This window comes from Burkholderia cepacia (assembly GCF_001039005.1).
GTDB classification, from domain to species: Bacteria; Pseudomonadota; Gammaproteobacteria; order Burkholderiales; family Burkholderiaceae; genus Burkholderia; species Burkholderia theae.
Genome location: NZ_LDWR01000014.1, coordinates 115,343 through 173,013, shown reverse-complemented (window position 1 = coordinate 173,013; position 57,671 = coordinate 115,343). Strand labels below are relative to the sequence as shown.

General features: G+C 63.4%; 32 protein-coding genes and 3 pseudogenes (2 of these 35 running past the window's edge). 16 read left to right on the top strand and 19 right to left on the bottom strand.

The window, feature by feature from the left end:
• From VL15_RS08790 to VL15_RS08765, 6 genes are all read left to right on the top strand, one after another.
• Positions 1-426: the 3' portion of a multidrug effflux MFS transporter gene (locus VL15_RS08790; protein ID WP_048244945.1), read on the top strand. 765 nt of this gene lie to the left of the window's left edge; 426 of the gene's 1,191 nt are visible here — the last part of the coding sequence; its start codon lies off the left edge, out of view; it ends in the stop codon at positions 424-426.
• Complete coding sequence (locus VL15_RS08785) at positions 423-857, top strand: DoxX family membrane protein (protein WP_048244943.1); 435 nt, start codon at positions 423-425, stop codon at positions 855-857. Before VL15_RS08790 ends, VL15_RS08785 begins: the two co-directional genes overlap by 4 nt.
• Before the next feature lie 166 nt (positions 858-1,023).
• A complete protein-coding gene (locus tag VL15_RS08780) occupies positions 1,024-2,121 on the top strand; it encodes an efflux RND transporter periplasmic adaptor subunit (protein WP_048244940.1) in 1,098 nt (365 codons plus the stop codon).
• The gene (locus VL15_RS08775) at positions 2,118-5,204 is read left to right on the top strand and encodes an efflux RND transporter permease subunit (RefSeq protein WP_048244939.1); all 3,087 of its coding nucleotides are present in this window, start codon (positions 2,118-2,120) and stop codon (positions 5,202-5,204) included. The genes VL15_RS08780 and VL15_RS08775 overlap by 4 nt, the downstream gene beginning before the upstream one ends.
• Positions 5,205-5,251: 47 nt before the next feature.
• Entirely contained in the window at positions 5,252-6,721 is a 1,470-nt protein-coding gene (locus VL15_RS08770) for an efflux transporter outer membrane subunit (protein ID WP_048245086.1), read from the top strand.
• A gap of 276 nt (positions 6,722-6,997) precedes the next feature.
• Entirely contained in the window at positions 6,998-7,657 is a 660-nt protein-coding gene (locus VL15_RS08765) for a response regulator transcription factor (RefSeq protein ID WP_048244937.1), read from the top strand.
• On the opposite strand, the gene VL15_RS08760 is transcribed toward VL15_RS08765, so the two are convergent.
• On the bottom strand, positions 7,624-9,666 hold the full coding sequence (locus VL15_RS08760) for a sensor histidine kinase (RefSeq protein ID WP_048244936.1): 2,043 nt from the start codon (positions 9,664-9,666) through the stop codon (positions 7,624-7,626). The genes VL15_RS08765 and VL15_RS08760 overlap by 34 nt on opposite strands.
• 706 nt (positions 9,667-10,372) lie before the next feature.
• Here VL15_RS08760 and VL15_RS08755 point away from each other — a divergent pair.
• On the top strand, positions 10,373-11,182 hold the full coding sequence (locus VL15_RS08755; RefSeq protein ID WP_048244934.1) for an IclR family transcriptional regulator: 810 nt from the start codon (positions 10,373-10,375) through the stop codon (positions 11,180-11,182).
• 259 nt (positions 11,183-11,441) lie between these two features.
• Here VL15_RS08755 and VL15_RS41820 read toward each other — a convergent pair whose 3' ends face one another.
• From VL15_RS41820 to VL15_RS08740, 4 genes are all read right to left on the bottom strand, one after another.
• Complete coding sequence (locus VL15_RS41820; RefSeq protein ID WP_155420164.1) at positions 11,442-11,858, bottom strand: hypothetical protein; 417 nt, start codon at positions 11,856-11,858, stop codon at positions 11,442-11,444.
• Positions 11,859-12,806: 948 nt separating this feature from the next.
• Complete coding sequence (locus tag VL15_RS08750; RefSeq protein ID WP_048244931.1) at positions 12,807-14,753, bottom strand: hypothetical protein; 1,947 nt, start codon at positions 14,751-14,753, stop codon at positions 12,807-12,809.
• Positions 14,737-15,522: a PP2C family serine/threonine-protein phosphatase gene (locus VL15_RS08745; RefSeq protein WP_053077613.1), complete on the bottom strand. Its 786-nt coding sequence runs from the start codon at positions 15,520-15,522 to the stop codon at positions 14,737-14,739. Before VL15_RS08745 ends, VL15_RS08750 begins: the two co-directional genes overlap by 17 nt.
• Positions 15,519-16,196 carry a vWA domain-containing protein gene (locus VL15_RS08740; RefSeq protein WP_048244927.1) on the bottom strand — a complete coding sequence of 226 codons (678 nt, stop codon included), beginning with the start codon at positions 16,194-16,196 and terminating at the stop codon, positions 15,519-15,521. Before VL15_RS08740 ends, VL15_RS08745 begins: the two co-directional genes overlap by 4 nt.
• Positions 16,197-16,277: 81 nt before the next feature.
• Here VL15_RS08740 and VL15_RS08735 point away from each other — a divergent pair, with 81 nt between their 5' ends.
• Positions 16,278-17,201 carry a hypothetical protein gene (locus VL15_RS08735; protein ID WP_048244925.1) on the top strand — a complete coding sequence of 308 codons (924 nt, stop codon included), beginning with the start codon at positions 16,278-16,280 and terminating at the stop codon, positions 17,199-17,201.
• A gap of 126 nt (positions 17,202-17,327) precedes the next feature.
• Positions 17,328-18,071: a hypothetical protein gene (locus tag VL15_RS41815; protein WP_155420163.1), complete on the top strand. Its 744-nt coding sequence runs from the start codon at positions 17,328-17,330 to the stop codon at positions 18,069-18,071.
• 139 nt (positions 18,072-18,210) lie between these two features.
• Here VL15_RS41815 and VL15_RS43140 read toward each other — a convergent pair.
• Positions 18,211-18,309: pseudogene (locus tag VL15_RS43140) on the bottom strand (integrase core domain-containing protein); the annotation flags it as partial.
• 329 nt (positions 18,310-18,638) lie between these two features.
• Positions 18,639-19,577 (bottom strand): response regulator, encoded by a 939-nt coding sequence (locus VL15_RS08730; protein ID WP_048244924.1) that lies wholly within the window; start codon positions 19,575-19,577, stop codon positions 18,639-18,641.
• Between the two features lie 244 nt (positions 19,578-19,821).
• Here VL15_RS08730 and VL15_RS08725 point away from each other — a divergent pair, with 244 nt between their 5' ends.
• Complete coding sequence (locus VL15_RS08725) at positions 19,822-20,295, top strand: acyl-CoA thioesterase (protein ID WP_048244922.1); 474 nt, start codon at positions 19,822-19,824, stop codon at positions 20,293-20,295.
• A 13-nt stretch (positions 20,296-20,308) separates the two neighbouring features.
• Here VL15_RS08725 and VL15_RS08720 read toward each other — a convergent pair whose 3' ends face one another.
• Positions 20,309-21,751 carry a sensor histidine kinase gene (locus tag VL15_RS08720; RefSeq protein ID WP_048244920.1) on the bottom strand — a complete coding sequence of 481 codons (1,443 nt, stop codon included), beginning with the start codon at positions 21,749-21,751 and terminating at the stop codon, positions 20,309-20,311.
• Positions 21,752-22,435: 684 nt separating this feature from the next.
• Between VL15_RS08720 and metX the strand changes: the two genes are divergently transcribed.
• A complete protein-coding gene (gene metX / locus VL15_RS08715; protein WP_048244918.1) occupies positions 22,436-23,584 on the top strand; it encodes a homoserine O-acetyltransferase MetX in 1,149 nt (382 codons plus the stop codon).
• On the opposite strand, the gene VL15_RS08710 is transcribed toward metX, so the two are convergent.
• Positions 23,567-25,195 carry a hypothetical protein gene (locus VL15_RS08710; RefSeq protein WP_155420162.1) on the bottom strand — a complete coding sequence of 543 codons (1,629 nt, stop codon included), beginning with the start codon at positions 25,193-25,195 and terminating at the stop codon, positions 23,567-23,569. The genes metX and VL15_RS08710 overlap by 18 nt on opposite strands.
• A 24-nt stretch (positions 25,196-25,219) precedes the next feature.
• Here VL15_RS08710 and VL15_RS08705 point away from each other — a divergent pair, with 24 nt between their 5' ends.
• Entirely contained in the window at positions 25,220-27,202 is a 1,983-nt protein-coding gene (locus tag VL15_RS08705) for a class I SAM-dependent methyltransferase (protein WP_155420161.1), read from the top strand.
• Between the two features lie 27 nt (positions 27,203-27,229).
• On the opposite strand, the gene VL15_RS08700 is transcribed toward VL15_RS08705, so the two are convergent.
• From VL15_RS08700 to VL15_RS39230, 4 genes are all read right to left on the bottom strand, one after another.
• Entirely contained in the window at positions 27,230-29,248 is a 2,019-nt protein-coding gene (locus VL15_RS08700) for a RiPP maturation radical SAM C-methyltransferase (RefSeq protein ID WP_053077607.1), read from the bottom strand.
• Positions 29,249-29,252: 4 nt separating this feature from the next.
• Entirely contained in the window at positions 29,253-31,307 is a 2,055-nt protein-coding gene (locus VL15_RS08695; RefSeq protein WP_048244912.1) for a RiPP maturation radical SAM C-methyltransferase, read from the bottom strand.
• Entirely contained in the window at positions 31,304-32,830 is a 1,527-nt protein-coding gene (locus tag VL15_RS08690; protein WP_053077606.1) for a radical SAM family RiPP maturation amino acid epimerase, read from the bottom strand. The genes VL15_RS08695 and VL15_RS08690 overlap by 4 nt, the downstream gene beginning before the upstream one ends.
• Before the next feature lie 122 nt (positions 32,831-32,952).
• Positions 32,953-33,468: an NHLP leader peptide family RiPP precursor gene (locus VL15_RS39230; RefSeq protein ID WP_063778202.1), complete on the bottom strand. Its 516-nt coding sequence runs from the start codon at positions 33,466-33,468 to the stop codon at positions 32,953-32,955.
• A gap of 372 nt (positions 33,469-33,840) precedes the next feature.
• Between VL15_RS39230 and VL15_RS43755 the strand changes: the two are divergent.
• Positions 33,841-33,948, top strand: a pseudogene (locus tag VL15_RS43755) (H-NS family nucleoid-associated regulatory protein); the annotation flags it as partial.
• Between the two features lie 412 nt (positions 33,949-34,360).
• Here VL15_RS43755 and VL15_RS08675 read toward each other — a convergent pair.
• The 6 genes and pseudogenes from VL15_RS08675 to VL15_RS08650 all read right to left on the bottom strand — a co-directional run bounded on the left by VL15_RS08675 (position 34,361) and on the right by VL15_RS08650 (position 55,134).
• On the bottom strand, positions 34,361-34,675 hold the full coding sequence (locus VL15_RS08675; RefSeq protein ID WP_048244910.1) for a hypothetical protein: 315 nt from the start codon (positions 34,673-34,675) through the stop codon (positions 34,361-34,363).
• A 104-nt stretch (positions 34,676-34,779) separates the two neighbouring features.
• Positions 34,780-34,923: pseudogene (locus tag VL15_RS39810) on the bottom strand (PDDEXK nuclease domain-containing protein); the annotation flags it as partial.
• Positions 34,924-35,148: 225 nt separating this feature from the next.
• Complete coding sequence (locus VL15_RS08665; protein ID WP_155420160.1) at positions 35,149-35,346, bottom strand: hypothetical protein; 198 nt, start codon at positions 35,344-35,346, stop codon at positions 35,149-35,151.
• Positions 35,347-35,374: 28 nt separating this feature from the next.
• Positions 35,375-45,805: a neuraminidase-like domain-containing protein gene (locus VL15_RS08660; RefSeq protein ID WP_053077605.1), complete on the bottom strand. Its 10,431-nt coding sequence runs from the start codon at positions 45,803-45,805 to the stop codon at positions 35,375-35,377.
• A gap of 108 nt (positions 45,806-45,913) precedes the next feature.
• The gene (locus VL15_RS08655; protein WP_048244904.1) at positions 45,914-53,872 is read right to left on the bottom strand and encodes a SpvB/TcaC N-terminal domain-containing protein; all 7,959 of its coding nucleotides are present in this window, start codon (positions 53,870-53,872) and stop codon (positions 45,914-45,916) included.
• 287 nt (positions 53,873-54,159) lie between these two features.
• Complete coding sequence (locus tag VL15_RS08650) at positions 54,160-55,134, bottom strand: glycosyltransferase (RefSeq protein ID WP_048244902.1); 975 nt, start codon at positions 55,132-55,134, stop codon at positions 54,160-54,162.
• Positions 55,135-55,279: 145 nt separating this feature from the next.
• On the opposite strand from VL15_RS08650, the gene VL15_RS08645 reads away from it, so the two are divergent.
• The 3 genes in view from VL15_RS08645 to VL15_RS08635 are tightly spaced (at most 29 nt apart) and all read left to right on the top strand, a layout consistent with a single transcriptional unit that may run on beyond the window.
• Entirely contained in the window at positions 55,280-55,570 is a 291-nt protein-coding gene (locus tag VL15_RS08645) for a hypothetical protein (RefSeq protein WP_048244900.1), read from the top strand.
• Positions 55,571-55,599: 29 nt separating this feature from the next.
• Positions 55,600-57,264: an asparagine synthase C-terminal domain-containing protein gene (locus tag VL15_RS08640; protein ID WP_048244898.1), complete on the top strand. Its 1,665-nt coding sequence runs from the start codon at positions 55,600-55,602 to the stop codon at positions 57,262-57,264.
• A 15-nt stretch (positions 57,265-57,279) separates the two neighbouring features.
• A protein-coding gene (locus VL15_RS08635) for a hypothetical protein (protein ID WP_053077604.1) crosses the window boundary here: on the top strand, positions 57,280-57,671 show its 5' end (the start). 697 nt of this gene lie beyond the right edge of the window; the window shows 392 of its 1,089 coding nt (coding positions 1-392); its start codon is at positions 57,280-57,282; its stop codon lies off the right edge, out of view.

Genomic DNA, 57,671 nt, shown 5'->3' with positions numbered 1-57,671 from the left:
GTCGGGCTGTGCTACCTCGGCGGCACGACACTGAACCGGAGCCTGATCCGCCGCTACAGCGGCGAGCAGCTGATGCGCGGCGGCATCGCGACGTTTGCCCTCGGGGTGGCCTGCGTGGCCTCGAGCGGCGGCGAGCTGATCCTGCCGACCGCGCTCGGCGGCATCATGCTGATTGCCTTCGCGCAGGGCTTCATCTTCTCCAATGCGATGGCCCGCTCGATGGCGCTGTTCCCGGGTCGGGCCGGCGCCGCGGCGAGCCTGCAAGGGTGCCTGATGCTGGCGCTCGGTTCCATCGTGTCAGGGGTCGTCAGCGCGCTGCCGATCGAAACGAATGCGGCGATCGCCGTCATGTTCGCGTGCCTGCTGGGCGTGACCATGGTCGGCTTCCGGCAACTGCATCGCCTGCATCCGCAGGTGGCGCGATGAAGACGGCCCTCGCGCTCGCGCTGCGGCTCGTGCTCGGCGCCTTCTGGTGCTGGGCCGGCCTCACGAAGCTGGCCGGACACTTCGATGCCGGGCCGTTCCTCACGGCCGCCGTCTCGCGCTCGGCGGCGGCGCCGGAAGCCGTGCGAAGCGCACTGATCGGCGCGATCGGGCACGTCGCATTGCCGCATGTCGCGCTGGTCAATTTCGCCGTGCCCTGGCTCGAGCTCGCAGCGGGCCTGTCGATCCTGCTCGGCGTCGCGACCGCTTGGGGTATCGGCACGGCGGCCGCGCTGTCCGCGCTGTTCCTGATGTGCGGTGCCGTCAGCACCAACCCGTTGCTGCTGTTCGGCGCGGTCGTGCTGGCGATGTCGCATCCGTATGCTCGCGCGTGGACCCTTCACGCGTGGCGCTCGCCTGCTGCGACCCTCTGACCGTCGTAGCAGGTGCTTTTTTGGCCGCATGACCCGACGTCCCGGGCATGCGGTTTTTTTTGCGTCCGGTGCGCGAAATATTTAATCAGGAATTCAAAAAATTGACATCCGGATCATACCGCCCTGTCCAAACTGATGCCATGACAGACTCGATCGGGAATTCTCCATGAGACGCTCAATGTTCTTTACCGCCGGCGCGCTGGCCGTCCTGTTCGGCGCATTATTCTTCTGGCGCACGGAGCGCGTGTCAGCTGCCGATCGGCCGGTGCCGCCGCCCGCACCGTTGCCGGTCGAAACCGTCGTCGTGAATCCGCAGTCGACGGCGCCGACGCTCGACGCGGTCGGCTCGCTCGAAGCCGTGCGGCAAGTGACGATCGCGCCGGAAGTCGCGGGCCGCATCGTCGGCATCCAGTTCGTCGCGGGCTCGCGTGTGAGCGCCGGTCAAGCGCTCGTGCAGCTCTACGACGCGCCCGAACAGGCGAAGCTTGCCGGGCTGCAGGCGAAGGCGGATTACACGCGCCGGCAGTTCGCGCGCTCCGAGCAACTGGCGCCGAACGGCGCCGAGCCGAAGGCGACCTTCGACGCGCGCCGCTACGAACTCGATGCCGCGCGCGCCGATATCCGCGAGACCCAGGCGGTGATCACGCAGAAGCTGATTCGCGCGCCGTTCTCCGGTGTGATCGGGTTGCGACGCGTGAATCTCGGGCAGTACCTGAACCCGGGCGACGCGATCGCGACGCTCACCGATCTCGACACGCTGCATGCGAATTTCACGGTGCCGCAGAAGGCATTGAGCCGCGTCGCGCTCGGTCAGACCGTGCGCGTGACGACCGATGCGTATCCTGGGCGATCGTTCGACGGGCGCGTGACGGCCATCGAGCCGCAGGTCGGCGACGAGACTCGCAACATCACCGTGCAGGCCACCGTGACCAATACCGGCCAGTTGCTGCGCCCGGGCATGTATATCGACGCCCATCTGATGCTGCCGGGCCGCGACGCGGTGATCAGCGTACCGGATACGGCAGTGCAGACGTCGCAGGCCGGCGACACCGTGGTCGTGGTCGAGCAGCGGGACGGGCGCGGCATCGGCGTCGCGCGCGTTCGCAAGGTGCGCACCGGCACGCGCGACCAGGGCCGCATCGTCATCGAGGACGGGCTGCGCGCCGGCGATGCGGTCGTGACGACCGGGCAGCTGCGCGTCGCGCCGGGCGCGAAGGTGCAGGCGCTCGCCGATGCATCCACGCAACGGGAGACCGTGCGATGAGCCAGACCACGCAAGGTGCGCGTTTCACCGATATCTTCGTGCGGCGGCCGGTGCTGTCGCTTGTTTGCAGCGTGCTGATCCTGTTGATCGGACTGCGCTCGCTCGGCGCGCTGCCGGTGCGCCAGTATCCGATGCTGGAGAGCGCGACGATCAGCGTCGAGACGGCTTATCCCGGCGCATCGCAGGCATTGATGCAGGGTTTCGTGACGACGCCGATCGCGCAGTCGATCGCGACCGCGGACGGCATCGAGTACCTGACGTCCACGTCGACCCAGGGCAAGAGCGTCGTGAAAGCGCGGCTGCGCCTGAATGCCAACGCCGACCGCGCGATGACGGAAATCATGGCGAAGGTGCAGGAGGTCAAGTACAAGATGCCCGAAGGCGCGTACGACTCGGTGATCACCAAGCTCACCGATGCGCCCACGGCCGTCATGTACCTCGGCTTCTCGAGCGATACGCTGTCGATCCCAGAGATCACCGACTACGTGGTGCGGGTCGCGCAGCCGCTGGTCACCACGGTGCCGGGCGTGGCATCGGCCGAGATCGTCGGCGGGCAGAACCTCGCGATGCGGGTCTGGCTCGACGCCGCGCGGCTGGCCGCGCACGGGTTGTCGGCTGCGGACGTGTCGGCCGCGCTGAAGGCGAACAACGTCCAGGCTGCGCCGGGCCAGTTGAAGGGGGCGCTCACCGTCGCCGACATTTCCGCGAACACCGATCTGACCGACGTCGCCGCGTTCGGCAACCTCGTCGTGAAATCTGATGCGAACGGCGGCTTCGTGCGGCTGCGCGACGTCGCGACGATCGAGCTGGGCGGCCAGCAGTACAACGCGAGCGCGCTGATGAACGGCCACCGCGCAGTGAACATCGCCATCAACGCGACGCCGTCGGGCAACCCGCTCGACATCGTGCGCGGCGTGCAGGCGCTGCTGCCGACGATGGAGCGCAGCAAGCCGGCCAGCATCCGGATCGGCGACGTGTTCGACGTGGCGCGCTTCGTCAATGCGTCGATCGACGAGGTGCGCGAGACGATCATCGAGGCGATCGCGATCGTGGTGGTCGTGATCTTCCTGTTCCTCGGCTCGTTCCGCGCGGTCGTGATCCCGGTCGTGACGATTCCGCTCGCGCTCGTCGGCTCCGCGGCGCTGATGCTGGCTGCGGGATTCTCGCTGAACCTGCTGACGCTGCTCGCGATGGTGCTGGCGATCGGGCTCGTCGTCGATGACGCGATCGTCGTCGTCGAGAACATTCACCGGCACATCGAATCCGGTGAACCACCCGCACGCGCGGCGCTGCTCGGCGCGCGCGAGATCGCGTCGCCGGTGATCGTGATGACGATCACGCTGATCGCCGTGTATGCCCCGATCGGGCTGATGGGCGGGCTGACCGGTTCGCTGTTCCGCGAATTCGCGTTCACGCTCGCGGGCGCGGTGTGCGTGTCGGCGCTGATCGCGCTGACCTTGTCGCCGATGCTGAGCTCGCTGCTGCTCGACAGCAAGATGTCGGAAGGGCGCATCGCGCGTGCGATCGAACACACGCTGTCGCGCGTCACGCGCGGCTACCGGCACCTGCTGCATGCGAGCCTTGCCGCACGGCCGGCGGTGCTCGTGTTCGGCGCGGGCGTGCTGCTGGGCATCGGCGTGCTGTTCAGCGGCGTGAAGCGCGAACTGGCACCGCAGGAGGACCAGGGCTCGATCATGCTGCAGGTCAAGGCCCCGCAGTATGCGAATCTCGATTACCTCGAACGCTACGCGCCGCAGGTCGAGAAGGTGTTTCGATCGCTGCCGGAGGCCGATACGAGTTTCGTGCTGAACGGTGTCGGCGGCGCCAATCTCGGCTTCGCCGGCGTGAACCTCGTCGACTGGTCGAAACGCACGCGCGGCGCCGCCGACCTGCAGGCGCTCGTGCAGACGCGCGCGAATGCCATCGCCGGCGACCAGGTGTTTACGTTCCTGCTGCCGTCGCTGCCCGCGTCGAGCGGCGGCCTGCCGATCCAGATGGTGCTGCGCGCGCCCGCGGACTTCAAGGACATCTTCGCGACGATGGACAAGCTGAAGGCCGCCGCGTCGAAGAGCGGGCTGTTCGCGGTCGTCGACAGCGACCTCACGTTCGACAGCCGCGCGGTGGGCGTGACGATCGACCGCAACCAGGCGAATGCGCTCGGCGTCACGATGAAGGACATTGCCGATACGCTCGCGGTGCTCGTCGGTGAGAACTACGTGAATCGTTTCGATCACGACGGCCGCTCGTACGACGTGATTCCGCAGGTTGCACGCGCGGAGCGACTGTCGTCCGAGATGCTGAACCGCTACTACGTGAAGACGCGCAGCGGCAAGATGGTCGCGCTGTCGACCGTCGTGCGCGTGTCGAACGGCAGCCAGGCGAACGCGCTCACGCAATTCAACCAGCTGAATTCGGCCACGCTGTCGGCGGTGGCCGCACCCGGCGTGACGATGGGGCAGGCGGTCGAATTTCTTCAGAAGCAGACATTGCCGGCCGGTTACGACATCGACTGGCTCGGCGAATCGCGGCAATACGTGCAGGAAGGCAACCGGCTGACCGTCACGTTCGTGTTCGCGCTCGTCGTGATCTTCCTCGTGCTCGCCGCGCAATTCGAAAGCTTGCGCGATCCGCTCGTGATCCTCGTGTCGGTGCCGCTGTCGGTGTGCGGCGCGCTGGTGCCGCTGTATCTCGGCTTCGCGACGCTGAACATCTATACGCAGATCGGGCTCGTCACGCTGATCGGCCTGATTTCCAAGCACGGGATCCTGATGGTGAGCTTCGCGAACGAACTGCAGCGCACGCAGCACCTCGACCGGCGCGCGGCGATCGAGCACGCGGCCGCGGTGCGGCTGCGACCGATCCTGATGACGACCGCCGCGATGGTCGCCGGGCTCGTGCCGCTGATTTTCGCGCGCGGAGCGGGCGCAGCCAGCCGCTTCGCGATCGGCATCACGGTCTCGACCGGCATGCTGGTCGGCACGTTATTCACGCTGTTCGTGCTGCCGACCGTCTACACGCTGATCGCCAAACGGCATCGCGAGGCGGCGACCAGCGAGCGGGCACGTGTGCTGGAGACGGTATGAGCGAGCAATTTGAAACGCGTGCCTCGGTGGTGCGCAACGGGAGCAACATGAATCGGATCCGCGTTGCGGCTGCCGCGGTAGCCGCGCTCTTCGCCACGGGCTGCACGATGGCGCCGCATTACACGCGGCCCGACGCGCCGGTCTCACAGGCGTTTCCGTCGGGTGGCGTCTATGCGACGCAACCAGGTGCCGCGGCCCGCGCGCGCAGCGCGAACGGCCAGGCGGCCGCCGCCATCGGCTGGCGCGAATTCTTCGTCGATCCGCGCCTGCAGCGGCTGATCGAGATCGCGCTGAAGAACAACCGCGACCTGCGCGTGTCGGTGCTGAACATCGAGGCGGCGCGTGCGCAGTATCAGATCACGCGCGCCGGCCTGTTCCCGACGCTCGATGCGACGGGTACGGGCAACATCCAGCGTGTACCGGCTGGTGTGTCGACGACGCAGCAGTCGCTGATCACGCGCACCTACAACGTCGGCTTGTCGGCGTCGTGGGAGCTTGATCTGTTCGGCCGCGTGCAGAGCCTGAAGGACCAGGCGCTCGCGCAATACCTGTCGACCGCGTATGCGCGGCAGGCGTCGGAAATCTCGCTGGTGTCGCAGGTGGCTGACCAGTACCTGACGGTGCTGTCGACCGACGATCTGCTGAAGGTCACGGAGAACACGCTGAAATCCGCGCAGGCGTCGTACGACCTGACGAAGCTGCAGTTCGACAACGGTACGGGCTCCGAACTCGACCTGCGTCAGGCGCAGACGGTGGTCGAGACGGCGCTCGCGAACCAGCAGGCTCAGGCACGCGCCCGCGCGCAGGCCGTGAACGCGCTGGTGCTGCTGATCGGCGAGCCGCTGCCGGACGATCTGCCGCCGGGCATGCCGCTCGACTCGCAGAACCTGCTGACGGACGTGCCGGCAGGCCTTCCGTCGGACCTGCTGACGCGTCGCCCTGACGTGATGCAGGCCGAGCAGACGCTGCTGGCCGCGAACGCGAACATCGGCGCGGCACGTGCGGCGTTCTTCCCGAAGATCTCGCTGACGGCCGCGTTCGGTACCGCGAGCCCGACGCTGGGTGGCCTGTTCAAGGCCGGCACGGCGGCGTGGTCGTTTGCGCCGAACATTGCGCTGCCGATCTTCGAGGGCGGGCAGAACATCGCCAACCTCGATCTCGCGCACGTGCAGAAGCGCATCGAGATCGCGAACTACGAGAAGGCGATTCAATCGGCGTTCCGCGACGTGTCGGACGGGCTGGCCGCACGCGGCACGTACGACCAGCAGATCGCTGCGCTGGAGCGCAACGAGCACGCGCAGCAGCGCCGCTTCGACTTGTCGGACCTGCGTTACAGGAACGGCGTCGACAGCTATCTGTCGGTGCTGACCGCGCAGACCGACCTGTACACCGCGCAGCAGTCGCTGATCAATGCGCGGCTGGCGCGCTGGACCAACCTCGTCACGCTTTACCGTGCGTTGGGCGGGGGCTGGGTAGAGCGAAGTGGGGAGATGGCCCGGGAAGCCGACGCGCTGTGATTTTCCTTTCTCCTCCACGGTTCCGGCCAGCGACAACACGATCCGCTGGCCGGTCGACGATCGCGTGAGCTACGCATCCGGCCCGGCCTTCGATTCCTTGCAACCGGACGTCATCGCCACGCTAATCGTCGGCTAGAATTCCCCGTGCTCGCGACGCGCAAGCACATGTGGGGCCGATGACGAATGCGTCGCGCAATCCAGCGCGGCACAGCCGCCGATCGGCGACGGAAACAAGGAAAACTCCGCAAGTGCACAACGCGGGGCCGGGGTGGTGGTATGGCTAAAGTGCTGTTGCTCGATGACGAGGTCGAGTTACGCGAGGAAATCGCCGCGTTTCTGGAACGGCGTGGCTGGCTGGTCAGTCAGGCCGGCACGGTCGCGGAGTTCCGGGAACGGGCGTCGGATCTCGCATTCGCGATCATCGACGTGATGCTGCCGGACGGGAGCGGCTTCGATGCGGCTGCGTGGCTCAGGGCCCGGCATCGCGACTGCGGCATCGTCATGCTGACCGCGCGAGGGGAGACGCAGGACAAGATCAATGGCCTGGTTGGCGGGGCCGATCATTATCTCGTCAAGCCGGTGAAGCTGATCGAACTCGACGCCATTCTTCAGGCCCTCGGCCGCCGGGTCGCCAGCGACTGGCGGCTCGACCGTCAGGCACGCGTGCTGTTCGCGCCGGACGGCGGGCGGCTCGACCTGTCGGCCGGCGAGATCGGCCTGCTCGCACTGCTGGCGCGCCATCCGTCCGAGGCAGTCAGCCGGCGGCAGATCGCGGAGGCGTTCGGTTTCGACTGGGTCGACTACGACGAGCGCAGGCTGGAGACGATGGTGAGCCGACTTCGGCAGCGCTGGCGTGGCGAGTCGGGCTCGGAGCTGCCGCTGAAGACCGTGCATCGCACCGGTTACGCGTTCGCCGCACCGCTGATGGTCGGCTGAGCGGCAACGGCCGCCTGGTCGGCGTTCGCCGGCAAGAAGACGGTCGCCCGGCAGCCGCGCCCCTCGTTGCTGACCAGGCTCAATGTACCGCCCTGCATCTCGACCATGCGGCGTGCCAGCGGTAGACCGAGGCCCGTACCGGGCTTGCGGCCCACGTTGCGGCCGCGATAGAAGCGATCGAACACGTGCGGCAGGTCCGCCGGCGCAATACCGGGGCCGCCGTCCTCCACTTCCAGTTCCACGCCGCCCGGCACACGCCGGCCGCGCAACACGATCCGGGTGCCGCCGGGCGTGTATTTGACGGCATTGTCGGCGAGCGTGCGCAGCACGAGACGCGTCAGGCCGACGTCGCATGCAAAGGCGTCCGGGAGATCGTTCACTTCGATTTCGATGCGGTGGCCGTCGGACAGCACGGCGGCGGCGGTGGCCGCATCGTCGAGCAGCGCCGACAGGCCGGCGTAGTCGATGCGGGGTCCGCGCCGCAGCAGTTCGAAACCGTCCTCGTGCAACGAGTCATTGATCAGCACCGTCAAACGCTGCGTCGCGCGCAGGATCTTCTGGTAGCGCGACGAGGTCAGCGCATCGGCATGAGCATCGTCGAGCTCGAGGTTTTGAGCGGTGGCGTCGATCACGGCCAGTGGCGTCCTCAGCTCGTGCGAGACGGTTGCAAGCAACTGGCGCTGCTCGTCCTGCGCGCGCTTTTCAATCGCCAGAGACGCTTCCACTTGCTCCATCGCCTCGCGAAGCGCCTGGGTGCGCAGCGCGACCTTGGCTTCCAGATCGCGCTCGGCCTGGCGGGCAACGCGCAAAGCGTCTGCCTGCGCGGATTCCATCGCATTGCGCATCGCGTTGTAGCGCGCGCTGATCGCCGAATTCATGATCAGCATGAATGCGAGCATACCCAGATAGCCGGCATTGTCGACGAGCAGCCCCGGTGCGGCCCAGCCGACGTTGCGCGCGACCCGCAACGCGCTGCCGCCGAGCAACAGCAGCAGCACGAGCACGATCACGCGTGCATGCCGGTGTCCGTTCGCAGTGAGCCAGATCGAAACGGCGATCATCACGATGATGACCGCCATCTGCCAGAACAGGTAGAGGGGACGCACCCACCAGACGTTGACGACCAGCATCAGCGGCGCGGCAGCCAGCGCCGCGACGATCGTCAGTACGCAAAAGGCGATCGTCGGACGCCGCCAGCGCGCGTTGAACAGGCCGAGATAGTGAGCGGTGAACAGCGTGCCGACGGGCGTGCCGAATAGCCAGCTGAGCAGGTAAACCGCGTTGCTTGCGAGCGGAAAGTCCGGCAGCAGGTACTGGTAGAGGTAGCCTTCGGCACCGAGCGCGGTGAGCAGGTTCACGATGACGCTCAGCCCGTAGAGCCCGAAAGACGCGTCGCGCGTCACCCGGAAGAGCCACAGGCTCGATGCGAGCAGCACGAGATGCGCGGCGTCCAGCAGGCCGAACAGCAGCGATTCCTTGCTCGTCGCGGAGATGAACGCGTCGGGCGACCACAGCACCATCGAGAAGCTCATGGTGCTGGTGCTGCGGATCCGCAGATAGAGCGTGACCGGCTGGCCGGCGGGTAGATCGAGGCGGAACACGGGGTTGCGGTACGCGACGTCGCGCTGCTCCACCGGCTTGCGGTCGCCCGCGACGTGGCGCCGATAGCCGCCGTCGGGCTGTGGCACGTACAGCGTGACGTCGTTCAGCAGCGACGAGCGCAATTCCAGCAGCCACATCGGCGGTGCGCTCGCCGGCCGCATCACGGTCAGACGCAGCCACACCGCACCGTTGACATAGCCGAGCGCCGGCTCCGACGTCTGGCCGACGAACCGGCGTGCGATCTCGGCGCCCGATATCTGCTCGACGGTGAGCGCGTTGCCCGGATCGCGCAGCAGATCCCAGCCCGCCTGGATGTTGACGCGCCCGCCATCCGGTAGCGGAATGGGCGTTGACGCAAACGCTCCCGAGGCCCAGGAAAATAATATGAAGAATATGAGCGGGAGCATCACGCGATTCGTGTCGGTTTCTGCGATCGGGCGTCACTATAACCGAACGCCCGACGTCGTCCGGCCGCACGGCGCCCGCTGCGCATCCGAGCCGGATGTCAGAAGTTGTCAGCTTTCGCCGCACGCGTTCATTTAAGATTCGCGCCAATCAAGGAGAGACGGGGCGTGTTCGCCGGCAATGCGCTCCCGAGAACCTTGACCAGCGATGCCACCATTGGCAGCGCCCCGCGCGATGACGGCGCGTCGATCGGTCATGTGGCCGCTTTGATCGACGCAGAAAACAACATGGCCGGGCGGGCGGTGGCATTCCGACGAGCAATCACACAAAAAATCGGCACGAGGGCGCTCGTCGACCACAATGCCATCGCCGTCAACGGACGGTCGGCAGGGTTTTGCTGGCTGATGGGGTGTTGCGCGCGAAGATGGCGGGCAGTTGCCCGACCCTCTCCAGCCTCGCCTGGTCCAATCGGGCCGGGCGGGGCCGGAAGCGCGGCGCTGTCCGACCGTTCGAGCGATGACGACCGACAAGCGTCGTGTCGATAAAAACAATCAGAAGCCCATTTCTTCCCCTTGTTCGAAGAGCAGTGCTCGCTTCCGGCCATGATTGCGTCGGCTCCGGGCATGACTACAACCGCCGCGTCATGCGAGCCGATGCCTCTGCACTGCGCGCTCCTGGTGCATTTCACCGGATCGATCTGTACAACTGATGACTGGTTCTGAATCCCACTCTCTGGAAAACGCGCATCGCGCAGTCAGGCACGAGCGCTATCATGCACCCGCGCTGGACAAGGGGCTCGACATACTGGAATTGCTTGCGGGGCAGGCTGACGGCTTGTCGCGCACCGAGATGTCGACGGCGCTCGGTCGCAGTCCGAGCGAGATCTATCGGATGGTCGAGAGGCTGGTCTCACGCGGGTACGTCCATCGAGCATCCGGCGGGGATCGCTATCACCTCTCCTCCAAGATCTATCGACTGGCAATGCAACATCCGGCATTGCGCGACATTCTCGACATCCTGTATCCGGAGATGACGAATTTCGTCCGCGCAGTATCTCAATCCGCTTTCCTGGGCATCTTTCACGACGGCCAGGTGCGCGTCGTCGCAACCTATGAGCCGCCTGACCGACTCACGATTACCCCCAGGATCGGCGCGGAACTTGGCGTGATCGACACCGCGCCGGGCTTGGCCCTGCTGGCTTTTCAGGGTGTCCAGGCCCGGATTGCCATGCTGCGCGCCACGCAGCGTGCGACGTTTGACGAAGGTGGGCTCACGGAAATCCCGCATGGGCAGCTCGACGCCATTTGTCGAATGGGATACGCACGAATATCGAGCTTGAGCTTCAGCGGGTTGGAAAACATGTCGTTCCCGTTATTGGATAGGGCAGGGAACGCCATCGCGGTCATCACATGCCCGTTTCTGGAAGCCGGGACGCCGATAGATCGCCCGAGCGCGGATGCCGTGTGCGTACACTTGCTTGCGATTTCTCACGCTATCTCGAATCGCATGACGCGCTGAAGCAGATGGGGAATCGTGGAGGTGGTTTGGGTTAGGGGAGGTGGCCGCGGGCTACCGTCGCGGGAGAGGTGATGAACGAGGAAAAACGGCGGATGCGCTGACGGCCGCAGACGGCGCTAACCCCAAAGCAAGCGAAGCGTGCAGGTCCGGAAATGTGACCGGTCAACTGCCCGAACCACAACGCCACGGCTCGTCCAGTACCGGTCTTCGTTCAGCGCGTGACTTGATAGCTCTGGATATTTCGACAGGGCGTTTCAATTTACGGTGCACCGCATGGGTGGTCGGAGCCGGTGTCATACGGCCAGAATGGATATTTTCCATTTTGGTCGGCAGCATAGATATGTATCGTTCTTACTGAGGAAGAGACACCGATATCTTGAGCTTTACCAATTCTCCACGTCCAGTGCGGCTTTGAATCACCATCGTTCGTGTGCGTGCTACCGACATCCACGCCGACTGCGCAGTTTGATGCAGCCGCGTGATAGCATTTCTGAATGTAGTCGGCAACATTGTCGCTATTCTTCAGATTTACCAGATTACCAACCATCCGGTTCGCTGTTGCGGATTCGCTCGCGGTCAACGCTTTACCCGTATCCGCTCGACATGCGTATGCGAGTACATGCCCGGCATTGAGCGACGAAGCCAAAGCAACAGCGGTCAGAATCATCCGTTTCATTTCACATCCCCCTGCTGAGCGACGATTTGTGTTCGCTGACAGTGTAGAAGTGGCTCGCGTTCGTGGCGATTACAACCGATTACAAGGCGCGACCTTGAACGGATCTTCGGGGCTTTAGCCGGGCGAGATCTTGAATTTCCCCGACGCGCAGAGTTTGACAGACGTCGGTAGAGCTTTGGCCGTGAAGGCGCTCAGCGCTATTCGAAGCGAGCGCTGAACACGAAGTTGGGCGCGCGGGGTTCGAACATGTGGATAGGACTTGGCATGCTCAACATGCGCATCGCTCGACGACTCATTGCGGAACGCACCAACTGCCAATCATGCGATAGCCACTGTCGCACGCCCAACCGTTCCATGTGTCCGCAAGGTGTGCATTGAGCGGGACATTGACCGCGACACACGTATTGGCGAAGCGCCTAAATCCGGTATTACATGCCCAGTTGGAACTCTCACCCGTCAGATGTGCATTGGGTGGAGTCGCTTGCATTGCCATGCATATAGCGCCGTATTGTTGGTACCCGTCGTCACATTGCCACTGCCCATCGGACGAAATGCGATGGGCGTGTGCGGGCATCGCAATCGGCACACAGCCGCTGGGCCCCGTTGCCATCCCGGCCGGACAGTTCACCTGAGCACGTGCATTAGACGACCCTGGGCATCCAGTTCGGTCCACTCGGGGTGGACAAGTGACGGGCGATCCGGGCGCGTCTTGCTGTGTTCCTGGGCCAGGTAGTTGATTGGCGACGGGGACATGATTTGTGCTGGGCAGTGCGCTTACCGCCGGCGCGACGGCTATCGGTCCGACAGGCCTTCCTCGAAACGCATCGAGGAATCGGGTCACTTGAGGCAGCGCCTCCTGCGCGTGAGCGTGCATGCCCCAACAGAGCAGCAGACTGGCGGCTGAGCGCAATAGCAGTGAACGGGGGAAGCGACGAATCAATTTTGACCTCAAGTCTTCCGCATAACCGTGAGATCTGCTTCCGCTTGGGCGAGCGCACGATATGCTGCATCCAGTGCAACTTTCGCGTTCGATTGACGTACGAGAATTTCGTTTCGTACGGTTTGCAGGCGCGACGCCCCCTCTCGGAGTTGATGTTCGAGCTGAGTTCGCAGTGACGCTACGCGCGCGTTCACGGTATTGATGTCCTGCTGCGTCGGCGTTGCCCCTGCGACTGGTACAAATCGGCGCTCGATAGACTTCCTCCAGGTCATCAGATTGGCCGTCAGAGTTGCGCCAAAGCCTGGAACGTTGGCAACCGCTGATGGAGTGATGTCGGCCGCAGACTCAATGCCGAACGACACCAGCGTCTGTTTGCGCTGATCGCCCACTCCAGGGATTTTTGCGTTGTGGATCAGATGCCGATCGAGGAAGGTGTGTAGCTGACGCGCGACCAGCGATTCCTGGAGTTGCTTCATTTCACGCGCGAGTACCTTGGGAAGGTCGTCGAGCTCAGCCTTAATTTGACCGACATCTCGGACGATATCAGCAAAACGACGGTCAGTCCGCACCCGTTCGTATTCCGAGAGCGTGCCGTCATAAGTGCGCTTCGCGAACTCGAGCGCGCTCTTTCGCGCATTCAGCTCAGCGGGTACCGGGGGCTTGAATTCCTTGATTGCAAATCCGCCGGCGACGAGCCAAAACCACCAAAGCTGTGGCGCAACAATTGAAAGTATGAAAGCAGCGACACAGATCGCTAGATATGCACCTTGCGCAAGGATAAGCGGATTGTTTGCCGACTTGGGTGTGGGGCGCCCCGTCAGATTGAGAGACGGCGGGCTGTAGAGGGGCAGCGTCGGGACCGCACACAGCCCTTGAATTTGCGACCAAAGGGCGGTGATATTTGCCCCTGGTGCATGGAAATTGATGGTCGGCCCTGTTGCCGCGGCCGGCGTGAAATACGGTGTTCCAAGCTTGTCTCGTTCGCACCAGATGCAGGTAGGCAAGTGGCCGGGGTACTTGTGCCTGGATTCGACACTACACGACCGGAGAGAGTGCAGCAGGCTATCCAGGGCGGCGACCCATTCGTTAGCCTTCGGTCGACCATGCTTCACACCCGTTTCCGTAAACGCACGCCAGAAGAGGTCGCCCATTGCGCGGGGCAGGTAGTCCAAGCTTAGCGCCTTCGGTGGCATGTCGTTCAGCCTGGCTAGGCGATCGGCGCCATAGGCAAAGCGGAATTCCTTGATGGACCGTTCCAATTGCAGGTCGCCCGGTGTCTTGGGGACACCGGAAAAAGGGTGGCGGGCCATGAACAGCAACTGAAAGATCAGGACCGCTAGGCCGAAGTTGTCGTGGTTTGCTGTCCGCGTGATACCGTGGAATGTGTTTAGCCCCTGCAGCTCTGGTGGTGTGTAATGAGGGACACCTACCGTGCAGGGGAAGCTCGCGGTCGCTGTGTTGACGTGAAACGAATCGCAGTCGAGCAATTTAACCGTGCCCTGGTGACTGACTATAATGTTGTTCTCGTTGACGTCACCGATGGCATGACCATGCGCATGGATAGCGTCAAACGCGGCCGCGATGTTACGGGCCGTCCCCACCAGGAACGAAAAATCAGCCTTAGGAAACGTTTGGCGTCGACTTGAAACGCCGTATAGTTGATGTACCGGCTGATAGCCCGAGAACTTCGGCATCGTGAAACCACCGACCGGCCCCAGTCGTTGTGTCAGCAGGACGCTAATCGGCCAAGCAGCAATCTGCTTCAAGTACGTATCGCCAACTTGCGCCATCGCACGCAACTTCGCCTGACGCTCCGGCGGAAGCGCATGGGAGTATATTTTCGCGGCGACAGTCTCGCCCTTATGCGTTGTATCGAAGACTACGCCTTCGCCGCCTTGGCCGAGTTTCTTGCCGAGTTGGAGCTGATTTCCCTGTTCGTCAAACGCTACTGACACTTGTTACCCCTGTCCAACGTGTAGCAAGAATCAGCGTCTTGTCGTCATCCGTACGGTCGTTGATTGCGTCGCTGCTGAGAAATCGCTTGAGCGCAGAGCAAAGCGGATCCACTTGGTCATCAGTGGACGGGCGCAACGCTTGGAACATGGGCTCAAAGAATGGCCCATGGGCAGTTTCTGTCGCGAACACGAGCGCCAATCGTTGCAAACCGTCGCTGAACAGTGCGACTTCATCGGTTGAATGCCGAACTGCAGCGCGCAAGTGGTCAGAAGCGTTGGCGTCGGTGATGAAGTAAGTCATATTTGCGTACTCGCCCGATTCCGGCCAGAACACGGGCGCGAGTGCGTCACCGTTCCTTGCGACGATGGCTCCGTCACCAACCTGGAAGTACAGTGCACGTGTCGGCCCGATAACCGCGCCCAATAGCGTGCACGCAAGATCTCTGACGGTCGCGTTGCGCTCGTCTGCTGCGTTGCCAATTTCAGACCGAACGCTGTCGAGCAGGGCAACTGCTGCAGCCTCTGTCAGGGACGCCTCTCCGAGTTTTTCAACGGCCTCAAGAAGAATTCGCCCGCCGCGCTCGCACGCAATCTCCGACCCCACCTCGCCGAATTGCGCGCTTCCTGCACCATCCGATGCGAGCGCGACCAAAAAACTGGAGCCGGCTGCATCTTCGGTTACGTGATAGAAGCAACTGTCTTGGCAGGGGCCCGAGTTCTGAGCATGCGAACTACCGACGACCGAGGCACCAATGACTTTCCAGTTCACACCGAGGCCCAACCGGTAGGGGCCGTAAGCGGAACCTCAGTGCCCGGCGTGGAGCGGGAGACCGCCGCCATCGATGCCGAAAGCCATTGGAACAGTTCGCGAAATTTCAGTCCTTGCAATGACAGGGGCTGACGGACCGAGATTTGAGCAAGGGTGTCCATGTTGGCGCCCTGAACTCCGACGGCGAAAAAAGCAAACTTCTTGGCGGCTTCGCCTTCGCGAACTCTCGCTGCTGCCGATTGCCAAGCATCCGTAGGGCCGCCGTCGGTGATCAGAAAAATCCACGGACGGTAGTAAGAGATGCCATTCGCCTTATATTCGGCCTTGCGTGCCTCAAGCGTATCAAGGGCGAGATTGATGGCGGAACCCATAGGCGTATCACCACCAGCGGTTAGGGTCGGCGGAAAAAAATTAGGGGCCGTGTGAAACGGCACCTCCAGTGTCGCCGGACCGAATGTCACAATCGCAGTATCGACCCGCTTCATCGCGAGGGAATCCGCTGCCAGTTCATCCTTGAAGGTCGTGAGGCCCGAATTCAGCTGGGTAATGGGATCGCCATTCATGGAACCCGACCGATCCAATACAAGTACGCACGGACAGCGCTGTTCCGGATTCTCCGCGAAGTTGTCCGTGCCAAACGCTATTTGGGTAGCGAATTCGTTGTGTTCGTTCATGGTCTTCTCACTTTGCCGCGCTAGCTAAGATCGTAGTCGCGCGTTAGTATTTAGTCTTGAGCTGATAATAATCCAAGAATCATGTCCGCAAGTAAAGCTCCGGCGTATTTCGGTCTAGTTGTCGCAGTGGCGGCGGGCGTGCTCATTTCCGGAAACAATAGGCATTCACCCTCGAATGTTGCGCCGCCGCTTGATATGGCGAGTGCGCCTGCGGCAAGTGAGCCGCAAGCAGTTGAGCCGAAGCTCGCTCCAGCCATGTCCTGGCGGCAGCAGACGCTCAGTATGGGCCCACTACGGCTCAAGGCAAATTTGCCATGGTTTGGCGAGAATGCAATATGTGCTTTGCCTAACCCGGGCGACGACGAGGTCGGCGTCTGCCAACGGACGACGGGAGGCTCCGACACATCAATATGGCAAATTCGTGTCGTTACTCAACGCAATCGTTTTGTACCGGTGACGTGGTTTGACCAGGCAATCCAGTCTCTGCGCGCTCTGCCGGTCGATGTTGTCACACGCCAACTGGGCAACGAAGCCAATGCTGTTGCGAACGCAGGTTTTACAGACGCCTCGCTTCTGCCCCCAGCCGAATTGTCGGGCGCGATTGCCATTCGCGGCTCAGCCGCTGCCCCCGCGGCGCTCTCTGCGGGGCAGCCGCAATCCTGCGTCTATGCTTTTCTGTTAGCGGCAAACCGGCCGACCACGGTGCTTTATTGCGCCGACAGTGACACGGAGTCGCTTACCGGTGCGCAGAATATCGTTACATCATTGCTGAAACTCAATGCGTCGAGTGAATATAAGCGCGGCAGCCTGCAGGCCGCGGAGCACAGCCTATACCTCAAGCGCTTGAGGGCAGCAGGCGGCCCCGCTGGCGCGCCGGAGCTTGTCTCATCCGAGCAGGCATATGAGCAGTCTGCCGCCGCCGAGTGCGCGAAGTATCCCTTGATTTCACAGGAGCACTACGACTGTTCCGAAGCTTTTGCGATGAATCGCCTTCCGGCGCCATGATTTATCGCTGCTTGACGAGGGAGGCGAGTCAGGCTTGATATCATTTGGCTCGGATGTATTTTATTTTTTGATTAAAACAAAAATTTTTAATAAAAATGAAAATATTATTTTCAATAAGGCTGGAAAATGATTAATTTTGGATTTGGATTATTTTTTGTCGGAATTATGGTTGGCCTTGTCGGTATCGGTGGATTTGTTGACACACGCAAGGTCGACAGGCGATTTAAGACCGGTTATAAGAATAATGAACCTGATACTCGAAATTTCGGACGCGCCGGCAAGCGAGTCCTGTACGGTATCGGTATATGTATCACCGGTGCCGCCATCATATCGCTGACTTCGCCTTCGGAGCATTCGTCGTCCGCAAGCGCTAACGAGACGCCATCGCAGGCGGTTCAAGAATCGAACAACAAGATCACAACGGCAAATCCCGTTGTCGCTATTGAACCCCAGGGAGCGTCCCCGCAAGTGGATAACAGACCTTCCGATAGTGGAGTCGCACTGGGCTCGAACGAACGCGTTGTTGCGCCTGAAGTTACAACCGCGACGGCCGGGTCGGAATCGTCGGTGGCATCCACAATCAGCGCACAAGATGTCACTGCGCATCCAAGTGCTGCAGGTATTAGCTGCGCCGAAGATGGTACGTTTTTCGGTGCCAATGTTTGCAGAAATCAGGCGCTTGCAACGGCGTATACCAGTGAATTAAAAGAGTATGAAGCCGCACAGGCTCGCATTGGCGGTAAGGATGTCGGGGTGCGTGTTGAGCAGGAGGCCTGGCTTGAGAAGGTGACGAAGGAATGCGTCGACTCGGCTTGTCTTACCGCAGCGTTCGATAGCCGTATAGCGGATCTTCGCAGTCGCTATCGATAGGACGATCTCTCGGATGCAGGCGGCTTTGGCAAGCGCGTTGTGTATGGTCCTGCGGAAATTGATCCGCTTGGGTTTCCTGGACCAGATCTAGAGCAAGTTTTTGCGGCGTTTCGGGTCCAGCCGGACCCACCGAAAGCAGCAGCTGACGGGCGAATTCAGCTGGTGCCGACTCTTTGAGCGCAGAGTGAGGTCGGCTCTCATTGTAATCCCGGCGCCAGACCTCGATGATTGCTTTGGCTTCGCCCATGAAACCGAGCCTCAATGCGCCAGTCGGAAATTTACGGATCGCTTGTCGCTGCAGCTATCGGAAGCGTGAGACAACATCAGATCGAGAATCGATCGATATCGGGAGGCGATGCAGGCCGCTGGTCAACGGCATGCCCTGAATGGACGTGCCGTCTAATTGGAATAGTGGGTGGCCCTCGGAATAGGGTGCTATTGGAACAAAAATCCGCGCCGCTGATAACTGTCAATATTGACAGGGATTGCTCCAGTTTGAGTTGCTACCGAGTCGACGACAGCATCGCACCACCTCTCCTTTCCGTTGGGAGACAGGCGGATGATCGCTTACGCGTGACGCCATTTTGCCAACGTCGGCAGCTCGCGCTCGGTGGCCGAATCATCCAGACGGGTCCAGCTATAAAACGTGCCGTTCCATCCCGGAACGGGTAGCGGGGCCGCGCAGTGAACGTCCGCGAGGCCCGGCCGATAGGCCTGAGATGGCCAGAACAGCGGCATGATACGGCGCGCTTCCATGCCGCGGCACAATTCGGCCGGCCCGTCCGCGTCGGCCACGATATCGCAGTGGAACGACCAGTCCTCTTCGTTCCAGGCGAGAAATACACTTGGCGCGCCGGCCGCGTCGAACATCAGCACCGCGTCCTGGTTGGGGCGCCAGTAGTATTCGACGATGCCTTCCCGCGCGGCCACCTCATCGATCAGTTTGACGATCCGCGGATCCCGGTAGGTCGACCCCGCTTCATGCAGGCTGATGTGCCCGCGGGCCGCGCAGTACTTGCGTTTCGCGTTGTCCAGCACGGTTGCCAGCTTGCGCGCCATCTCGACGTCGGTTTTCTTCAGATAGCAATCGATCAGTCCCGCGTTGAACGCGTCCACCGCCACGCGCTCATCGGCGATGCCGGTGAGCAGGATTTTCATGCAGTTCGCGTTGCGGATGGAGGACAGAAACTGGACGCCGTCGACCTCCGGCATTGAATAATCAACGACCACCGCGCCCACCGCCTCGAATCGGGCGGGATCGGTGAGCGCATCCTGGCCGATCGCATTTCCGCCTTTTTTCTCCGCACCGAAATAGTCCGCGGCCGTGGGTGGCAGCTCCGCGTCACGCGACGACACGAAGTCGAGCGCCGCCTGCGGTTGCGTAAAAAAGCGGTTCAGGTGTTCGTCCGGAAATGCGCCCCGCAGCGCCTGCAGGAAATCCGGATTGTCGTCGACAAACACCACGGACACGGGATAGAGCACCGGCTGGCTAACGAAGGGTTGCATACGAGTCTCGATAAATCAGCAAAAGAAGATGCGGTACCGGAGACACGTTACCGCGAATGACGGTCGCGTTGCACGACCGCGCCAATTATCCGGCGAAAGTGGGACGCATATCAACTGCTCGTCATTTGCGAATTCGGCGCGTCTTGACCGCGCCGCTCATCGGAATTGCACGGGGAGAATCGGGCCATTCCTTCTCGTTGAAGGAATGCGCCGCTACCGCCAGTAGCGACTCAAGGAGTTATCCATGTTGACGCGAGACGCGATTCTTCAAGTCCTTTCCAACGAAACGGCACATCTGTCCGAGAAAACCTTCCACCATGTGATCGACATTTACCTCAAGGATTCCAATGCCTTCATGAACACTTATTTCGCACGCTACTTCGAATGGCAGGGCGTGTGCCGTGAACGCTGGTTTCACGAATGCATCCACAACAACCTGCTGGCGGCCGGCGGGTCGTTCGTGACGAAACGCGCGCATCAGGAATACGTCCACGAGACGTTTCCGTTCCAGCGGGTCGATTGTTATCTCAACACGTTCGAGGTCCGGCAGTGTTCGGCCTATCTGCTGTTTCGCTTCTACGTTGACGGACGACAGGTGTCGCTGGGGTATCAGCAGATCGTGTTTGCCGGTTCCGACAAGCGGATCCGCCGGTTCCCGCCGGGCATCATCGAGCGGGTCAAGGCATATGAACTGATCCTGCCGTCCACCGCGAACTGAATGTGAGACCGCCTTACCCGATGCGATAGCGCCGGGTGGGCGCCGGCGGATCGCGCAATGCCTGGTCCGCCGGCGAACCAGGCTCCGGCAGCCGAATCGTGAACGTGGTCCGGACGCCAGGGATGGATTCACACGCGATGGTGCCGCCGAGCGCTTCGCATACGCGGCGGCAAAAACTCAAGCCCATGCCGGCGCCTTGACCGTGCGATTTGGTTGAGAAAAAGGCGTCGAAGATTCGAGGGAGCACATCGGGGGCGATGCCCGGGCCCGTATCGCTGAAACGCACCACGCAATAACCGTTGCTGCGATGGGCGTCGATCTCGATCTGCCCACGGCCGTTTGCGTGGATCGCGTACAGGGCGTTTTTCAGCAGATTGAAGATGACGAAGATCACGAGCGAGTCGGATCCGGAGAACCGAAGGTCCGGATCGATTGAGCCGACCGATACGCGGTCCCGCTCACCGGGACGGAAGGGAAAGCGATCCACCGCGGCGTCGACACAGGCCCGTATCGGATGGGCCGCGAAGCCGCGGCGATCGAGTCGGTCCAGCGTAAAGGACGCCAGGGACATTTCGACCACAGTACTCGTGGTGTCGACCTGGCGCCGGATCGACGACGCGAGCGTCGGCAGTCGCTCCAGCTGTCCGGGATACAAACCGTCGGCGCACAATCGGTGCTCCACCGCCAGCCGATACCCGCGCAGCAACACCGGCAGGACGTTGCGCAGTTCGTCCGCGTGCAGACCGATCGCCGCCAGCGGCGTGGCCACCTCGTGCGCGACCGTCGCAGCCAGGAGATAGGGGCCCATCAGGCCATAACGGACGATCGACGTCGCGAGAATCCCGAGACTGATCGCGATAAACAGCACCCCCACCGGATAGAACTCGACGCCGTAGTTCACCGCATAGTCGGTGGCCGCGAGCGAGTAGAAGCCCAGGCTGACGAGACATTGCGCAAGCAGTTGCCGGACGTCTCGCGCTCGCCCCTGTCGTCTTGCGTCGATCAGGAGCCAACCGCTGCGGCCGACCAGCAATACCGTTTGCACGACGTGCAGCGGATGCAGCAGGCCCGCCTTGGGATACGGGCCAAAGAAATGCAGGCGAAATCCATCGACGACCGCATTGCTCGTGACCAGCAGCCCAGCCAGCAGGACGCAGAGTCCGTAGGAGGCGAACATGATCGGCCGCTCGTCCCGACGCGACACGATTTCCGTCACGAAATGATAGAAGGTCGTCGGCAGAAAGAGGATGAACAGATAGCCAGCCTTGACCAACAGGTTGGCGACGTTCGCATCGGTCGTCTGGAACAGGAACGCCCACGTTCCCTGCCAGACGAAGGTCGCCGCGCACATCAAGGCGAACGGGACGGACACGCGCGTGAGACCCTTGGTGGCCAGCACGTAGAGGCCAAACCCTAGAAACAACGCAGATACGAACGCGGGCAAGATCGAGTACATGATGCGTGAATCCACAATGTTCACTGGTCGCGCACCACGGAACTGTCTTGGCCGGTGCCATTGACGAGAGTAGCACGCGGCGGCAGGCGAGCGAGCGCGGCGAGTTTGTCCACGAGGCCTCCGCGCATCACAATGGTCGATTACGCGGGTGACGGGTGCCGAACAGGATAGTCGAACGCCATCATAATCAGGAACGGGCCATGGATGGCAACTTGGCCGCTACAAGCGGCGGTCGATCGTTTGAGCGGGAACTCGAACGAGACATCAGTCTGCCCCGGCGAACTGCCCGACGGCAGGGGGAATCGTCATCGATCTGCAAATGAATTTACGAAGCAATCGCATCGATAAAACACAAAATCTCGAATAATCGGCCGACTCGATACACCTATCCGGGAACTCGCGTTCCCGGTCATAAAAAATGACGTCGGACGGATAGCAAATGCATGCTTGCATGCAAGTACCGCGTGCTACGCTTTAACACGGAGTTTCGCGAATATTTCGCGCCGCTCGAAAATTGCACGGATTATTAAATCAAATGCGTTGCGCACCGATATTGCGGAAAGCATCGGCAATGGATGCCCCCTGATGCCGGGCGTTGGAGGCCAGGATCGGTGCGTATCGCAACGTGGCCGGGCTTGATCTCGCCGCCATCGTGAAACGCAGGTAGACGAGGTCGCTCCGCCCATGATCGAGAAAGAAACGGAACCGGGCCTGGGCCAACGCCGCTTCACGGTCTCGTTCGACGAACCGATGCGCGTGTCGACTGGCGGCATGCTGGCTCGCCTGGATCTGGCCGTGGAAACGTATGGCAGGCTGAACGACAGTCGCGATAACGCGATCATGATTTGCCATGGACTGACGGGAAATCAGAATGCGGCCGGCGCCCCGCTTCCCGACGGGCCGCCGCAGCCATGGTGGCAACTGGCGATCGGCCCGGGCCGGATGTTCGATACCGATCGCTACTTCGTCGTCTGTGCGAACGTGCCAGGCGGATGCGCCGGATCGACTGGGCCGGCCGCCACGGATCCGCATACTGGCCGGCCTTTCGGCATGCGCTTCCCGCGCGTCACCATGGCGGACATGGCCGATGCATGGGTCAGATTGCAGGATCGCCTGGACATTCCCCGGTTTCGCGCGGTCGCCGGCGGCTGCATGGGTGGCTTCCAGGTACTGGAATTCGCGCGACGTCATCCGACTCGCTTGTCGTGCGCGATCGCCATCAGCGCGACGCCGTTCACGTCCGCGTACACCATCGCGTTGTGGGAGCTGATGCGGCAGGCGATCTACGCCGATCCCGCCTGGCAGGGCGGCGATTATTACGGACACGCGCAGGGGCCGCTGGCAGGCATGGGGCTGGGTGCGATGATCGGGTCCGTCCTGTGGCTCGACCGGGACACGCTGGCGGAAAAGTTCGGCAGGCGCCGGGCCGATTCACCGGCGACCGATGGCGGTGTGCCGCCGCTCGCGTTTCCGGCACCCGAATTCGCCGTCGAAGCCTTTCTTGCCCGCGTGCGCGCGAACGCAAGCCTGCGCTTCGATCCCAATTCGCTGATCTGCCTGACGAAGGCAATGGATCTGTTCGATCTGGCGGACGGATATCCCGACCTGTCGTCCGGCGTGTCGGCCATCGACAAGCCGATGCTGCTGGTGTCCTACGAATCGGACTGGCGCTACCCGCGTGCCGAGATCGCGCGGCTCGCGGATGCGATCGCGAGCAACGGCACCGCCGTCTCCCATCATCATCTGACCAGCCCGTTCGGGCACGGGGCTTACCAATTCGACGTCAGCGCGCTGGCGCCGGTCGTGGCCGGTTTTCTACAGGCCATGTCGTGAATCGCGCTTGGCGACGAGATGGCTGCAGCTCATGTGCACGTGCCCGGTCAGTTCCGATCCGATCAGCCGTTGCGCGGCGAGGCACAGCTCCGAGGCGCCGATTGCCTCGGTAAAGCGGTCCAGGGTGACCAGATACTGGCCGGAAAACCCGTGCAGCGCCTCCATCACGGCCGTCATACTGCGCCCCGACAGCGCCGCCGCCGCGTCGACCGTGAGCGCGTGCGGCTCGAGCGCGATCATGCCGTGACGCGCGAGATAGGGGCGCCAGCGTCGAAAGAAACGAACGAGATCGTCCTGCGCGGCGGACGCATCGACGAGGCTGCCGTCGGGCCGCGCGAAGATTCCGTCACCGGCATTCGCACCCGGAAGGCCGGCGCGCGCGCCGTGCCGTTCCGCTTGCGTCGCCTCCGATGGCGACGCGTCAACCAGTTCCCGGTCGTGGATGACTGACTTGTTGACATGGAGCGCATCGGCAAAATCGATTCCGTCGACGGCGAGACGCGCGGCAATGGCGTCCGGGTACGAGATGTCTCCGCGTATCAGTACGTGCTTCGCTCCGCAAGTTGCCAGCGTGCGTTTCGCCGCCTGCTCCGCCACCGGATTGTTTTCGACGCCGACCAGCAGAAGATTTTCCGCGGCGTCCGCCGAAGCGGGGTCGCTCGCAATGGCACGAAGCAAACTCACCAGCAACGTCGCTTCGCCGCAGCCAACGTCGACGACGACCCGTGGCCGGCTGTCCCCCCGGCTGCGATGAAAGAGCGGCACGGCCATTGCCGACAGGACAGGTGCGCAGCTGCGCTGGAACACTTCGGTCGAGAAGCGAATGTCGGCGGCACGGTCCAGGTGACGCTCCGTCGCGTCGCCGCTGCGTGCCAGCGCGATGCCCGGATCGCCGAACAGGAGCGAGTCCATGCGGGTCAACATCGGCAGGTAGGACAGCGGATAGCGGAACTGCCCGGAAAAGGCGGCCGCCATGCGGCCTTCCGTTGTCAACTGCGGGGCCGCCGCCGGTCCGTCGACCCAGCCGAGCCATCGCAGCGCCGCCTGCGCATGCCGGCCCGCGGCGCCGACGGGCCAAACGTCGGCCGGCAACGGGAACGATTCAGGCCGAAACGGCGGCAGGCACCCGCTATCGGCCAGCGTCAGAAGCGTCGGCGCCGCCACGAACGCGAGCAATTCAGTCGCGATGCGGTCGGGGAAATCGCTGGCCACGCTCCAGGCTCGCAGCAGGGGGGCCGTCGCGCGCTGTGCGTTGCCTGGCTCGCCGGCCAGCAGCGCGTGACACAGGTCCAGCAGGGCAGGCACGTGACGATAGTCGTCCAGCCGCCTCAACCAGTCATGATTCGCCGCGTCTCCCGGTGTCAGCCGGCCCTGCTGCGCCAGCGCACGCCGGGCGACGCCGACGAAACCGGGATTGCACGATGACGCGGACGGGACGTTCGTATCCGCGCGCGCGACCACCGCGTCGTGACGGATCAGGCTGTCAATCGCCGGAGCGATGGCCAGTCCTTCCGCCATATGGCAAATCTGCCGCCAGACCCGCGCCTGGCGGGCGGGCAGTTCGGACGCCGAAGACGGCGCGCTATGATCACGCGAAGGAGCTGTATTCATCGTTCACTGTGTGGACACGGTTGAATGGACTGCGGTGAGTTTGCCGACGACACGAACGGGGCAATCATGAGCGTCTCCACAACTTCCCTCCCGCCGAGCGGAGAAGCCCTGTCGCAACACGTTCGCGACGCGTGGACGTCGGGACGGCGAGAGGACGCCCGAACGCTCGCCGATCGGCTGGCCGAGGCCGCGGCCGAGCGCGGCGACGCAGCGGGATTGCACCTGGCTGCGGCCGTCGCGCTGGCGTGCGGTCTGCCGGAACTGGCGCTTGCCCGGCTCGATGCCGCGTTGCCGGTGGCTCAGGCGGCGGGATCGGCGCCGATGTGGAACGATCGAGGCCGCGCGTTGCTTGCGTTGGGGCGGGCGGCGAGCGCGGCAAACGACTTTCGTCGCTCGCTCGCCGTCGATCCAGGCCTCGTGGCGACGCGCTTCAACCTTGGTGCGGCCCTCGCGGCGCAAGGCGACCTGGATGCCGCCATCGCGCAGGCACGCTGCTGCATCGCCGATGCGCCGGAATTTGCGCCGGCCTATCCATTGCTCGCGAGCTGGCTCGCGGATCGCGGTGAACACACCGCGGCGCTCGCGCTGTTGTTCGACGCGATGCGACGCTGGCCGGCCGATCTGTCTGTCCGTTCGCGACTGGTCGATCTGCTGAAGTCTCATCCGGACGCCATCGTGCGTTCGGCCGATGACGAAGCGCCGCTTGTCGCGCTGTTGCGTGATGCGGACGTCGACGCACAGCAACTGACGGCCGCGGGATGGCTGCAACAGGCGCGCGACCCCGGCCTGGCACGCCTGATCGGCGCGGATGGGCACGCCGAGGATCCGGCGGCACTGGCGTCGCTGCTGAATGCGCGTCCCCTTGCGCTGGAACTGATTTCGCAGGGCTTGCCGCCCAATCGAACGATCGAGCGCATGCTGTCCCGGGTGCGGCGATGGCTGCTGCTGTCGCACGAGAGCGATCGTTATCCGGCGTTGTGCCGGGCGTTGGCGGCTCAATGCCGGCTGAATGGCGGCGCGTGGCCGGTGCCGGCCGACGAAGCGGCGCACTGCCGGCTGGATGCAGCCCGATCGATCTGCGATGCGTATCCGGACATCGAACCGGCGTACAAGCCGCAGGGCATCGAATCGGGCGACGTTGCCGCACGTCTGCATGCGCAGTACGAAGCGCATGCCTACCCGGTCTGGCAGCGCATCACGCGCAGGCCGCCGCAAGGCTTTGCCGGATTCTGCGGACCGTTCCGCCACGCGTCGTCCCCGGTGCCCCGCGGGCGGCCCCGGATCCTCGTGGCGGGTTGCGGCACGGGACGACATGCGGCGCAACTGGCATCCGCGATGCCCGACGCCGACATCGTTGCCATCGACGTCAGCACCGCCAGTTTGCGATATGCGGAAGCACGGGCGAGGGCGCTGGGGATCTCGACGATTTCGTTCGCATGCGTGGACTTGCACGATGCGGCGTCGCTGGGCGGGACCTTCGACCACATCGAATGCGGCGGCGTGCTGCATCATCTGGCCGATCCCGAGGCCGGCTGGCGCGCGCTGATGCCGGCGCTGGCGCCCGGCGGCACGATGCGGATCGGGTTGTACAGCGCGCTGGCGCGCCGCGGCGTGGCGGCGGCGCGCCAGCGCATCGCGGACCTGGTCGTTCCGCCATGCGATGACGATGCGTTGCGGGCGGCGCGCGCCCGGCTGCTTGCCCTTCCTCATGACGATGCCCTCGCATCGGTCTGGCGCTACACCGATTTCTACAGCCTGGCCGGCTTTCGGGATCTGATGGTCAACGAACATGAAGATCCGTTCGACATTCCCCGCATCGCCCGCGCATTGACGGCGCTGGGGCTGGCATTCCTCGGTTTCGATCAGGTCGATCCGGACATCCATGCGTGCAAGCGCGCGTTGCTCGCCGCTGACGACGACGCGGATCTCGCCGGATGGGCCGCGTTCGAAGAGATTTATCCCGATACCTTTCGCGCGATGTACCAATTCTGGTGTCGGCCGGCATGACGCAACGCGTTCCGTGACATGCCGCCGTCATTCCGCCAGCAGCAGCCCCGACGATTCGGGGCCGGTCGTGATGTAGCCGCCGGGAAAGCGTTGGCGGGCCGGCAAGGCCGGTACGTCGCCGTTGACGGGCAGCGACAGGTATTTTTCGCCGAGGGCGAGCAGCCACCGGTTGCTGATCAGCGCGTCCCATTCTCCCGGCGCGAGCCGGCCTCGGTCGATCTGCGCCGATGTCGCTCCGCCGTCGCATAGCGCCAGTATCCCGGCTGCCGTGGCCGACACCTGGCTCACGCGCTGGCGCGCGCAGGGACGCGTATCGAGCACCGTGGCGCCGCCGTCGGCGCGCGGGGTAATGCACAGCAGCGGCTTGGCGGCGGCGTCGTGAAGCTGCCGCCAGGCGGTCACGGCCTGATGACACAGGGCAACGCCGCTGCCGGGCTCGATCGGCGGGCTCGCACCCGGAATCGAATCGCCGGTCGTTTGCAGGCGCGCCTTGCCGAGGGTGTCGAAGTTGTAGCAAAGCTGGGCAAGCTGCTGCTCCGCCAACGGGTAGATGTAGCGGTAGGGCCACGCAGGCGCAATGTTCAACTCGTAAAGCTCGGGCGTTTTCTGGTACGGGCTGAATCGTTCGACACGAATCCGCACCATCGCCTGCGGCGGCTGCAGGTGGACGAGGGCCGGGATCAGTCCGGCCATGTCGCGGTAATCGTCATCGTTCTCCTGGGGAATATCGAACAGGATGTTCCAGGACACGAACAAGCCGTCTTCCCGCGCCCATTTGAGCAGGCGCGTGTTGATCAGCGCCGTCGTTCCCTTTGCCATCTGCTTCAGCAGATTGTCGTTCAGGCTCTCGATGCCGGGCTGGATCCAGGCGATGCCGGCATCGCGCATCAGCGCGACCTGGTCGCGACGAAGGTTGGCCTTGGTTTCGTAGAAGATCTGCCAGTCGCCTGCGTGGTCTTCGCGCAGACGAGGCAGCACGGTCTTGAAATAATCGAGGTCGATGATGTTGTCGACCACCATGAAACGGTTGATGCCGTGCCGGTCCGCGAGCGTCGAGAACTCTTCGATTGCCCGTTCCGGCGACTTGGCGCGGAACGCCATCGAACTCCCGTTCAGGCCGCAGAATGTGCAGTGCCGCACGGCGCCCCACCAGCAGCCTCGCGCCGTCTCGATCGGGAGGCCGGGGCGGATCAGGTCGCGCAAGGGCGAATGCGACAAGCGGCGGAAATAGTCCCGGTAATCGGGAGTCGGGCTGCCGTCCAGCCGCTCGACGCGCGCCCGCCCGATGCCAGCGGGCGGGGCGACGCCCGCCGGCCCTCCGCGTCCCAGGACACCGGCCGGAAGCAGGGCCGGCGGGGTCTTGGCGCGGTATCGCAGCGCATTGGCGACCAGGTCCGGCAACAGCTCATCGGCCTCGCCGGACACCACGTAGTCGACAAAGGGGAAATTGCGCCACGTCGCGAGCCCCATCGCGTCTTCGCAGTTCGCACCGCCGATCAACGTGACGATGTCGGGATCCGCATGCTTCAGGTGCCGCAGCAGCGCAAGGGCGGCGCAGTGCTGCTGGAACATCGAGCTGACGCCGACGATCCTTGGGCGCCGCGCCACGATTTCGCCCACGGTGCGGGCGATGAACGCCTCGGCCAGCCGGCGCACGGGCCACAGTTGCGCCGCGATTTCGCGCGCGGCGGCTTCCGCGACGGACGGCTTCAGTATCTCGCCAAGCGTGCGCATGTAACCGTCGTGATCGCTCTCCGCGCCGGGAAACGCGGCGCCGGCAAAGGTCCATTCCCCGGCCATTTCTCGCGACAGTCGGGAAATCGCGTCATAGACGGGCAAGCCGATCTGCTCGGCGAACGTGATGTTCGCGTAGTGCACGCCCGCCGAAAAGCCGTGATCGACGAGCACCTGCTTCAACAGCCCGAGCGCGATGGACGGACGTTCGATTGCGCCATAGGGCAGATAGACGAACAGGACGTCGCACGGGCCATCGTCGGCGTCGTCGTGGTGGTTCGATCCAGGATCGGCCTCCATCCGCATCGGCATGACCTCATTCCTCCACGGCCGTTTCGGGGCGCGCGGCGACCTTGCCCGTGGTGTAGTCCGGGCGCCAGACGAAGCCGCCCGGAAATTCCGAGCCGTCGGGCAGGCTGGGGAGATCGCCTTTCAACGTCAGCGACAGGATCCGTCCGTCCAGTTCGATGGCGTACGCCCGTTCGAGCAAAAAGGCGAGGGCGTCGGCGATCTGTTCGTCAGTGCCGGCGAAGCGCCCGTCCGAGCGCAGCTTTTCCGGCAGCGTGGCGGTGTTGCGCGCGCCGTCGCACAGCCTGAGGATGGCGGCGGCAGCGCCATCGAGCCGGACCTGCCGCTCGGCCGCCAGCGGTCTCGTGTCCAGCAGGCGAAGCCCGGCGCCGTCGGGTTCCTCGCACAGCACCGCCGGCATGCCGGACCAGAACGCCCTGGACCACGCGACCAGCGCCTTGCGCAACGCATCGGCTCCGGGGCGCTCCAGCGTCAGCCCGACCGACAGGTTGCGGCCCAGGTCCGCGACGCCGCGCTCTTCGAAGAAATAGCTTTGATCCATCAGGTCCGCCGGCGACAGCGGATAGACGTACTGCAGCAGCCGGGCCGGAACGAGCTCCAGGCCATAGTCCGCCGCTTTGCCGTGATACGGGCTGTAGCGGTCGAAACGAATGTGGATCATGCCGCCGGGCGGCTGCATGTGACAGATCTTCGGCACCATGTCGGCCATGACCTGGTAATCGGCGTCGTCTTCGCCCGGAAATCCGAACAGCAGGGACCACGACAGCCGCAGACCGAATTCGCGCGACCATTTGAGCAGTTGCACGTTCATCCAGGCTTGCGCGCCCTTGTCCATCAACGCCAGGACCCGGGAATGCAGGCTTTCGATGCCCGGCTGGATCCACGTGACGCCGGCGGCCGCCAGCGCGGCGACATGGTCGCGCCGCAGGTTCGATTTCGTTTCGTAGAACAGACGGAAGCCGCGGCCTTGCAGTTGCGGGAGCAACGTCTCGAAGTGGCGCATGTCGAGGATGTTGTCGACGACCTCGAACTTGCGAATGCCATAGGATGCCGACAGCTCGTCGAATTGCCCGAGCACGCGTTCCGCGCTGCGGCTGCGATAGGCCATGCCGCCGCCATTCAATCCGCAGAACGTGCAGTGCTTCTTTTGCCCCCACCAGCAGCCGCGCGAGGTTTCGACCGGCAGGCCCGGGTCGATCAAGGCGGCGAGCGCGCTGTCGCGCAGGGTGTCGAAATAGTCGCCGAAGGCGGGCGTCGCCAGATGCTCGATCGACGGCGACGAGTGGCGCGGCACGCCGTCGTTCGAGCCGGGATCGACAGGGTAGCCCGCCGTTCGGTGGCGCGGCGTCAGGATCGCATCGGGCAGGCCGTACGGAACCGCGCCGGGCTTCGCCCGCAGGATCCTGCCGACGACATGCGCGATGATGCTGTCCGCCTCGCCGGACGCGACATAGTCCACCCAGGCGAAATTGCGATGGGTGGTTCGGCCCATGACGGTTTCGCAATTGGCACCGCCCATCATGGTGACCGTGCCGGGTGACATTTCCTTGATTCGCCGCAGCAGCGCGAGCGACGCAAGGTGTTGCTGAAAGGTGGACGAACACCCGACGATGCGCGGCTGCATCTCGAGAATCCGGTTCGCGGTATCGGTGACGAACCGGTTGGCCGCATCACGCATGTCGTGCAGCATGCGGCGCAAGCCGTCGAGGCCCAGGCGCTCGCGACTTTCCGGGAGCATGATCAGCCGCTCCAGCAATTGCGCCAGATAGGCGTCGTCATCGGGCTGGTAGTCGGGGAACGCCGCTTGACGGAATGTCCATTCACCGACCACATCCTCGGATCGCGTGATGTCGATGAACTGATAGGCCTGAATGCCGATGCGCTCGGCAAAACGCACATTCGCGTAGTCCGAGCGAACCGAGAATCCGGCATCCGTCAGGATGCGATGCAACAGGCCGATCGAGATCGACGGCCGCTCGACGCCGGCATACGGCATGTTGACCAATACGATGTCGACGCCGGGGAGCGGGGCGTCGGCCGCGGCTTCGGGCCCCCGGGTCATGCCGAGTCCATGGCCTTGACGGCGACGACGCGTTGCACGACCGGTTCGGCCTCCGCAGGTTCGGTATCCAGTGCGCCGAGGCGCATCAACTCGTTGAGGATGTTGAACGTGTCCACCAACGGCGTGCCGGTTTCGTCCTCGATGCGGATTGCGACGTCGGCCGCCGTGTGGACGCCGTCTCGCAGCAGGCGATCCAGCGCCGCGAACGCGGGGAAGTTGACCAGGGTGCGCCTGACCCAGATGGACGCAATGTCGTAGCCCTCCCGGGTCACGGTCGTGGCGACGAGGCAGGGGTTGAGGGCGACCGTGGTGTCGGGCGTCACGACATGCCCGGCGCCGTTGATCAACCGGATCAGGAGCTTGCGCAACTGCTCCGCGTTGTCGAAATGTCCTTGGGCCAGCACGCGATAGCCGTTCGGCCAGCGATCCGATGCATGGCACGGCGTCACCATTCGGACCGAGCGGTCGACCATGTTGAAGAGGAAGCCGCTCACGCAAGCGATGGTCTGCGGCTGTTCGTCGCTCGTCTTGGCATGGCCGCGCGGCGACTTGACGCGGGCGCGGCCTGCATTGGCCTTGGGCACACCGGACTCGCGATTGAGCGGCAGCAGCTCCACGTTGATCAGTTCTTCCGGGGTAAAGCGACTGTGGACGTCGTCCAGCATTTTCAGCGTGAGGATCGAGAATCGCTGGATCTCGCCGGCGCAATCCCTGACCATGTCGAGGATCTCGCGCGTCATCGCCTCGTTGCGCAACGGAATGGCAGTGGTGGTCTGCGGATACCGGCCGAAAGCGCGCCGGAAATCGGTAATGAAATGGATGTAATCGGGATTGTCCAGCGGATCGGACGCCCAATAGCAGAATCCGTTGAAGACAGAATCGCCAAAGACGTCGCGACACACGTCCAGCGTGTCGCGCCACAAGGCCGCATGCTCGGCCGTGTACGCAAAATGAGCGCTCAGCTTCTCCGCGCCCACGCCACAGAACCAGCATCCGACCGAACATCCTTTCTGCAATTCGAAGGCCACCGTCGCGTGCACGAGCCCCGCCGACTTGGCTGGCCCGAGTTCCAGCGTGCAGCGATGCATCTGCTGCAGCCGCCACAGGCCGAACCGGCCGGAAACGCCTGCCTTGACGTCGCGCATCCAGTCGCGAAACGCCAGCTTTTCGGCAATGAAGGAACGATAGCGCCGCACCGAGCGGGAGTCTTCGGGGGCGGGCAGGCCGTTTGCCCGATCCTGCTTGCGTTGACGCGCTTCCTGTTCGTGCCACAGGATCCGAACGTTCTGCGGATCGATGTCGATGCCGTAGGCGTCGCATGCTTCCTGCGGATGCTCGTAGAGACGGGCGCGGAACACGTTGTCCATCGACCACCGTTCCAGCAGGCGCTTGGTCCGGGCGACGTCGATGACGTAGTCGGAATCGGCGCAGCCGGGAACGGTAAACAGCGGGACAACGTCCTCGCCAAAGCCGCGCGCGATTTCCCAGGCCCGCTCTTCACGTTCTTTGCGCATGTCGGCCATGCCGTCTCCTCGTCCGTTCAACGCTGGCGCCGGCGTCGGTTCGCCCTGTCGATGGGCGCATCGGCTCACGCGATCCCCAAACGCCGGCGATCCGGGGATCGCTCACCGCCTGTCGGACAAGATCAGGTCAGCACGGCGGCGCCGACCGCGACGACCACGCCCTCGGTCGCGCCAGCCACGTTCTGGACGCCGGCCGCATTGGCTTCTCCCACCGCATTGGCGGTGGTGTACAGATTGACGGCTTCCCAGCCGGCAGCCATGGCGGTGGCCGCCGCCGCATCGGTGTGAGGCTGCAACGTGGTTTGGGCCGGCGGGACAGGCAATACAAAATGGCGCGTGTCCGCGGTGTCCTGCAGCAGCGTGACGCGCACGCCCTTGGGCAGCGGCGTAATCGCCTTGAGGAGCTTCGCTCCGGCAACGGGGTCCGCTTCGAGGCGGTCCTGGGCCGGCAGTACCACGTACTTGTTTTGCGAGCTGTTTTCCAATGCCGAGACCTGGACCGAGTCGGGCAGGGTAAGGCCGGCGGCCGCCAGCGCGGCTTTGGGGTTTTGCAGGACGCTCGCCTTGTAGGCAGGATCGCGCCAGGCATGCGCAATCACGTTGGCTGCCACCACGCGCCATTTATCGCTGTTTGACATGGGTATCCTCGCTTCAATGAGAACGGGAGTATTCGTGCACGCTCGACGAAGCTTATGAAATGCAGATCGTCAGTTCAAGCTGATTTTTATTGAACATTTTTCATTACATTTAATTGAATTATTCTATTTATTATTTAACGTCGAATGAGCATGAATGCTGGGCCGTATAAGTCGAAACGCCAGGCGCGTCAATGAACTCGCGAGCGTGCCATACGTACCGTTTTCGTAGCGCAATTGCACTTCTGTCTGCCTGTCCGTCATTGTTTCGCAATGGCGAATCTGTCGAGTCGTCAACTCGAGTCGCTCCCCTGCGCGTTACGGCTTGAGCTTGTCGTCCGCCACGTCCTGAATGACCTTGAATCTGTCCAACAGCGTGCGCCGATCGCGCAGAAGTATCGCGATCCGAAAACCGGCGCAACCTGGGGCGGGCGTGGCAAAGCTCCTCACTGGATTGCGAATGCGAAGAACCGTGATCGTTTCCCGATGGGAAATACCGGGGGAAATGTCGTGAGCGGACGGTCTTTGCGGCCACCGCAAATAGGCATGGCGACGTATTTCCGTACGCGGAGATGATCGTAAAGGATAGATGGGCTACCTTCAGCCGCGATGGCGTCGAAGTGTGGAACTGCAGCGCACGCTACGCCGCTGCTCGCTTCGACGTTCAGTCTGCTTGGGAGAATCCGCAGATGAGCGAACTTGTTCAGATTGCGCCCGGCGTTGGGTTCTCGTCCGATGTGCTTGGCGCCGCCCTGTTTTAATAACTGCGCAGCTCGATTCAGTCCGACATGCGGCTCCAACTCGACGCATGTATATCCGAAAGCGCACGCTGGATATTCAGGCCCAGCGCCAGAACAGGCGCAACTCTCCCGTCGGCTTCCGTTCCGACCACCTTTTACGCGTCTTTCAGCCAGGGCATTTCCACGGGCGACACGACCAGTTGCCGGAATTCGCGTTTCAGATCGAAGATGAACCCGACCAGGATCATGGAGTCGGCGTAAGGAATCGGAAAGACATGCGGATTTTCCGGAGTACGCAGGGGGCGCTCCGGCGTGTCTGCTGTCGCCGCGGCGTTCTCGCGAACGCTTTCCAGTTCGTCGGCCATGGGCAGGCCACCGACTTTCAGAACGCGGCTACGCAGCTCGCTGAAGGGCTCAATGCGTGCAGCGTCTTCGTGGTATTCCGGTACTTCGTAAACGAACCAGGACATTGTCGTCTCCCAATAGAAGGGGCGCTATTCTACGCCCTGAAACGATCAGCGGCATGTACAAGGCTGAACTGATTGATCGCCGCACCTGGAAAACGCGGGAATCCGAATGCGAACCCGGCGCCCAGCTCGAGAAGGAAACGTGTGATGTGCTGCGTGAGCGCGCGTTCGATGTCGCGCTCCTGGGCGTTCTCGGTCAGACCGAGAAAGTCGAAGATTCAGGGGGCCTTGAGCGCGTCGCGACCAGGATCAACGCATATCAATCTGCCCCTAAAATAATAACGAATCAAATCAATTGCTTCCTGACGGGTGCTTCCATCGTTCCTCAATAACTCTTCGCCGAGCCCCGGCCGCCGTCGGCGTGCGCTGGTTTGCGCCTCGGAGCCTGCGCGAATGGTAAGGCGACAGCTCGCCGGCCGATCGGACGCTTGGTTGTTCGACCGATTACGGCGTACAGGAGCGGTACGACGCGGATCTCACGCCGACCGCTCGAGCACGGCCACGAACCCGGTTCCCTGCGCAAACAATACTTGCTTCAGCGTCAAATCTGGATGTTCGTCAATCAGCTGATTGACCCGGTCCTCAAGCGCCACCAACGTCACGCCCGTGACAAATTGGTACTTCCCTTTCTTCTGGCGGTCCGTTTCGGCGGAGTCGTGGGCGGGGTGCTCCACCTTCCCCTCTCGGATTGGCACTGTCGGCTTACGCGCAGTCATGGCAGCCTCCCTCATGAACGTCGAAAGACGAACCCGGCCGCACGGTCTCGCAACAACGTTCGATGACTTCGTAACGGCACAGCACGAAAACCCGCTCCAGCCCGCAAATGCGATCGGCAAAGTTCAACGTCATCGTATGGCCCGGATGGCAGTCGTCGAGCGGAGCGATACGAAGCTCTCCGCTGCCGTGATACAGCCCCGGCCAATCGACGCTGCTCCTGCATTCGAGCTCGAACTCGTCCGGCGAACATTCGCCGTCCGGGTGGTCGACGGTCACTTCGACGAGGTGGCTGCCGCGCTTCGCTTCATGCGCGCAAGGGCACTCGTCGATGTGCGGACATTCCTGCTCGCAGCAATGACTGCTGTCGAAGAGCACGGCCACCTTGGTGACTTTGATCGACGGATCACCCGGCAAGTACGGAAACAGCCTCCTTGAGATAGGCAGCGTCATGACGCCTCCCGGATGCGCGTCATCGACGCCGCGCCTCCGCTCGCCGTCCTGCATCGCGCTGCGCGAGCGACGCAGCTGTTCCCACACATCGGGAAAGTCGCGATGCACGTCGAGATAGATCCATCCATTGCCGGGCAGCCTCTCCCGAATGGCCGCGCGAGCCGCATCGCGCAATGCCGTGCCGCCTTCGCGCGACGTATAGTTCAGGTGCAGTACCATGTCGGCCACCGTATCGAGATCGAAGTAGTTGCTCTCCTGCGGCAGTTCGATGCGCCAGCAGCTGACGGCGCCGGCATATTCGAATGGCAAATGCCGATCGTCGTGGAAATTCAACTCGAACAACCCCGCATCGTTGCGGCCGCTCGACGTCGCAATCGCTTCGCGCGCACCATACAGCTTCACGCCGCGTGGATCGCAGCATCCCGCCTCGTAATGCTCGTGCAAGGGATGACGGCAGCCGCAGGCACCCTTCGGCTTGTCATTGCAGCAATGCGTCACGGGGCAGGGCAGACACGGGTCGATACGCGTCCAGCTATGCAGGAGCGTCAGCTTGCAATGCACGCCCGTATAGGGTCCGGTTACACACGGTATCGTCACGCTGACACTTTTGAGGCGCCGCATATACTGCCCCGGATAGTCCATGTCGAACATCCACTCGGGTATTTCGATTTCGCAGTAGCCGGTCAATCTGAGTTGCAGGAACTGCAATGGAAAATGCAACGCGAGCGACACGTGCTTCGTGAGTTCGTACTCGCGCTGATGGCATTGCAGATATTCCTTTTCCATCCGGTCGAGCGCGAGTTGCAGCTTGTCTCCCGCGAGCAAGCCTTCTTGCAGGCCGTTCCAGCTTCCGCACGGCAGGAAATTGCGACCGGTAAAACCGAGCTCGAAATTGAACGCCCGCTGTGCCTGCCGCACGACATGCTGCGCCAGCTCGTACATTTGCCAGTACATGGCCATGCCTTCCTTCTGCAGGTATAGCCATAGCTCGTGACTCGTAAACTTGTCGCGCAAGAGGTTCAGCCTTTCGCGCGATTGCTCGAGCGACTGCTGGTGCAGATTCAATTCGAGCAAGGTCTCGTGGACCTTTCTCTCCGCGGCGAGGATCTGGATCTCCATCTGTTCGATTTCCAGATCAAGGACCTCGACCTGATGCACCCACTCGTCAAGCCTGCGCTGCCAGCCGGCTTGCGTCAAATCGAGCTGCGCATTGAGGCCGGCGATCTCGCCGATCTCGTTTGTAATGCGAGCGATCGTCTTGAACATGCCCGCGAGCTTGGTGCCGAGCGGAAGCCAGGTTTCTTCGCACGGGAAGCCGACGAAGAGGTCTGGAATCAGCTCCATTGCCTCCGCCACGGCCTCGATCTCGGTTGCCGTGGTGCGCAGCCCGATCTCGTTGTTCATATTGTCCTGATAGTCGAGCTCACCATTGATGAGGCCGACATCGATCAGCCGCTTGGTGTACCGGCGGTTCGTCTGCTGCACTTCCTTGCCCTTGCGCAGCGCCTGCACCTGCCAGTCCGCCTCGCGCCATTGCTGCTGCCGGATATCGACCGTCATGTCGGCCAGCTCTGTCTCGTGCCGCGCGTGCATCTGCGCCAGATACTCGCCGTCGCCGCGTTCGAATGCACCCAGGAGCGCCGTGCCCATTTCGCGCAGGTGCCCCACGCATTCTCGTGCTTTCTGCATCAACACGACGAAGCGATACTGCGTGAGCGGGTGACACCAGGCGTCATCCTCGCAACAAACGGGTTCGTCGCACGGCCGGTGGGGTGCCGGATCGCAGCAGCATGGATCCTGCCCCCAGTACGGCGAACCGCACGTACCCGCCACATCCGGGTTGCGCAGCCGCTTGTCGCTCAGGCAACGATGCACGAGCGAAAGGCCGTCCCGAACATGACAATACAACTGCATCAGCCGCGGATTGAGCGGTGGGTTCAATGGCACGAACGTCGCGACGGTCCGCTTGTGCGGCCTTGACGGATTGTGCACGGTCGGTGGACAGGGACCGAGAATGGCCGAAGCGGTGTCGAGAATCAGCCGGGCCTCTTGCGCCGACTCGCGCGAGTTCTTCCGCATCAGCGCGCGCGCCCATTCGACGAGCGTTTCGGCATAAGCGAGCACGATCGCACGATCGCGAGCAGTCTGTGCCGAGATGTTCGTGCTATCGCAGCACATGTCGAGCGGCGCACGTCCAGGGCCAGGCACATCCACGCCGTCGGTCGAGGATCCATGCGTCGCCGACGGCTGCTCCGCCACCGCAACGTCGGCCGGCTGCCCGGCCACATCGACCGTTCCCAGGGTGCCGCCGCCCGGCTGGTTGCCCGTGCTGCAATGCACCCACATATTGTCGGATTGCAGAGGATTGCGCACGAGCTCGTACCACTTCAGTGCCGGTTCGAAATGACAATGGCAGCGCAACACATCGGCAATTTCGATCGACGGGCTGAACATCGATTCGACGAAAAGCCGCTCGCCGGGCTCGACGAAAACAAAATACGGATAGGCCGGCAACCCGGCGGGGCAGGAACTCGCGACGGGCGTCGGATCCGCCACGAGCGGCAGCGTCACGCACTTATCCACGGCCATGTCGTAGCGGAAGCCCGGGACGTCCGTGCCGTTGTAACCGAGGGGCGTGGGCGGAATGCCGCCGGTTACAGCGAAAGTCAGCGAGTCGTCCAGCCGCCCGACGTAGGTCAGGTCAGGCGTCGCGCCGGTAGACAGCTTGACCAGTCCACCGGAATGGCGCGGCTGCTTGAATTCGCCGTTATGCACTCGGCACCACGCAAGGCGCACGGCCGATTCCGGCTTCCAGTCGAGAAGCGTCGGGATCTGCTGCGGGTCGTGCCAGTAAAGGGAGATCTGTTCCGACGGGTCGTAATACTCGTCCTGGAACGGCTCGTCGAATGTCTGCGCCGGCACGAGCCAGAAATAGTATTCGTCGACGAGTGGCGGATGCACGCAGCCACATTCGGTGCAGCAACCCGGTTCGGCATGAAAATCGCTCGGAACGAACGCCGCCGCGGCAGGCGGCACGCCACCGGCGGCAACGCGGATGAAACGCACGCCAAGACGGATGGCCGCCTCGATCCAGAACGGCGGCTTGTCGGACGCGGCTGCAGGTGACGCGCTCGAGGCCGACGTCGCGACGACCGCGCCCGCGGCACGCGTGTCCGCGACGCGAGCGATGGTGGGCGATGAGGGATTGTTCGAGCCTTGGGGTGTCCCTTGAGGCGTACCGGAGTCAGGCGCGAGCCACGAGGGCCGGGCATCGCGCTCGGGTGTCCCCAGCACGCCGAGCCCTTCCCTCGGCGGCGTCAGCAAGCGCAGCGTGGAAGGCGTGCCCTGTTGCAGCAGTTCGACCGCCGGATGCGCTGGCGGCAGCGACGCCGCCCAGTATTCCAGGCCGCCGGGTGCGGCCAACGTCAGCGTCGAGCGGCGCAATTGATCTTCGAGGAACTGGAATGCTTCGATTCTGCGCGCCTTTCTCAGCTCGTCCCACGCGATCCAGTTCTCTCGGTAGAGCGTCCTGCAGCGGCAACTCTCCCAGACCCTGTAGCTGGCAAACACGTTCTTCCACAGACTCAGGAACGACGGTCCGATCGCCCAGTCCTCCAACCCCAGCCGCGCGCGCTGCACGAACGTCTGCACTGCCGTGATGCCTTCTTCGATACGGCTGGCCCTTTCGCAGAAGCCGGCTTCGACGTCAATGAGGAGGAGGGCGCTCAACGCTTCAGGCGACTTCGCGTAGCCACCCCACGGCAGCGGCACCCGATTCATTCCGCACAAATACGCGAGCAAATGCGCGCGTGCATGCACGCGCAGGCAATCGTTGATCTTTTGCAGATCGTCGTAGCGGCGCAGATCGGGTTCGTCGGGCTCGATCATCGCGTTTTCGAAAAGCCGCACCAGATTGACATTGCCGGTTTGCGCTTCACCGGGCACCAGCGCGCCCGGGTCGTCCGACGCCCATAAGTCCGGCCGTGCAAGACGAATGTCGTTCGGCGGGCAACGTTCGACAAGTTCATCGATCCAGTGGTCGGCATGCCAGACCCTGACGGCCCATCGATCGTCCTTCAGGTCGTCGCTGTCGATCTTGTAGACGGGTGTCGTCTGCGTCGAGAAATACGACAGCACGCAGGGTGCGTGATCCAGGTCGACGTCGAGATGGCGCAGCAGTTGAGCCGGGTTGTCGGGCTGCTTCTCAGCCGCTTGTTCGAACAACAGCCAGACGGGTCTTGCACGCGCCCACGTCTTCTTTCCGCTCTCGTCTTCCCTTTCGTCCGTGGACCCGCGCATTCGCGAGTAATCGAACATCCGCTCCCACCAATCGAACAGCGCCTGCCTGCGCTGGCTGCTCGGAAGGGTGCGTTGATCCTGACTCGCTGCCGGTGGTTGATAGTAGTCGAGGAGTGGCAGCAGGTTCATGTCGAAATTGGCGGCGTGCCTGACAAAACCCGGATTGCGGTAATAGCTGACGCCCGCGAACAAGTCCGCATGCGCGAACATATAGCCCAGCTCGGACTGCCCGAACGGCTTCGCCGGATGGCCCGTGAGCGCAAAACGATGCGCGAAAAGCAGCGCCTTGAACGCGCGTTGGTAAGTACGACGTATGTCGCGCAGCGTACTCGTGTATCTCAGGTACAGGTACTCGGCAACGCTGCTGCCCTTCGGAAAGCTCATTTTGCCGATGAGCTGTTCGTCCTTGCTCGTGCAGAAGAGCTTGTCGAGCGGCAGCACCACGAGCTGCCCGTGCGTATCGGCGCCCGAATACTTGACTTCGAAGCCGGTATGCAGCGGACGCACATCGTCTTCGCCCGCAAACTGCGGTTCGTTCTGGAAAAATTCGACTTCGAGGTTGTATGCGCCCGACTTCAAATTCAGTGTCGAACCGCTTTCGCCGGGTTCGTCTTTCCAATGATGTGACAGCACCGCCCACGTCTTCTGCCCGCGGCTCAAGGTGACTCGCCAGCGGCGCTCCGGATCGCACTCGCGCTCGTCTTCGCCGCCTTCGCCCTTCTCCTTGCCTGCGTTCCCGCGCGGTACGTCGGCTTCGAAGTGGTAGCGGCCTTCCTCGTCGACCATCAGAACGCCACGCCACTTGATATGAAAGCCGGCGGCACCACCGAGCTCGATGCCGCGGCGGTTCTGAATCGCGAAACCGTTGCGCACGCCGAAGAGCTTCAGTTGCTCGGGAGAAAGGCTCAACTCGAGCGCCGGCAGAATCGTAGGCAATGGCGCGTTCTTCTCGTTCTTCTCCGTATCGAACGCCCGCATGTTCGCGCGGAGCTCGCGCCAGACGAGCTCACCGCCGCTGGTGTGGAACTCGCCCATCAATCCCGTTCCGACGAGTCCTAGCAGCGCGGCAAACGCCCCGCCAGACGGCAACGGCTTCCACATGACATCGGGTATCGCACCCGAATCGTTTTCCCACGAAGTCAAACCGCGGTTCTCGTCGCCGAAGAGGTGCCGCAGAATCAGCCATGCCGTTTGCGTTTCGTGCGGCAACGGCGCGTCGGTGCAACCGCATAGCGAAGCGCTCGCGACGGCACCGACATGGCCGACCAGATGCGCGGCAATCACATGGCAGCGCTTGACCATCAGCGCAAACCGCTCGCGAAACCAGTGCCAGCGCCTTTCTTCGTCGTGCTCGGCAATCAAATTTTGTTCCGCCGCTGCGAAGTCGGGGAACAACATCGCAAACGGCGCGAGATCGACGCGCGGCATCGCAAGCAGGTTCTGCACGGCGTGTTGCTCGTCCAGCGTGAGGTCGCGGACGTGCACGAGTTTTTCGATCACGGCGCGATCGCTCAGCGGAAGCTGCGTGTAGAGCTCGCTGGTCGCCGCATCGAATCTGAACGGACCTTCCGCCGGCGTATTCCACATGTCGGGCGATGCCGTCGTCAACGGCGTGCGGTATTGCCGATCCGTCGCCCCAACGGCAACACCGGCGCGCTCCAGCGTGCGGGGGAAGAAGTGCTTGCCGAGCGACGTCAGGTAATCGGTGCCGCCGGGCGGCACGGCATAACCGAACTCCATCTTCAATGCGCTTTCGATCCGGTGCCACGTCCAGTCATGAATCTCGCTTTCGTCAACGGCGACGGCCAGCAGCTTCTTGCGCAACGCATCCAGGCTGTGGCCCTGCGCACCTTCTTCGTTACGCGCGTGGTTCTGTCGCGCTTCTTCCTCGGGCAGATCGAAGGGATGGTCGAGCGATTCGTTGGCATCCTGCAGCGGGAACGGATCGTCGCCGTCAAGATGCGGCTCTACCGAAAACAAGTACAGCAGTTCGCCGATGCCGAAACGCGAGGCGGTGATTTTCGCGAGGACTTCGGCGAACCGCAGCGTATGGGTCGGGACGGCATGCCAACTGTCCTTCGCGACGGTCGTCGAGAATCCGGCCAGTGCCGACAGTGAATCGAGGTTTTCGACCAGCAGCTTGATGAAATGGGGCGGCCGTTTCGGGCAATGGTCGATGCGTGCCTGGGAATAGCGCATGACTCGATCGACAAGCTGGCGCACAGCCCAATTCCACTTCGCCGCCGGGGGGGCCGCCGCCCATAGCGCGAGCAGATGCGTCCGGTCCGCGCCATGTGCACCTTTCGCCGCCGTGCCATCGGTCAGACGCAAGCTGAACTGGTCGCGCAGAATCTGGAACGAGGCCAGTTGACGGATGAAATCGGGGTTGATACTGCCGCCGATGAAAAGCTGAAGCACCTCGCAGATATCGCAAAGCTGAGTGAACGTGTAGCGCGCTCCGCATACGGCCCCAAGCTTGCGCCACAGTCGCAGATATACCGCGAGAGACCTCAACGCATCGAGAGGATTCTTGGGGTCCTGGAAAACGATCCGGTAATGCTCGGGGCAGCAAGGCTCGCAAACGGGTAGCAATCCCGGGTTATCGCCTCCACTCGTCGCATCCGTGCCGGCAGGCGCGTTGGTATCGCGCTGCCTTTGCTGCTGCACGACGGCGAACCGGAAGCAGTTCGACTTTTGCAGCTCGACGAGTTCGCAATAAGTCAGGCCCGTGCGCTTCAGGAATTCAGGCAACCGCAGTACGACGTCGACCCAATTGAAGCCCCCCGGGTTCGCTACGGGGAAGCCATACAACTCATACAGCACCAGTTGGCCTGGCGTCGGTACGAGCGCAATGTCGTGGGTGAACAGAAGCTCATACTCTTCGGGATTGATGCCGAGATACTCGATGCCGATATCGATCTTTACCGGGTATCGCCACAAATGGCTTTGAAACGTCGGCGCAACGACTGTCGGGTCGAGTGCGAATTCGGTGATCTCCTTTCTGAAGCCGCGCATCGCCGCAAAACGGCACGATGAAAGCGCATCGAGGTACGCACGGTTGACGTCGAGCGGCTGCGAATACGGTAGTGCAGGTGACGAAAAATCGGTTTTCAGCGCGTCATACGCCGCCCGGTTTGCAACCGGCGTGGCCGGCGAATTGAATTCGGACAACGCGCGAAACAAACTGGCTGGCGGTTGGCATTTGTCCGTATTCTCGACCACGTCGGCACACTCGTCCGCGGAGCACAGCTTGTGATCGTTCAGGTGATGTTCAGCCGTGTTGTAGACGCCGCCGGAAGCCGGTGGCGCGACCAGGTTTTCGAGTTGCTCGATGACGATGTCGACGAGCGGCAGCGGCGTCATTGCGTTTGCCGCGCTCACGTCCAGCAAGCCTGGGTCACTGCGGCGGGCGGCGATTGCCTCTTCGAGCGTCGGCCTGCCTTGATCGGGCGGCGCAGCGGGAGCCGCGCAGGTCGAATTCTCCGAAAGCCGCAGCAGTTCATGCAAATACTCGACCGTGCCCGTGGGCGACAGGTAGCACGGCGGCACGCAGTTCTCCAATCCGCCGGGGTTCACCGGCTGGAACGGGCCCGGTGGCGGCGGCGCGGGAGGATTGACGCCGCCTGCCGCGCTCCAGATTGCATTGGCCTGATCGAACGCGACGGTCCCGCGCATCGCATCGGCAAAATCCGCCTGGTTCAGCCGGTTGATGTCCATCGCGCTGGTGAAGCCGCGCGCATACAACGCTTCGGCGATGGAAAACGCCAGGCTCGGCACGGGCGGCATCACATTCGACGCAACGCCGGCCAGTTGACACAAGGCGTTCAACACCGTGACGCGCTGAACGAGCCACGCCTGCGCCGACGGGTCGCCGGGCAACGCCGTCTGCGCGGCAGCGGTCACGTTCGCATCCACGAGTGCGCCCGCGCCGAAGGAAAAGGTGCCGCCCACCAGCGCCTGATAAGCGCTGACCCAGTCGGCAATGACGTCGGCCGTGGGCAAATCGAGCACCGGTGCGGCGGGCGCGGCGGCGGACGGCAGTGTCGCGATCCCGAAACCGACCGCGAAGAATTTCTGGACGCGGCGAATGAATGCCGCCACACGCGCTTTGGCGGTTCCCGGCGCAGTGAAGGGCGGCAGCAGCACGATGTTGGGCGGCGTGCCAAACAGCGTGTTCCAATCCGTGACCGACATCAGCGACAGTTGGCTCACGCTCGTCACGGGAATGGCACGAATCGCAGCGATCAACGGCTGGTGGTCGTTCGTCACCGCCGCGAGGTCGAGCGAGAGATAGGCGTTCGGCTGCGCGGCGATTTCCGGTGTCCAGAACCCGACGGTGTCGTCGCCAGGGTGATAGTCGCGCCAGCTGGCGGCAGACGGATACGCAAGCCAATCATTGACGAGCGGCGTGAGCGTGGCATCGACTTCGCAGTGCGGCGCGGTCGCGTCGTATTGCACGCCGGGCACGAGCGCCGCAATCCGCCGAGCCGCCTGGGCCGGATTGACGGCAAGCGAATCGCTGATCGTGCCGGCATCGACTGCCGACGTCAGCGCAGGCAGCGTACGTTCCTCGTTGTCGCGGCATGCGAGTTGATATCGCTGCTTCGCCGGCATCTGCATGGGCAGCATGACGCCGAGCGCGTAGAAATACTCGGCCGGCACCTTGAATGCGGGCGCCAGGGTACCGCCGCCGCTTTGGACCAGCACGACATCGGCGCTGCTGATCGTTGTGGTTGGACTCGGTACACCGGGGTTGACCGGAAAGACCATCAACGCCATCTCGGCGTCGATGCTCATCTTTTCACAGGCCATCGCGCAACCGAGTGCAAACGTGTAGCGGGCCAGCCGATCGACGTTGGCGTTATGCGTCGCGTAATAGCTGTTCAGGTTGCCTTCGAACTGCTGCCGGTTCTGTTCGAGCTGGTTGCCGATCGTGCCGTCGTTCGGGGGATTGGTATATAACGCGCCCAGATCGTCGAATCCGGTCGTACCGCTCGCAGGCGCCGCCGGTAGCGGATCTTGCGGGCCCCAGATGATTTCATTGGCGATATGCGTCGCCTGGACGGGTGTGATGTCGGTGATGGCGGGCACCGGCCCCTGATCCGCAGCCAACACCGTTTGCACGGCGGTTTTGAGCGATTCGAAATCGGGTGCCTGCCCCTGGCTCAAATCGATTTGGGCGAGACCGGGCGACAGCGGGCGAGGGAGCGGCAGATAGATCCCGACCTCGCTGGCCGGAATGGCAGGATACGTTGCCGGCGCGGGCAACGCGCCGACGGTCACGACGTTGACGTCATAGTAGACGAGTTTGCTCGCGATCTTCGCGCCACCGCGGCTGATTTCGAGCCGGACGTCGGGTGTCACGTATTCCTTGTATCCGGCGGGCAGCGTGATCGGGATCACCGCCGTTGCTTCGGATTCGGCGTAAATCGTGAGCGGCAGCGGTGGAATCGGCGGCGTGTAATGCTGGACGATGGTCGTGCCCGGGTCGGGGATCGGTGGCGCGGCCGGTGCCACGAATGCGGCATCACCGATATGCTGACCCACTTTGGGATCGCCGACGCTCAGATCGAAGGCCGAGATTTTCAGGCCGGTCAGAAAATCGCTGAAACGCGTGCCACCGATGGGTGTGTCCGGGTGGAGCCGGATCACGAGTATTTGCGGCATGGTCTATCTCCTCGGCACAAATCGAGCTGTCGCCCGGAGTTTTGTTTCGTTGAAGTCGACGTTGCTCAGCAGTAGCGGCTCACATGCCTTAACCTTCCCGGCGCCGCATCAAGGGGGGGACTTGCTTGTTTGTCGCGTCACGACATTCAAATATTTCCCTTTCAACTCTTCTGTTTTGATCGAGTTTCCCTGTTGCGTAAATCGATGCCATCTAATGGCGCTATAGCGCAACGGCGTCGAGCTTCGCTGGTCCTTGCCGTATGATGTGACACCCTTGCTGCCGAAGACTTCGAGGCCAGTCATTTTTGCGAGCCGATAAGCGAAGGTGTCCTCGATCGGTCCGGTCCATGTGGACCCGGGATGCGAACCTTCTTTACCGCCAGCAGTTCTGCACCCTGCCAGGACAATCGTCGCGGCCTCATCGAACACGATCTTCTTCTCGTCGATCAATTTTTTCAGGTCCGACAGTTTGGCCCCGCGCGTGGCGTCGAGTGGGGTGCCGGGGGCCGGCTTGTCGGTGTACAGACCGGCGCCAGCCCCTTCACCGCCCACGCCAAAGGGCGTGCCATGGTGCACGATCACGAGTTCCTTGATCGTTCCAGCGTTCTGGAGCGCCTCGAGCAACGCTTTGCCGGAATCGACTTTCACGACGTCATAACCTGCGGCTTTCAGCGCCTTCTCAGACGCTTCAAACTCATTTTGCGACTTATGATAAGCACTCCATTTCTTCTGGTTTGCCTTGTATTCTTTCAAATCTTGATCGTATTTCTTTTTTTCCGCTTCATACTTTTTCATGCCTTCCGAGAATTTTTTATCGGCTTTACTCTTGTCCTTCTCGTATTCCGCCTTCTCTTTATCTGAAGCATTCTTTCCGGGAGCTTTGACCTTCGTCTTATCAGGCTTGACGGGCTTCTCGGGTTTGGGGAGTTCCGTTCCAGCCGGCCTGGTTTCGTTGTGCATGACGATGGCGAGTTTTTTGCCGCTCTGGCCGTCAGGATCGACGAAGCCCGCCGGATTATCGAAGCAGTATTGGTAGAGGTTGGGACCTTCCTCCTCGCCGGCCGGATCGCAGGCCGTCCATCGCCCGAGCCACGGCGCGTAGTACCTCGTCCCGTGGTAATACAACCCGCTCTCCTCATCCCGCTCCTTCCCCGTGTACCGATACCGCTTCGCCGTCTCCGTCTGGCTGCGCACCGCCTGATAAGTCGAGCTGCCGTAGGGCGCGTATTCCTCGTAAGAGATGATCTGCGCCTGCTCGTCCAGTTCCACGCAACTCGACCCAAGGTGATTGCCGAACTGGTAGCGGATGAGTTGTCGTGGCGCCGGGTCGTCGCCCGCCGTGTCGAGCGTGCGCGTCTCCACCAACGCAATGCGCTGCTTGTCGTCCATCACGTGCAGCGTCGTGCGCTCCAGCGTGGCGGTGTGGGTACCGATGGAACCGCCGTGCCTGCGGAAGATCTCGAAGCCGCCAAGGTAGATGCGCTCTTCGGTGAGACCCGGCGCCTTCTCCCACACCTTGCGCACGCGCCGACCTGAGGCGTCATGCACGTAGTAGGCCGTGCCGCCCCCTCCCAGATTGACCTGCCGCAACTGGTCCTTGTAGTCCCAGTGCATATTCGGCCCGGGCAGGCCACCGCCCAGGTGCGGCATGCGCAGCATGTTGCCGTGGGCATCGTGCATATAACTTTCCGGCTGCGGCGTGTTGCCTGCCGGGTTCAGCGTCGTGCGGGTCAGGCGGTTGCCGGCCTTGAGCAGCGCACCGCCGTTACCGTCTTCGATCAGGCTTGGATCAAGGTAGTCGTAGGCGCGCGTCCAGCCCGCATGTGCCGGACCGCTGCCGCGATGCTGCATCTGCAGGAAGTTGCCGACGGCGTCGTACACGTAGCGCTCGATGTACGTACCCATGGCGTTGCCGTCGTTGGGGGCGAAGCGCCCCGTCGCGTCGGCACTGACCAGGCCCACGCGGCCGGCGTCATTGTGCGAATGGGCGATGGGCGTGCCGCCCCGGCCCAGGTGTTCGCGGCCAGTGGCCTGGATCAGCCGGTACAGGGCGTCATAGACGTAGTCGTTGCTCGGTTCGACGCGCTTGTTCCTGAAGTAGATCGTCTGCTGCGCGTCGTCCTGGATGTGGGTGATGTTGCCGACCGGGTCGTAGGTGTAGTGCAGCTTCTGCAATTGCTTGCCCGGCCAGCCGGCAACGGGCGGCCGCGGATCGTCGGCGGGGAAGTCTGCCGCCTTGCGCCTGGTCAGCAGTCGATCAAGTCGGAAGGTGAGCGGGTCGTAGCGATAGAAGGTGCTGGTGCCGTTCTTGTAGTCGATGCGCAGGCGCTGGCCTTTGGCGTCGTAGTCGATGTCGGCGACGCCGACCGGCGATGGGGCTTCGTTGGCGGTGTCCAGCAGCTCGACGGGTTCTGCCGCGCGCTCCAGCCACACGTCCACCCGTTCCAGCAGGTTGGCCTCGTTGAACACCGGCTGGATGACGTTGAACTGGCCGCGTCCCAGACTGCTGTGCGGCGGGATGGACTGGACCGGGCGTTCGAGTGCGTCGTAGCGGGTGCTGCTCTCGAAGCATTCATCGTCCAGCCTGGGATTCAGCAGCCAGTTGGGGATGGCGATGCAATCGCTGACCAGTTGCCGCGTGCTGCGCAGCAGGTTGCCCTTGAAGTCGAAAGCCTCGGTCGGGTTGCCAGTGACATCGAGCCGCGCGTTGATTGCCACTCCCGCGGAATCGGAGTGTCGATAGATGCGGGTGCGCAGGTTGAGCACTTCGGCGTTCGGCAGTGTCTCACCGTACTCGATCTTGTCGACCAGGATGTCGAGGTCGAGCGTACGTGGGTCGGACTCGCTGGTCGTGCCGTGCACGGTTTGCTCGGTCGGGCGGCGCAGCGCGTCGTAGCGGGTGGTGAAGCCATGGCCGCGGCTGTCCCAGGCGCGGATGGGTTTGCCGGTCACGTCGTTGAGCATCCAGCGTGCACCGGCCTCCATGCCGAGCTGGTGGATGCGGTGGCTCAGCATGTCGCACGCGTAGCGCACGACGATGCGGCCGAGCGCGTCGCCGGCCTGCTGGATGGCATCGCGCACGGCGCGCTGGTTGCCTTCGATGTCGAGCTCGATGCGGGTGGCGAAACTTTCTTCGCTGCCGTCGAGGTCGTGGCCGGGGCAAACGACGCGGTTGCGCGCCACGGTCAGGAAGGGGCGGCCCAGCACATCGAAATGGGCGGTGGCAGGTGTGTCGGCATGCGCTTCGGCGCGCAGGGCGGCGTTGCGTTCGTCCACGCCCATGGCACCGCCAATTCGCTGCGCGCGCCAGGTCTGCCAAGTGGCCGGTTGGGTCCTGAAGTATTCGGCGACGTAGCCGTCAATGTCGGCGTCGGTGCGCGGGTCGCCGGTCTGCGCGTTGCGCGGCGCGCACGTGTCGTTGACGTCGTAGGTGGTCTGCTGCCACGGGTCGAACACCACCTTCTCATAGGTGTGGTTCGGGTGCAGCGTGGCGACGACGCGCTCGGCCGGGTCGTAGAACAGCACCGGGCTGACGCCGATGCTGACCGCGAACTCGAAGCGATGGGTGTCGGTAAAGAAGGGCTCGAACTCGCGAACCGGCTTGCCCTTGTTGTTGAAAATCGTCCAGCCACTGCCGACCCAGCGCGGACTCGCGTCATCCGGTGTCGTCACGGGCTGACCATCCGCGCCGATGACGATCCTGCCGGTCGTGTCGCGCTGGGGCACCGGACCGGGTTCGGCCTGGATCTTCTTCTGGATCTCGCGGCCGAAACCGTCGGAGTATGAAAAGCTGAGCTGGATCTTCAGGCCCTGCGGTGGCAGCGGCGCGCTGACATGCGTTTCGCGGGCGAGCGTGGCGGCACAGGCCGGCTGCCACTTGTCCGGATGGTCGGGGTTGGCCTGGCGAGTACGGCGGAAGCGGTTCAGGTCGTAGACGATGCGTGTGGTCGCATCTTTCAGTAGTCCCACAGCGGCGGCATGCGGATCGTCCGAATCGAAGAAGCCGTCGAGCCGAGCTTGCGTGAGGTCTGCAACGAAGCCGGCGAGCGTGTCGCCTTCCACCGGCGCGGGCAGCGGTTTGCCCATGACCGCGGTGCCCACCACCATGCCCAGCGTATCGAACGCGACTTCGGTCCGGTTCCGGTTCGGGTCGCCGACCAGACGCGGCTGCAGGACGCGATAGTCGTTGGCGTGGACGGTCACGCGGTTGCCAAGGGCATCGCGGGTCTCCGTCATCAGCAGGTCGTGGGCGTCGAAGTCGACGAAGGCGTGCTGGCCGAACGGGTCGCGGTAGCGGCGCGACAAGAAGAAGTGGTGCCGGGCCTGCGCCAGTTCGGCAGAGGCGCTGTCGGCGGGATTCGCGCTGTAGAAGGATTGCCCCGAGGGCACCCACCAGCGATCATCCGCGTCGCTCGCCGGAAAGCGGCCATCCGCCTTGAGAATCCGGCTTCGCAGGTAACCGCCCCGGTTGCCGGCCTGGCCACCCAGCACCGCGTCGGGATCTGGAAGCAGAGGCTCGTCGGCCTGCCCCTGGCGTGGACGCTGGAAGACCTGGTCGAGCAAGCCGTCAGTGAAGGCAAGCTTGTAGCTTTCGCCGGGCAAGGCGCGTGCTTGCAGCTCACCAAGCGGGAGGAGGTCGCAAAGGTCGTCGCGCCGATAAAGCGTGCGTAGCGCTTCGACGGGGCGACGGCGCAGGCTCCCGGCGGCAGTGGCCTCGTAACCGACTTCCGGGGCCGAGAACTTGTGACGCAGGCGGCCGGGAGCGGCGGGATCGGGCTCGACGAAATCGGAGGCCCGATAGCGACCGGCCGGGCCTGTGGCCGTGTAGCCCGTCAGCTCGAAAGTTGTCGCCTCGCAGGACAGCGGATTGCGATGGGCGTCGGACGATCCGATCGCGTTGGTGACGCGGTTCTCCGTATAGGTGAGCAGCGCCGTTGTCTGGCGGTCGCGATCCCATTGCGTCCACAGCGGCGAGAGCCGGCGCCCGTAGCCGATTGCGGCCTGCTTGAGTACGTTGCCGAAGTCATCGACTTCCAGGGTCAGCGTGTGCTGGATGCGCGGATCTGCCGGATTGCGCTCGTAGTGATAACTCAGCGCCTCGTTCACGTGGCTGAAAAAGACCGCGTGGAGGTTCGCGCCTCGTTTCTGCAGGGCGCGGATGGTGAAATTCTGCTCGGTGACGGTATAGGGCGTGCGGGCGCGCTGGATCTGCTGCGGCGTCGCGCCCGGGTGATCCGCGTCGTCGGCATAGACCTCCTGGCGCAGCATGGCGCCTTTGAGGGCACGGCAAGCCTCGCGCTCTTCGTCCGGCGTCAGGTCCGCCGGGACGGTGGAGTCATCGAGCAAGAGCGGCCGCGCGGCTTCGACGGTCAGTCCGGGCTCACGGAAATACTCGCTTTCGAAGTGGCGCGAGAGGCGTTCCCAACCGAGGTAGACGCCCGTGTGGAACCAGGTCCTGGTGTGCACTGGCGGCACATGCGATGCAGCGGCGACGTTATCTGCCGGGACGCTGCCGTCGGCGACGGCTGCGAACTGTTCCGTGTCCCATTGCTCCACCATGCCGAAGCCGCGGAACTCGCGCTCCTCGCCGTCGAAATAGCCATGGTGGTAGGCGTAGCGACTGGTGAAGCGGTTACGGCTGATGTAGTCGTAGGTTTCCACGCGCTCGACCACGTGCACCGGGAAGGGCAGCCGGGTGATCCACGGTTTGCCGTCGCGCTTGTCCTGCAGGTAGAACTTGGTCGAGGGGGCGTAAGCGACGCGCGTTTCCGCGCCAAGGTTGTTGACGGTCCTGACCAGCAGATGGGCTTTGAGGCCACCCATCAGGTTGACATAGCGCATCTGCCGGCGCGCATCACCCGGCAACGGGGAGGACCAGACCAGGCAGGCGGTGCCGTTGCCGAGCAGGTCGGTCGGGACGATGCTTGCGAGGTCATCGATGCGTGGAAACACCTTCAGCGTGTGCGGCTGGCTCCAGCCGTTGCCGGACTGGTTGAAGTACAGGCGCACGCCGTCGCGGTGGAGATAGATGATGTCGGTGGTGCCGCTGCCGTCGATGTCGGCCAGGTGGATACGCGCGTGGTCGAACTGGTCCGGGTTGTCGAAACAGGGCGCGTTGTCCATCGTGACCTTGGCGCCGAAACGGCCATAGCCCAGGTTGGGCCAGTAGCAGGCTTCGCCGTTGCGAATGCGGCAGATGTCGGTGAGGCCGTCGCCGGAGAGGTCGGCCAGGTAGATGGACTCGGTGCCATCGGAGAAGACGACGCGCGGGCCTCTTTCCTCGTCCAGTTCCTGTGCAACGCGGCGGGCGGGACCGAAGCCCTCGTCGGCGAGTGACGCATGCCAGACGAAGGCGTCGTCTTCGGTGATGAGCACGTCGGCGCGGCCATCGCCGTCCAGATCGACGAATTTGAGGTTCGGGTCGCGCGGGTCGAGGTTCACGCGCGAGGTGAACGGGCGGAAGGGCTGCCAGCCCTCTGCGTCGTCATGCTCGTACGAGCCGGGGACGGGAGCGTCCATGACAACGACGTCGAGTTGGCCGTCGCCCGCGAGATCCATGAAGTCCGCCCCGCTGCTCAGGGCCACATTGGGCTTGAGCGCGACGTTTTCGAGCGGCGCGAACGCCGCCGTGCTGGTCAGCGGGCTCAGGTTGCGCTTGTAAAACCAGGCATCGGCCTGCTCGGTGAGGATGCCGGGGATCCCTTCGCCGTGCAGATCAGTCCATCGGTAGGCGCTGCCGTTTACGCCAACGGGGAGATTGTCGAGACTCGACGGATCGACTTCCTCGACGGTCTCCTGCACGGTGGGCTTGCTGTATTCGAACTGTACCGGAGGCAGGCTGCGACTGTCGTAGCCGCCATTGTCGCGGCGGTAGCCGGTCTGCGCGACGGCTTCCAGAAAAGTGTAGACGGGAGTGAGGGCATCGGTGGGGTTGACTTCGTCCGGGTAAGTGAAGTCGGTCGAGCGCACGAGGCAATTCCGCTCGACGCCGACTTCGCCTGGAAAATGGTGGAACATCAGGACGCGCTGGCAGAGCCGATAGGTACGCACCTCAAACCCTGCGCGGTAGGACGAGAACGGATCCGGTCGTGAGGGCCAAGGCTCGGCGTCGTGGGGGGCCGGCGCTTTGGTGTCGTGTTCGCCGTAGTCGAAGACAACCTCGAAGTGCCACGCATCGCTGCCGTCAGGCGCGCGGGCATCGGGAGGTTCCGGCCAGGCCGCGTCGGCCTTCAATTCCGGAAAGTAGGGCGAGCGATTGCCGTAACGAATGCGCTTCAGATAACGCTGCGCTGAACGGGACCGATGGGTGCGGTTACGTTCGCGGGCCCTGGGCAGGTTGGTCCCGGCCGAATCCTCGAAAACTTTTGCCGAGTCCTCCGCCTTGTAGCCGTAAACGGCGACGTTGCCCTTGTCATCATTGCTTTGGCAGATCAGCCAACTGAAGATGCGGCTCGGGTCTGCCGGATCCGCAATACGGCTATCGGCCGTCTTCCCGTACCAGGCGGTGACGTTGTCATGCGTGATGGACCGCCAGAACACCTCGGTCGCGTCGGTCGTGTTTGTCCATCGCTCGATGTGCGCAAACAGGCCCTCGATGCGCGGTCGGTAGCGACGGATACGGAAGATCCGGCCATTTACCGTTCTGGGTGGAAGCGCTTCCCGCACCCAATTGCCGGCGGCATCCTGCACCAGGACAGGCACCAGGTCTTCCGCGCCGGAAACGATGAAAACGTCCGAATCGACCGTGTCGCAATACTGCGGCAACCCCTTGTCGGTCTTGCGCGTGACCGACGGCAGGGAAAGGCTCCAGCCGAAGCCGAACGGGCCATTCCCGGCGCCGGAGTCGTACGAGAGTGATAGTTGAGGACCGAAACCGGAACGGCCCGGGCTGGTAGCGATCGGCACCGTCATCGATCCCGTCCCGGTCACCGGATTGGCGGCGAATTTCTCGCCGATACCGCGAATGGCACCGCCGCCTTTGGGAAGCGTTAGCGCAGGCGCGCTGACACCGGGTGGGGCGGCGGCCGCATGCTCGTCGTCTTCACGTCTTCGCTGAAGATTGGCCAAGATCCCACCCTTTCAGTCGTCTCCGTTTTGATGGCTCCAAGGCCATCGACTTCAACGATACGTGCGCCCTGCTTATGACCTTTCAAAAGCAAATATGCAACGGAAGGTGTTCGAGGAATGTTGTCCATTTATAGGCGAGGAATACCGCTTCTAGCAAGGAGCCAGCACTCGCAATCCGGGTGGGTGGAATGGCGACATGAAAGATTTACCTGTTTGTCATGATTTTTCTTTCCGCCGCATTATCGAATGTGCCGGGCGACTCGATATCGCGCTGGCGTGAACGCACGCTACCGTGCCTGCATCCGCTCGCGGATCCAGCGCAGACGCTCGCGCGGATAGGGCCCGTAACAGCTCTCGTCGACGAACAGCGCCTGCGCGATCCCGGGCAGGCGCTTGTGCAGCGCTTTGTCGAACCAGCCGATGGCGAGGTCGGCACGCCCCATGCCGAGCGCGACATCGCCCAGCACGCAGCATGCCTCGGCAAGCGCGGGATCGAGGCGATACGCGACCATCGCATAGCGGCGGGACGCCTCGAGGTCGTGCATCAACAGCGCGCAGGTGGCGGCACCCAGCATGGCGGTGTAGCGGCCCGCCTGGAACTCCGCCTGTCGCCAATAGCGCAGATAGAGGGGAATGGCCTCGGCATGGCGCTTTGCGAGCCTCAGGGCGCGCGCATGATAGAACACTGCCCGCAAATCGTCGGGATCGTCGCGCAATGCCACCGCGCAAAGACGCAGATCGCGCTCGACCGCCGATTCCTTGCCCGTCTTGTCCGGCTGGTTGGTGAGCGTGGCGCAGTCCGTCCGGCACGTCGGCTCCCGCAGCGCGATCCATTCGTGCACGCGCCCGTGCCACGTCGACCACGGCTGCTTCCGGAACACTCTCGGCACATACCAGCGCGTGCCGCCCGACAGGATCACCAGTTCGATCGCCTGCAAATCGCGCCTGCGGATCAGGCGCCGCCACTCGGCGCGATCGCGTATCGCCAGCACCTCGTCCGCATCGATCGACAGGACCCAGCCATCGCGCACCATCGCCAGCGCCGCATTGCGCGCTGCGGCAAAGTCGATCAATCTGCCGCGCGCGTCCGCGAGTGTCGGCATCACCTGCACCCGGGCGCCGAATTGCCGCGCGAGATCGACGGTCCCGTCGGTGGAGCCGCTATCGACGACGCAGCATGCATCGGCCCACGGCATCAAGGACGTCAGGCATCTCGCCAATACGCTCGCTTCGTTGTGGACGATCAGGCAGGCGGTCAGCATTGCTTGAGTTATGCGAAATAACGGAACTTCGATTTATATCTCCTATAATCGTTCCACGCAGTCATCACGCAACGATTACCGTGATATTGCGGCGCGTCGTGTGTTGACGGGGGTTCCCTTCATATCGTCATGGAAAGGAGCAGACGTGGCAACCACAAAGAAATCCAATAAAGTTTCCGCCGTTAAATCCACCAAGCCCGCCGCCAAGCGCGGCAAAAAGGCACTGACCATTTCCATCGATCTCGACGCGCTCGAACAGCTCTACAAGCGGCGCTATGAAATCACGCTGGATGGCGGGGACACGAAAGGCGGATCGATCCGGCGCGCCGAAGGCGACACGAAAGGCGGCATCATCATCCGGCCCGCCGAGCGACGCACCAGGACAGCCGCGAAAAAGCCCGCCGCGAAGAAACGCGCGACGAAAGCCAAGGCCTGACCCACCGCGCGCGCAAGCAGACCTTGTCGATGCGAGGCGCGGCGGCGTTAACCGACGCGGGCCGTGCCGCACTGCGTGAGCGTGCGCGGGACGCCACGCCGATCGGCCAGGGACGGACCGACTGGCGTCTCGACCCGCGCGACGAACGCATCGCCTGGGGCGCGACATCGCCGGACGACGATGACGACGATGACGACGACCTCGACGTGTCGCGTGACGAGCAGGATGCGCTGATCATCCGGCGCGGGTTGCACGCGCGTCGTCCGCTTTATTTCCGCATCGAGCGCGACAGCATCGAGTGGGATCGGGATCCGCAGCGGCTGGTCCGGACGCTCGGCATCAAGTGCGAACTCGATGTCGGCTCGCTGCTGCATCTGCTGTGGCGAGGCCGGCCGCGGGCGGCGCATGCGCTTCTGCAAGGCATCCAGTCGCTGCAGGTCGGCGAGGCGCTGATATGCGAGCCGGGTGCGCCGCCCGTCGTCCGGCGTTTCGCATGGCCCCTTCAAGCCGCTTCGGTATCGCACGATGCGTCCTGCCTTCAGGAAGAGGCGCTGTCGCGCCTTCGGGCGTCCGTCGATCACGTCGCCGACGCGACGCGCGACATCGCCCTGTTCCTCTCCGGCGGCGTCGACTCGGGATTGCTGGCCGCGCTCCTGCGCGAGCGCCACGCCGTCACCGGCTATACGATCGCCTTCGACGACGACTACGGTCTCAACGAAACCGACTACGCGGCCACCGTGGCGCGCATCACCGGCATCCGCCACCGGATCGTCCACCTCGACGTCGACCACGCGCGGCAACTGCTGGACCGCATCCTGGACGCTCCGTTTCCGCTCACGGCGCCCGCCGCCGTGACCCATGCCGCCCTGATCGAGGCGACCGTCGCGGACGGACACGCCATCGCGGTCTCCGGCCTGGGCGCGGACGAATGCTTCGGTGGCTACCACAAGCCCCTGACGTGTCTCGCAGCCCAGATGCATCATCAGCGCCGGCTCGGCGTCGACCTTCCCGGCTTGTACGACCTGCCGGCCGCGCGCCTGCTGGGTCTCGACGACGTGCTGTTCCTCGGCATCGCGGAATTCTTTTCCGTCGACGAGATGCGGCGTCTGAGCCGGGATCCGCAGGCCGTCGACGCGTTGCTCGCGGATGACGTCGCGTTCTATCGGCAGTTGCTCGCGGTCAAGCCCAAAGCGCTGCCGACGGAGGCGATGTCCGCGCACGAGTATGTGTTCCGGATCGGCGAGCTGCTGCTGCCGGCGCTCGCCGACAATGCGCTCATGCACGGCACCCGCCTCGATTTCCCGTTCCTGCGCCAGGATGTCTACGGCTGGGCGTCGGCAATCGATCCCGGCCTGAGCTATTGGTACGAGGCCGATGCATGGTGGGCCAAGCGCCTGCTGCGTCAGGTCGCCGGTCGTTACCTGCCGCCGGAGATCGTGATGCGCAAGCGGCAAATCCTGCTCGCGCCGATCGCGCATTGGCTGCTGGACTCACGGTTTCGCCAGCGGGTCGTCGATGAGGTCGCCGATTCCGACCTGTGGAGAATCGCGCCGCTGACCACGCGATTCCGGACCGCCCTGTTGTCGAGGCTGCGCGCTTATGACCATGTCGGAGACGACGGACGGTGGCACGAACAGCTATGGGTGATCCTGGTTCTGTGTGGCTGGATCAATCGCCATTCTGCATCGAGGTAGGGGAGTGAATCCGTCATGCGCGACGTCGATCTGATCGTGGTGGGCTCCGGTTCGCTGGCTCACGCGGTGCTGATGAGTCTCGCCGGATGCGGCGACGTGCCGATGGACGTGATTGCCGCGGCGCGCAACGAGACGGCCGTGCATCACATGGCGACGCTCGCCAATGCACTCGGCGGCGGAAGCGCGGGCCGCATTGCCGTGACCCCCGTGGCGTGCGACTACTCGCCCGTATCGTTGGCACGCTTGTTCGACGCATATCGGCCGCGCGTCGTGTTGACCCTGGCGTCGATGCAATCGCCGTGGACGATGACGCGCGGGTGGCAAAAACTCATCGCGGGGCTGGGCTACGGCTGCACGCTACCCTTGCAGGCCGCGCTCGCCGACCGGGTCATGCGGGCGGCGACGGC

Bases quoted from the DNA above. Each gene is read 5' to 3' on its own strand.
- VL15_RS08650 (WP_048244902.1), bottom strand. From the start codon at position 55,134: ATGCTGACCGCCTGCCTGATCGTCCACAACGAAGCGAGCGTATTGGCG.
- VL15_RS41820 (WP_155420164.1), bottom strand. From the start codon at position 11,858: ATGAAACGGATGATTCTGACCGCTGTTGCTTTGGCTTCGTCGCTCAAT.
- VL15_RS08760 (WP_048244936.1), bottom strand. From the start codon at position 9,666: ATGCTCCCGCTCATATTCTTCATATTATTTTCCTGGGCCTCGGGAGCG.
- VL15_RS08735 (WP_048244925.1), top strand. From the start codon at position 16,278: ATGTCCGCAAGTAAAGCTCCGGCGTATTTCGGTCTAGTTGTCGCAGTG.
- VL15_RS08770 (WP_048245086.1), top strand. From the start codon at position 5,252: ATGAATCGGATCCGCGTTGCGGCTGCCGCGGTAGCCGCGCTCTTCGCC.
- VL15_RS08765 (WP_048244937.1), top strand. From the start codon at position 6,998: ATGGCTAAAGTGCTGTTGCTCGATGACGAGGTCGAGTTACGCGAGGAA.
- metX (WP_048244918.1), top strand. From the start codon at position 22,436: ATGATCGAGAAAGAAACGGAACCGGGCCTGGGCCAACGCCGCTTCACG.
- VL15_RS08780 (WP_048244940.1), top strand. From the start codon at position 1,024: ATGAGACGCTCAATGTTCTTTACCGCCGGCGCGCTGGCCGTCCTGTTC.
- VL15_RS08730 (WP_048244924.1), bottom strand. From the start codon at position 19,577: ATGCAACCCTTCGTTAGCCAGCCGGTGCTCTATCCCGTGTCCGTGGTG.
- VL15_RS08720 (WP_048244920.1), bottom strand. From the start codon at position 21,751: ATGTACTCGATCTTGCCCGCGTTCGTATCTGCGTTGTTTCTAGGGTTT.
- VL15_RS08700 (WP_053077607.1), bottom strand. From the start codon at position 29,248: ATGCCGATGCGGATGGAGGCCGATCCTGGATCGAACCACCACGACGAC.
- VL15_RS08675 (WP_048244910.1), bottom strand. From the start codon at position 34,675: ATGTCCTGGTTCGTTTACGAAGTACCGGAATACCACGAAGACGCTGCA.
- VL15_RS08660 (WP_053077605.1), bottom strand. From the start codon at position 45,805: ATGCCGCAAATACTCGTGATCCGGCTCCACCCGGACACACCCATCGGT.
- VL15_RS08755 (WP_048244934.1), top strand. From the start codon at position 10,373: ATGACTGGTTCTGAATCCCACTCTCTGGAAAACGCGCATCGCGCAGTC.
- VL15_RS08705 (WP_155420161.1), top strand. From the start codon at position 25,220: ATGGACTGCGGTGAGTTTGCCGACGACACGAACGGGGCAATCATGAGC.
- VL15_RS41815 (WP_155420163.1), top strand. From the start codon at position 17,328: ATGATTAATTTTGGATTTGGATTATTTTTTGTCGGAATTATGGTTGGC.
- VL15_RS08695 (WP_048244912.1), bottom strand. From the start codon at position 31,307: ATGACCCGGGGGCCCGAAGCCGCGGCCGACGCCCCGCTCCCCGGCGTC.
- VL15_RS08710 (WP_155420162.1), bottom strand. From the start codon at position 25,195: ATGAATACAGCTCCTTCGCGTGATCATAGCGCGCCGTCTTCGGCGTCC.
- VL15_RS08785 (WP_048244943.1), top strand. From the start codon at position 423: ATGAAGACGGCCCTCGCGCTCGCGCTGCGGCTCGTGCTCGGCGCCTTC.
- VL15_RS08690 (WP_053077606.1), bottom strand. From the start codon at position 32,830: ATGGCCGACATGCGCAAAGAACGTGAAGAGCGGGCCTGGGAAATCGCG.
- VL15_RS39230 (WP_063778202.1), bottom strand. From the start codon at position 33,468: ATGTCAAACAGCGATAAATGGCGCGTGGTGGCAGCCAACGTGATTGCG.
- VL15_RS08725 (WP_048244922.1), top strand. From the start codon at position 19,822: ATGTTGACGCGAGACGCGATTCTTCAAGTCCTTTCCAACGAAACGGCA.
- VL15_RS08775 (WP_048244939.1), top strand. From the start codon at position 2,118: ATGAGCCAGACCACGCAAGGTGCGCGTTTCACCGATATCTTCGTGCGG.
- VL15_RS08740 (WP_048244927.1), bottom strand. From the start codon at position 16,196: ATGAACGAACACAACGAATTCGCTACCCAAATAGCGTTTGGCACGGAC.
- VL15_RS08640 (WP_048244898.1), top strand. From the start codon at position 55,600: ATGCGAGGCGCGGCGGCGTTAACCGACGCGGGCCGTGCCGCACTGCGT.